Origin of the sequence: Stenotrophomonas forensis (genome assembly GCF_028752115.1) — a bacterium.
GTDB classification, from domain to species: domain Bacteria; phylum Pseudomonadota; class Gammaproteobacteria; order Xanthomonadales; family Xanthomonadaceae; genus Stenotrophomonas; species Stenotrophomonas forensis.
This window is the reverse complement of the sequence record NZ_CP082270.1, coordinates 3,971,188-4,028,858: the sequence shown is the minus strand read 5'-3', so window position 1 is coordinate 4,028,858 and position 57,671 is coordinate 3,971,188. Positions and strand designations below refer to the sequence as shown.

At 67.4% G+C, this 57,671-nt stretch carries 43 protein-coding genes and 1 riboswitch (2 of these 44 only partly in view); of the genes, 23 read left to right on the top strand and 20 right to left on the bottom strand.

The annotated features are described in order from the left end of the window. Positions 1 to 1,080, bottom strand: the beginning of a protein-coding gene (locus K5L94_RS18480) for a hybrid sensor histidine kinase/response regulator (protein ID WP_274511139.1). The gene continues 1,563 nt to the left of window position 1, outside the view; the window shows 1,080 of its 2,643 coding nt (coding positions 1–1,080); it begins with the start codon at positions 1,078 to 1,080; its stop codon lies beyond the left edge, outside the window. Positions 1,081 to 1,146: 66 nt separating this feature from the next. Next, the gene (locus tag K5L94_RS18475; protein WP_274511138.1) at positions 1,147 to 2,313 is read right to left on the bottom strand and encodes an OprO/OprP family phosphate-selective porin; all 1,167 of its coding nucleotides are present in this window, start codon (positions 2,311 to 2,313) and stop codon (positions 1,147 to 1,149) included. Between the two features lie 333 nt (positions 2,314 to 2,646). On the opposite strand from K5L94_RS18475, the gene K5L94_RS18470 reads away from it, so the two are divergent. After that, complete coding sequence (locus K5L94_RS18470) at positions 2,647 to 3,990, top strand: dicarboxylate/amino acid:cation symporter (protein ID WP_006468434.1); 1,344 nt, start codon at positions 2,647 to 2,649, stop codon at positions 3,988 to 3,990. 230 nt (positions 3,991 to 4,220) lie between these two features. Continuing rightward, entirely contained in the window at positions 4,221 to 6,512 is a 2,292-nt protein-coding gene (locus tag K5L94_RS18465; protein ID WP_053450747.1) for an NADP-dependent malic enzyme, read from the top strand. A gap of 359 nt (positions 6,513 to 6,871) precedes the next feature. Here the strand turns inward: K5L94_RS18465 and K5L94_RS18460 are convergent, their stop codons facing one another. Further along, complete coding sequence (locus tag K5L94_RS18460) at positions 6,872 to 10,216, bottom strand: GH92 family glycosyl hydrolase (RefSeq protein ID WP_274511137.1); 3,345 nt, start codon at positions 10,214 to 10,216, stop codon at positions 6,872 to 6,874. A 376-nt stretch (positions 10,217 to 10,592) separates the two neighbouring features. Between K5L94_RS18460 and K5L94_RS18455 the strand changes: the two genes are divergently transcribed. Genes K5L94_RS18455 through K5L94_RS18445 form a run of 3 tightly spaced genes read left to right on the top strand, consistent with a single transcriptional unit; the run spans position 10,593 to position 13,233 of the window. After that, entirely contained in the window at positions 10,593 to 10,790 is a 198-nt protein-coding gene (locus K5L94_RS18455; protein ID WP_005410967.1) for a zinc-finger domain-containing protein, read from the top strand. 15 nt (positions 10,791 to 10,805) lie between these two features. Next, the gene (locus K5L94_RS18450; RefSeq protein ID WP_180879081.1) at positions 10,806 to 11,921 is read left to right on the top strand and encodes a glycosyltransferase; all 1,116 of its coding nucleotides are present in this window, start codon (positions 10,806 to 10,808) and stop codon (positions 11,919 to 11,921) included. Next, positions 11,902 to 13,233: an O-antigen ligase family protein gene (locus K5L94_RS18445; protein WP_274512641.1), complete on the top strand. Its 1,332-nt coding sequence runs from the start codon at positions 11,902 to 11,904 to the stop codon at positions 13,231 to 13,233. Before K5L94_RS18450 ends, K5L94_RS18445 begins: the two co-directional genes overlap by 20 nt. A 138-nt stretch (positions 13,234 to 13,371) precedes the next feature. On the opposite strand, the gene K5L94_RS18440 is transcribed toward K5L94_RS18445, so the two are convergent. Next, positions 13,372 to 14,289: an LpxL/LpxP family Kdo(2)-lipid IV(A) lauroyl/palmitoleoyl acyltransferase gene (locus tag K5L94_RS18440; RefSeq protein WP_053450743.1), complete on the bottom strand. Its 918-nt coding sequence runs from the start codon at positions 14,287 to 14,289 to the stop codon at positions 13,372 to 13,374. Between the two features lie 60 nt (positions 14,290 to 14,349). Here K5L94_RS18440 and waaA point away from each other — a divergent pair, with 60 nt between their 5' ends. Then, complete coding sequence (waaA, locus tag K5L94_RS18435; protein WP_274511136.1) at positions 14,350 to 15,648, top strand: lipid IV(A) 3-deoxy-D-manno-octulosonic acid transferase; 1,299 nt, start codon at positions 14,350 to 14,352, stop codon at positions 15,646 to 15,648. Positions 15,649 to 15,872: 224 nt separating this feature from the next. Continuing rightward, on the top strand, positions 15,873 to 17,099 hold the full coding sequence (locus tag K5L94_RS18430) for an APC family permease (protein ID WP_274511135.1): 1,227 nt from the start codon (positions 15,873 to 15,875) through the stop codon (positions 17,097 to 17,099). Between the two features lie 101 nt (positions 17,100 to 17,200). On the opposite strand, the gene K5L94_RS18425 is transcribed toward K5L94_RS18430, so the two are convergent. The 3 genes from K5L94_RS18425 to K5L94_RS18415 all read right to left on the bottom strand — a co-directional run bounded on the left by K5L94_RS18425 (position 17,201) and on the right by K5L94_RS18415 (position 20,040). Continuing rightward, entirely contained in the window at positions 17,201 to 18,559 is a 1,359-nt protein-coding gene (locus K5L94_RS18425) for a TolC family outer membrane protein (RefSeq protein WP_053450740.1), read from the bottom strand. Between the two features lie 16 nt (positions 18,560 to 18,575). Continuing rightward, complete coding sequence (locus K5L94_RS18420) at positions 18,576 to 19,223, bottom strand: protein-L-isoaspartate O-methyltransferase family protein (RefSeq protein ID WP_006468193.1); 648 nt, start codon at positions 19,221 to 19,223, stop codon at positions 18,576 to 18,578. A gap of 136 nt (positions 19,224 to 19,359) precedes the next feature. Then, positions 19,360 to 20,040 carry a TetR/AcrR family transcriptional regulator gene (locus tag K5L94_RS18415; RefSeq protein ID WP_008264859.1) on the bottom strand — a complete coding sequence of 227 codons (681 nt, stop codon included), beginning with the start codon at positions 20,038 to 20,040 and terminating at the stop codon, positions 19,360 to 19,362. 117 nt (positions 20,041 to 20,157) lie between these two features. Between K5L94_RS18415 and K5L94_RS18410 the strand changes: the two genes are divergently transcribed. Together K5L94_RS18410 and K5L94_RS18405 are read left to right on the top strand one after the other, a co-directional pair. Then, positions 20,158 to 21,288 carry an efflux RND transporter periplasmic adaptor subunit gene (locus tag K5L94_RS18410; protein WP_274511134.1) on the top strand — a complete coding sequence of 377 codons (1,131 nt, stop codon included), beginning with the start codon at positions 20,158 to 20,160 and terminating at the stop codon, positions 21,286 to 21,288. Between the two features lie 4 nt (positions 21,289 to 21,292). Then, positions 21,293 to 24,454: an efflux RND transporter permease subunit gene (locus tag K5L94_RS18405; protein ID WP_164087838.1), complete on the top strand. Its 3,162-nt coding sequence runs from the start codon at positions 21,293 to 21,295 to the stop codon at positions 24,452 to 24,454. A 202-nt stretch (positions 24,455 to 24,656) separates the two neighbouring features. Here K5L94_RS18405 and K5L94_RS18400 read toward each other — a convergent pair whose 3' ends face one another. Continuing rightward, the gene (locus K5L94_RS18400) at positions 24,657 to 25,562 is read right to left on the bottom strand and encodes a LysR family transcriptional regulator (protein ID WP_274511133.1); all 906 of its coding nucleotides are present in this window, start codon (positions 25,560 to 25,562) and stop codon (positions 24,657 to 24,659) included. Positions 25,563 to 25,679: 117 nt separating this feature from the next. Between K5L94_RS18400 and K5L94_RS18395 the strand changes: the two genes are divergently transcribed. Further along, the gene (locus K5L94_RS18395; RefSeq protein ID WP_053450736.1) at positions 25,680 to 26,453 is read left to right on the top strand and encodes an SDR family oxidoreductase; all 774 of its coding nucleotides are present in this window, start codon (positions 25,680 to 25,682) and stop codon (positions 26,451 to 26,453) included. Between the two features lie 114 nt (positions 26,454 to 26,567). Further along, complete coding sequence (locus K5L94_RS18390; RefSeq protein WP_053450735.1) at positions 26,568 to 27,602, top strand: hypothetical protein; 1,035 nt, start codon at positions 26,568 to 26,570, stop codon at positions 27,600 to 27,602. A gap of 48 nt (positions 27,603 to 27,650) precedes the next feature. On the opposite strand, the gene leuB is transcribed toward K5L94_RS18390, so the two are convergent. From leuB to ilvC, 9 genes are all read right to left on the bottom strand, one after another. Continuing rightward, positions 27,651 to 28,712, bottom strand: a complete 1,062-nt coding sequence (gene leuB, locus K5L94_RS18385; RefSeq protein ID WP_274511132.1) for a 3-isopropylmalate dehydrogenase — start codon at positions 28,710 to 28,712, stop codon at positions 27,651 to 27,653. Then, positions 28,702 to 29,280 (bottom strand): 3-isopropylmalate dehydratase small subunit, encoded by a 579-nt coding sequence (leuD, locus tag K5L94_RS18380; RefSeq protein WP_274511131.1) that lies wholly within the window; start codon positions 29,278 to 29,280, stop codon positions 28,702 to 28,704. Before leuD ends, leuB begins: the two co-directional genes overlap by 11 nt. Further along, positions 29,280 to 30,698, bottom strand: a complete 1,419-nt coding sequence (gene leuC, locus K5L94_RS18375; protein ID WP_274511130.1) for a 3-isopropylmalate dehydratase large subunit — start codon at positions 30,696 to 30,698, stop codon at positions 29,280 to 29,282. Before leuC ends, leuD begins: the two co-directional genes overlap by 1 nt. Positions 30,699 to 30,758: 60 nt before the next feature. Next, a complete protein-coding gene (locus K5L94_RS18370; RefSeq protein ID WP_274511129.1) occupies positions 30,759 to 31,532 on the bottom strand; it encodes a class I SAM-dependent methyltransferase in 774 nt (257 codons plus the stop codon). 10 nt (positions 31,533 to 31,542) lie between these two features. Continuing rightward, entirely contained in the window at positions 31,543 to 33,129 is a 1,587-nt protein-coding gene (locus tag K5L94_RS18365; RefSeq protein WP_053450730.1) for a 2-isopropylmalate synthase, read from the bottom strand. Further along, a complete protein-coding gene (locus tag K5L94_RS18360) occupies positions 33,126 to 34,217 on the bottom strand; it encodes a threonine dehydratase (protein ID WP_053450729.1) in 1,092 nt (363 codons plus the stop codon). The genes K5L94_RS18365 and K5L94_RS18360 overlap by 4 nt, the downstream gene beginning before the upstream one ends. A 96-nt stretch (positions 34,218 to 34,313) precedes the next feature. Next, entirely contained in the window at positions 34,314 to 34,565 is a 252-nt protein-coding gene (locus K5L94_RS18355) for an ACT domain-containing protein (protein WP_005419108.1), read from the bottom strand. Further along, positions 34,549 to 36,285: an acetolactate synthase 2 catalytic subunit gene (gene ilvG / locus K5L94_RS18350; RefSeq protein WP_053512087.1), complete on the bottom strand. Its 1,737-nt coding sequence runs from the start codon at positions 36,283 to 36,285 to the stop codon at positions 34,549 to 34,551. Before ilvG ends, K5L94_RS18355 begins: the two co-directional genes overlap by 17 nt. A gap of 39 nt (positions 36,286 to 36,324) precedes the next feature. Next, positions 36,325 to 37,299, bottom strand: coding sequence for a ketol-acid reductoisomerase (gene ilvC, locus K5L94_RS18345; RefSeq protein ID WP_008265163.1), 975 nt, complete (start codon positions 37,297 to 37,299; stop codon positions 36,325 to 36,327). 688 nt (positions 37,300 to 37,987) lie between these two features. Between ilvC and ggt the strand changes: the two genes are divergently transcribed. Then, positions 37,988 to 39,706 carry a gamma-glutamyltransferase gene (gene ggt, locus K5L94_RS18340; RefSeq protein ID WP_271261983.1) on the top strand — a complete coding sequence of 573 codons (1,719 nt, stop codon included), beginning with the start codon at positions 37,988 to 37,990 and terminating at the stop codon, positions 39,704 to 39,706. Positions 39,707 to 40,328: 622 nt separating this feature from the next. Here the strand turns inward: ggt and K5L94_RS18335 are convergent. After that, entirely contained in the window at positions 40,329 to 41,906 is a 1,578-nt protein-coding gene (locus K5L94_RS18335) for a BCCT family transporter (RefSeq protein WP_274511128.1), read from the bottom strand. A gap of 246 nt (positions 41,907 to 42,152) precedes the next feature. Continuing rightward, a riboswitch (TPP riboswitch) is annotated at positions 42,153 to 42,254 on the top strand. Positions 42,255 to 42,336: 82 nt separating this feature from the next. Here K5L94_RS18335 and thiC point away from each other — a divergent pair. From thiC to K5L94_RS18305, 6 genes are all read left to right on the top strand, one after another. Further along, on the top strand, positions 42,337 to 44,181 hold the full coding sequence (gene thiC / locus K5L94_RS18330; RefSeq protein ID WP_164087630.1) for a phosphomethylpyrimidine synthase ThiC: 1,845 nt from the start codon (positions 42,337 to 42,339) through the stop codon (positions 44,179 to 44,181). Positions 44,182 to 44,274: 93 nt separating this feature from the next. Continuing rightward, on the top strand, positions 44,275 to 44,946 hold the full coding sequence (locus tag K5L94_RS18325) for an ion channel (RefSeq protein ID WP_050413344.1): 672 nt from the start codon (positions 44,275 to 44,277) through the stop codon (positions 44,944 to 44,946). Positions 44,947 to 45,205: 259 nt separating this feature from the next. Beyond that, on the top strand, positions 45,206 to 47,533 hold the full coding sequence (locus K5L94_RS18320) for a winged helix-turn-helix domain-containing protein (protein ID WP_274511127.1): 2,328 nt from the start codon (positions 45,206 to 45,208) through the stop codon (positions 47,531 to 47,533). Positions 47,534 to 47,648: 115 nt separating this feature from the next. Beyond that, entirely contained in the window at positions 47,649 to 48,548 is a 900-nt protein-coding gene (locus K5L94_RS18315) for a helix-turn-helix transcriptional regulator (RefSeq protein WP_180880961.1), read from the top strand. A 49-nt stretch (positions 48,549 to 48,597) separates the two neighbouring features. Continuing rightward, entirely contained in the window at positions 48,598 to 51,480 is a 2,883-nt protein-coding gene (locus K5L94_RS18310; protein ID WP_053450724.1) for a TonB-dependent receptor, read from the top strand. A 170-nt stretch (positions 51,481 to 51,650) separates the two neighbouring features. Continuing rightward, positions 51,651 to 51,860, top strand: coding sequence for a hypothetical protein (locus K5L94_RS18305; RefSeq protein WP_010483987.1), 210 nt, complete (start codon positions 51,651 to 51,653; stop codon positions 51,858 to 51,860). 61 nt (positions 51,861 to 51,921) lie between these two features. Here K5L94_RS18305 and K5L94_RS18300 read toward each other — a convergent pair whose 3' ends face one another. Continuing rightward, entirely contained in the window at positions 51,922 to 53,043 is a 1,122-nt protein-coding gene (locus K5L94_RS18300) for an HDOD domain-containing protein (protein WP_053511390.1), read from the bottom strand. 151 nt (positions 53,044 to 53,194) lie between these two features. Further along, positions 53,195 to 53,731: an inorganic diphosphatase gene (ppa, locus tag K5L94_RS18295; protein WP_005410935.1), complete on the bottom strand. Its 537-nt coding sequence runs from the start codon at positions 53,729 to 53,731 to the stop codon at positions 53,195 to 53,197. A gap of 185 nt (positions 53,732 to 53,916) precedes the next feature. Between ppa and K5L94_RS18290 the strand changes: the two genes are divergently transcribed. The 5 genes from K5L94_RS18290 to K5L94_RS18270 all read left to right on the top strand — a co-directional run. Beyond that, positions 53,917 to 54,408, top strand: coding sequence for a hypothetical protein (locus K5L94_RS18290; protein ID WP_053450722.1), 492 nt, complete (start codon positions 53,917 to 53,919; stop codon positions 54,406 to 54,408). After that, positions 54,408 to 54,884: a hypothetical protein gene (locus K5L94_RS18285; RefSeq protein ID WP_053450721.1), complete on the top strand. Its 477-nt coding sequence runs from the start codon at positions 54,408 to 54,410 to the stop codon at positions 54,882 to 54,884. The genes K5L94_RS18290 and K5L94_RS18285 overlap by 1 nt, the downstream gene beginning before the upstream one ends. 86 nt (positions 54,885 to 54,970) lie before the next feature. Beyond that, on the top strand, positions 54,971 to 55,471 hold the full coding sequence (locus K5L94_RS18280; protein WP_049456982.1) for an RNA polymerase sigma factor: 501 nt from the start codon (positions 54,971 to 54,973) through the stop codon (positions 55,469 to 55,471). A gap of 104 nt (positions 55,472 to 55,575) precedes the next feature. Continuing rightward, positions 55,576 to 56,508, top strand: coding sequence for a FecR family protein (locus tag K5L94_RS18275; protein WP_053450720.1), 933 nt, complete (start codon positions 55,576 to 55,578; stop codon positions 56,506 to 56,508). 178 nt (positions 56,509 to 56,686) lie between these two features. After that, positions 56,687 to 57,671 carry the 5' portion of a TonB-dependent receptor gene (locus K5L94_RS18270; protein ID WP_274511118.1) on the top strand. Its footprint extends 1,934 nt past the window's final position, so the window shows 985 of its 2,919 coding nt (coding positions 1–985); it begins with the start codon at positions 56,687 to 56,689; its stop codon lies off the right edge, out of view.

The following is a 57,671-nucleotide window of genomic DNA, read 5'->3' as shown; positions in this document are numbered from 1 at the left end:
GTCGGTGGCAGCCTGCAGCAGGCCATCCTGCGCGGTGCGCAGCTCCTGCGCGTGCTGCTTGAGCAGGGTTTCCAGTTCACGGCGGCTGCGCAGGCGGTGCTTCGCCAGGCGCCGGCGCTGCTGCACGAACAGCACCAGGAAGCCCAGTGCGAGCCACGCGGCACCACCAGTCAGCGCCGCCGCACGGCCGGCGGCGGTGGCAGCGCTGGCGTCGTGCAGCAGGTGCAGGTTCCAGCCTTCGGCGGGCAGTGCAAGGCTCTGCCACAGCATCGGTTGTACCAGCGCAGGGTCGAGCAGGCGCACCATGCGCCCACCGTCGGCCAGCACGTCCTCGGTGCGTGCGCGCAGCGGCTGCAGGGCACGGTCGGCGTACTGCCGGGCGTCGAGCATTTCGCGGCGTTCATCAGCGCCCAAGGGGCGCAGCAGGCGGTAGCGCCAGTTGTCCCGGTTGGCCAGGAACACCACGTCGTGGTCATCGCTGGCCAGCACCACGTCCGGGCTGCTCAGCCACTCCTGCTCCAGCGCCGACAGTTCGACCTTGATCACCACCACGCCCAGTCGCTTGCCGTCTTCCTCGATGGCCTGCGACAGGTAGTAGCCGGGTACGCCGGTGGTCATGCCGATGCCGTAGAAACGGCCGCGGCCCTGGGCCAGCGCCTGGCGGTAGTACGGGCGGTAACTGTAGTTCTCGCCGACGTTGGTGGTCGGCTGGTCCCAGTTGCTGGCGGCCACGGCCACGCCGTCATGGCCGACCAGGGTCAGGGTGGAGGCGCGGGTGACCTCGTTGGCACGCTGCAGCTTGAGGTTCAGTCGTTGCCGTTCGGCAGGCGAGGGCGGCACGCGCAGGGCGTGCAGCAGATCCGGATCAAGCGCCAGCACCTGCGGCAGCGTGCCGAAGCGGTCGATGCGCTGCTGCAGGCCCTGGCCATACAGCTGCAGCTGGCGTTGCACCTGGCTGCTTTCCTCGCCCAGTGCGCGGCGCCAGGCGTAGTGGCCGGCGGCGACCGCGCACAGCACGGTACCGCCGACCATCACCAGGATCGTCAGCAACAGCATCCGGTGGCGGCTGAGCCAGTACATGGCGGCAGTCTACGCAGGGCCGGCGGGCGTGGCGTGCACGCCTGCCGGGGTCTGACGTGGAAGGGGTCAGAAGTGCATCTGCGCGCGCAGCTCGAAGATTTCCGGCGTGCTGTGCACGCCACGACGGCTGGCGTCGACCTTCACGTAGTTGGCCTGGAACTTGAAGTGGCTGGTGAGGTACCAGTTCGCACCCAGGGTCAGGTCGTGCTGGCGGCCACCGAGGATGCTGCCGTCGTCGAGGTCCAGGCGGCTGTAGCGTGCCACCAGTTCAACCGCGCCGTAGTTGTGCGCGGGCTTGATGTTGGCCACGGCGCCGGCGTTGTACGGGCGCGATTCGCCGGTCAGCACCCAGCTGGCCATCGCGTACTGGCCACTGCCGGTGTAGTCGGGCAGGCCCTTGCGGGTGACGGTGGCATGCAGGGCTTCGGCCTGCAGCGAGAACGGGCCGCGGATCCAGATGCCTTCCAGGCCGGTGCGGCGGATCTGGTCGGCGGTGACCAGCGCGCCGGAGTCGACGTAACGGATGTCGGTCAGGCCGGCTTCCGGACGTGCGCGCAGGCGTGCGCTGGCTTCGTGGTGCACATCGCGGCCATCGCTGTAGCCGCGCGGATTCTCCTGCGAATAAGCCACGCCCAGGTGGATCACATCACCCGGCGCCTTCACCGGCGTCCACACGGCGCGCACCGCCTGGGTGGTGCCGGGGTTGTCACCCTGCAGGTCCTTGCCGCCATAGGCGCCGGCCTGCAGCAGGTACTGCGGGCGCTCCAGCACCCATTCCACGCCGGTACGGCGGCCGGCGTAGAACGCCTGCACCGGCAGCGCGGTTTCCAGGAAGCTGCCGGCACGCGAGGAGGTGTTCGCATCCAGGCCGACCGGGGTCTTCATGTAGCCGAAGCGGAAACGGCCGACGTCGCGGCCGAAGAACGCCTTGCTCTCGAAGCGCACGAACACGTCCAGCCAGGTGTCGGCCTGGAAGTCGTAGTAGACCATCGCGTCGTAGACGCCCTTCTTCTTCAACGTTGCGCCGAACTCCTTGCGGCGCACGGCATCATCGTCCTCAAGGCCGCTGGCCGAGGAGAAGTCGTTGTAGTCGTAGGCGATGTTGGCGGTGGCGGCCAGCTCGGTGCCATCGCCGAAGGTGTACTTGGTCGGCCAGTTGTCGAAATCCGCTGCCGAAGCGAAGGCGGGAAGGGCGGCCAGCGACAGGGCCAGCAAGGTGGGAATCGGGCGCATGTTGGGTGCGGCTCTCTCGGATTGCGTGTGGACAGGACATCAACGGCCGCAAGGGCCGGAACTTTCGCAAGGACGCGCCCGGCCGTTCAGCCTGGGCCACCGGCCTCCCCGGGATCGGGCGGTGCGGCGCCAGTGTAGGCACCGTGGCCGCCTGAACCGGGGGGCTAGTACCAATAGGTTATCTGCGCCGGCGTGCCTGGCGCGTACAAAGGCGTCCATTGGTCGCACCCCCCCGTGCATGCAGCACGGGGCCCGCGATCAGTTTCCACGGTAACGGTTCCCGTGCTGTCCCGGGGCCGTACGTGCCTGAAAACGCCCCTTCCGGAGTACGCCATGCACATCCCGACCGCAGCCCCGGCGCCTGCAAAGCCGTTGCCGATCTATCGCCAGCTGTACTTCCAGGTGATCGTGGCGATCGTCCTGGGCGCCATCCTCGGCCACTACGAACCGCTGATCGGCGAGAAGATGAAGCCGCTCGGCGACGCCTTCATCAACCTGGTGAAGATGATCATCGCGCCGGTGATCTTCCTGACCATCGTCACCGGCATCGCCAGCATGACCCACCTGCGCACCGTGGGCCGGGTGTTCGCCAAGGCGATGGCGTACTTCCTGTTCTTCTCCACGCTGGCGCTGATCGTCGGCATGATCGTGGCGCACGTGGTGCAGCCCGGCGCCGGCATGAACATCAACCCGGCCGAGCTGGACCAGACCGCGGTGCACAGCTACGTCGAGAAGTCGCATGACCTGACCCTGGTCGGCTTCCTGATGGACATCATCCCGAAGACGCTGCTCAGCGCCTTCGTCGACGGCAACATCCTGCAGGTGCTGTTCGTGGCCGTGCTGTTCGGCATCGCGCTGGCGATGGTGGGCGAGAAGGGCAAGCCGGTGCTGAACTTCCTGGAGGCGCTGGTCGCCCCGGTGTTCAAGCTGGTGCACATCCTGATGAAGGCCGCCCCGATCGGTGCCTTCGGTGCGATCGCCTTCACCATCGGCAAGTACGGCGTCGGTTCGCTGATCAACCTGGCCTGGCTGGTGGGCTCGTTCTACCTCACCGCGTTCCTGTTCGTGGCGGTCATCCTGGGCCTGGTCTGCCGCCTGTGCGGCTTCTCGGTGTTCAAGCTGGCGCGCTACCTGAAGGCCGAACTGCTGCTGGTGCTGGGCACCTCCTCGTCGGAGTCGGCGCTGCCGTCGCTGATGGAGAAGATGGAACGGGCCGGCTGCAGCAAGTCGGTGGTGGGCCTGGTGGTCCCGACCGGCTACTCGTTCAACCTGGACGGCACCAACATCTACATGACCCTGGCCGCGCTGTTCATTGCCCAGGCCACCAACACCGAACTGACCCTGGGCCACCAGATCGCCCTGCTGCTGGTCGCCATGCTCAGCTCCAAGGGCGCGGCCGGTGTCACCGGTGCCGGCTTCATCACCCTGGCCGCTACCCTGGCGGTGGTGCCGGAAGTGCCGGTGGCCGGCATGGCGCTGATCCTGGGCGTGGACCGCTTCATGAGCGAATGCCGCTCGCTGACCAACTTCATCGGCAATGCCGTGGCCACCGTGGTGGTCTCGCGCTGGGAAGGCGCACTGGACCGCAACCGCCTGCAGCTGGCGCTGGATGGCCGCGAAAGCGAGCTGCCGCCGCCGGTGGATGCGCTGCCCGAGGCGCTGCCGGCCAAGGGCTGACCCAGGTGTGTGGTACCGCGGGGCCGATCACGACAGTGGTACGGCCCCGCGGCGTTTCAAGGCGTCCCACGGCTGTCACGCGAGGCGCCGAAGCTGGTATCAAGGCTTGGTCGCATACGGCACGGAATTGTGCGGTCGCAGCATGCCTGCGACAGGATAGCGACAGGTCCAGACGCTCCAACGGGGGTATCATCCCCTGTCCCTTCTGCCCATTCATGTAACCCACATCGATGTCCAACGAAGATTTCAAACAGGCCGCCCTCGATTACCACCGGATGTCTCCGCCCGGCAAGATCAAGGTTTCCGCTACCAAGCCCATGCTGACCCAGCGCGACCTGTCGCTGGCGTATTCGCCGGGCGTGGCGTACGCCTGTGAAGCGATCAAGGCCGACCCGCAGCAGGCCAGCGAGCTGACCGCGCGCGGCAACCTGGTGGCGGTGATCTCCAACGGCACCGCGGTGCTGGGCCTGGGCAACATCGGCGCGCTGGCCGGCAAGCCGGTGATGGAAGGCAAGGGCGTGCTGTTCCAGAAGTTCGCCGGCATCGATGTGTTCGACATCGAAGTGGATGAAACCGACCCGGACAAGCTGGTCGACATCATCGCCTCGCTGGAGCCGACCTTCGGCGGCATCAACCTGGAAGACATCAAGGCGCCGGAATGCTTCGTGGTCGAGCGCAAGCTGCGCGAGCGCATGAAGATCCCGGTGTTCCATGACGACCAGCACGGCACGGCGATCATCGTCGGCGCGGCCGTGCTCAACGCGATGGCGATCACCGGCAAGAAGATCGAGGACGTGAAGCTGGCGACCACGGGCATGGGCGCGGCCGGCATTTCCTGCGTGAACATGCTGGTGCAGCTGGGCCTGAAGCCGGAGAACATCCTGGCCTTCGACCGCGAGGGTGTGATCCATACCGGCCGCACCGACCTGGACCCGGAAAAGCAGCGCTATGCGCGCGACACCGACAAGCGCACCCTGGCCGAGATCGTCGATGGCGCCGATATCTTCCTGGGCCTGTCCGCGCCGGGCATCCTGACCGCCGAGATGGTCAAGACCATGGCGCCGGACCCGGTGATCTTCGCGCTGGCCAACCCGACCCCGGAAATCATGCCGGAACTGGCGCGTGCCGCCCGTCCGGACGCGATCATCGGCACCGGCCGTTCGGACTACCCGAACCAGGTCAACAACGTGCTGTGCTTCCCGTACCTGTTCCGTGGTGCGCTGGACGTGGGCGCCACCGCGATCAACGAGGAAATGAAGATCGCCTGCGTGCGTGCCATCGCTGCACTGGCACGCCGCGCCGCCACCGACATGGGCTCGGCCTATGGCGGCGACACCCCGAGCTTCGGCCGTGAATACCTGATTCCGCGTCCGTTCGACCGCCGCCTGCTGGTGGAGCTGTCGGCTGCCGTGGCCCAGGCCGCGATGGACTCGGGCGTGGCCTCGCGCCCGATCGACGACATGGGCGCCTACCGCGACAAGCTGGCCCAGTTCGTCTACCGCACCAGCCTGATGATGAAGCCGGTCTACGACCGCGCGCGCAGCGACAAGCAGCGCGTGGTGTATGCCGAAGGCGAAGAGGAAGTGGTGCTGCAGGCGGTGCAGAACGTGGTCGATGACGGCCTGGCGCACCCGATCCTGATCGGCCGCCCGGAAGTGATCGAGTCGCGCATCGAGCGCCTCGGCCTGCGCCTGAAGATCGGTGAGAACGTTGAAGTCACCAACATCAACGACGACCCGCGCTTCAACGAGTACTGGCAGTACTACCACGGCCTGACCGGCCGTCGTGGCGTGACCGTGGCCGCGGCGAAGAACCTGATGCGTTCGCGCCCGACCCTGATCGCCGCGGTGATGGTGGCGCGTGGCGAAGCCGATGCGATGCTGACCGGCATCGTCGGCCGCTTCCACAAGAAGCTGGGTTACGTGCGCAGCGTGCTGCCGCTGGAGCCGAAGGTCACCTCGACCTCGGCGATGACCGGCGTGATCAACCAGCAGGGCGTGTTCTTCTTCGTCGATACCCACGTGCAGGAAGACCCGACCGCCGAGCAGCTGTGCGAAGCCACGCTGCAGGCGGCCTACCGCATGAAGCTGTTCGGCATCGAACCGAAGGTCGCGCTGCTGTCGCACTCCAACTTCGGCAGCCATGATTCGAAGGATGCCCTGAAGATGCGCCAGGTGCGCGAGCTGCTGCTCAAGCGCAACCCGCGCCTGAACGTGGACGGCGAGATGCAGGGCGACACCGCATGGGATGAAGCGCTGCGCCAGAAGCTGCTGCCGGGCTCGACCCTGCAGGGCCGCGCCAACCTGTTCGTGCTGCCGAACCTGGAAGCGGCCAACATCGCCTACAACCTGGTGCGTGTGTTCACCGATGGTGTGGCGATCGGCCCGATCCTGATGGGCGTGAACAAGCCGGTGCATATCCTGACCACCAGCGCGACCTCGCGCCGGATCCTGAACATGACCGCGATTGCTGCGGTGGATGCGCAGATCCGCAAGCAGCTGGAAGCGGAAAAGAAGGCATAAGCCTTCTTCCCGATTCCAGCTGCAGAAGCGCGCCCCACGGGGCGCGTTTCTGTTTCCGCAAGGCGGAAACGGCTCGTGCCGGCCGCTGGTCCGTGCCACACGCGCTTCGCAACCCGGTCATTTGCCTGCAACCCCGCTGGGGCCCAATACGCCCACGCGGCCCGGCCGTGGGAAGGGACCGGACCGGCCTTCCCACCCTGGGCCCGACCACCTCCCCATCGGCGAAAGTGTCATGCGCAATCGAGTGACCCGGCGGTACTTCCAGCAGTTGTTCGCGCTGTACGCAGGATTCGTGCGGTCGCGCTGAGGCCGCCAGCTGCCGCGGCGCGGCGGGCATCCGTGCCCACGGTGCATGCGGCTTACTGCGCCGCGCCGGGTGCCAGCAGTTCAATCTCCGCCAGCGGCATCCGGCTCGGTGCCACCAGGCGCAGGCGGTACTCGCTGTAGCGACCGGGCCTGGCGATGCGGAACGGCCGGGTCTGGCGAGCGGATTCGAAGTCTTCGCCGCTGCGCTGGTCCAGCAGCGTCCAGCTGCCGTCGCCGCTGCGGGCCTCCAGCGCCCATTCGCCACCGCGGATGCTGCCGTCGCCGCTGGTCAGCGTGTACATCGTCGGGGCGCCCTCGGCCAGCCCGGTCAGCGCGATGATCGCGCCACCGCCCAGGCCCACCGTGGTGCCGGCATCGTCATCCACCAGCGCCGGCAGGGCGCGGCCATCGGCCAGCGTCGCCTTCGCGGAGTGGCCGAGCAGGTCGTGCAGCAGCTGCGGACGCTGGCCACGCGCGGTCAGCGAGGGCGGCGCGTCGTCCACGCCACTGCCCCAGCGCGATGGCTGCGGCCCCATCACGAAGTCCAGCGTTGCGCCCTTGGCGATCAGTTCGTGCGGCACCCAGGTCTTGGTCCAGGGTTTGCCGTTGATCTTCAGCGACTGCACGTAGACGTTCTCGCGCGTGTTGTTGGCCGCGTTCACGGTCAGCACGGCGCCGCCCTGCAGTTCCACGCGTGCGTGCCGGAATGCCGGCGAACCGATCACGTACTCGGGGGCGCCCATGCGCAACGGGTACAGGCCCAGCGAGGCCAGCACGTACCACGCCGAGGTCTCGCCATTGTCCTCGTCCCCCGGATAGCCCTGGCCGATCTCGCTGCCGACGTACAGCCGCGACAGGATCTCGCGCACGTGCTGCTGGGTCTTCCACGGCTGCCCGGCATACAGGTACATCCACGGGATGTGGTGCGCCGGCTGGTTGCTGTGCGCGTACATGCCCATGCGCACATCGCGTGCTTCGGTCATTTCATGGATGGTGCCGCCGTAGGAGCCGGCCAGCGCCGGGTCTGCGGTCTCCGGGGTGGCGAAGAAGGTATCCAGCTTCGCCGCCAGCCTGTCGCGGCCACCGTACAGCGCGGCCAGGCCTTCGCCATCGTGGGCGGCGGTGAAGGCGAAGGTCCAGCCGTTGGACTCGGTGTAGTCGTGGCCCCACACGCGCGGGTCGTAGCGCTCGGAATCCACTCGCCAGCGGCCGTCGGCAGTGCGGCCCTGGAAGAAGCCGGCGGCCGGATCGAACATCGTTGCGTAGCTGGCCGCGCGGTAGCGGAAGTAGTCGGCCTCGGTGCTGTAGCGCTCGCGTGCGGCAGGCGTGGTTGCGCGCTTGGCCAGGGCATCGGCCATGTTGGCGACGCCGAAGTCATTGAGCGCGCCTTCCATCGTCCACGACATGCCCTCGTGCACGTCGGCACTGGCATAGCCGCGGAAGGTCGAACGGTCCATGCCCTTGCGGCCGACGTGACGGTCCGGCGGTACCACGGTCGCGTTCTTCAACGCGGCGGCATAGGCCTCGGCCGGATCGAAGCCGCCGATTCCCTTCAGCCACGCGTCGGCGAAGGCCACGTCGGAGCTGGTACCGACCATCAGGTCGGCATAGCCCGGCGACGACCAGCGTGCGATCCAGCCACCGGCGCGATACTGCTCGATGAAGCCCTGCACCAGCTGCCCGGCATCATCGGGCGTGAACAGCGCATAGGCTGGCCAGGTGGTGCGGAAGGTGTCCCAGAAACCGTTGTTGACGAACACCTTGCCATCGCGCACGGCGGCGAAGGTCCGGGTCGCGCTGCCGCCGGTGTTGTCCTCGCTGGCACTGGCCTGGTTGGCGTAGCGCCAGTCCGGTGCGGCCGCGCTGCCCACATTCTCGTGGCCGGAATTGGGATACAGGAAGAGCCGGTACAGGCTGGAATACAGCGTGGTCTTCTGGTCGTCGCTGGCATCGCCGATGTCGAAGCGGGCCAGGCGTGCATCCCAGGCATCCTGCGCGCGGCCGGCCACGATCTCCAGCGTATCGGCCGCAGCAATCTCCAGCGCCAGATTGTGCCGGGCCTGTTCCACCGAGATCAGCGAGGTGGCGATGCGCATGTTCACCCGCCGCTCGCTGCCGGCATCGAACTTGATGTAGCCGGTGGGGCGGCCGGTGTCGATGCGGCCGCTGCTGCGCCACGGCTTGTCGAAACGGGCCGCCACGTACATGCGGCTGGCGCCGTTGGACAGGCCGCTGCGCGTATCGGTGTAGCCGGTGAGGGTCTGCGTGGCGGCATCCAGGGTCAGCCCACCACGCGCATCAACGTTGTCGAACAGCAGGTTGGCGTCGCCGTCTTCGGGGAATTCGAAGCGGAACAGCGCTGCGTGGTCGGTCGGCGCGATCGACGCTGCGATGCCGTTGTCGAAGCGCACGTCGTAACGGTAGGGGCGCGCGCTCTCGTGGCTGCGCTCGAACGACAGCGCGCGCTTGCGGCGGTCGGCGGACGGCACGCCGCGGTTGGCCGAGGGCATCACCTGGAACGTCTGGCGGTCGCCCATCCACGGGCTGGGCTGGTGGCTCAGCGCAAGCGCCTGCAGCTGCGGACGGTTCTGCGCATCGTTCTGCTCGTTCCAGCGGTACAGCCAGTTCAGCGCACCGGCATCGGTCACCGGGGTCCAGAAGTTGAATCCGTGCGGCACCGCCGTGGCCGGGAAATTGTTGCCGCGCGAGAAGGTGCCGTTGGCCTGGGTGCCGCGGGTGGTCAGCACCCAATCGGAAGCCCGCTGTGGCTGGGGGCGTGGCTGCACGTCCAGGCGCACGTCGTCAATCCAGCCGGAGACCGGTGCACCCTCGGCACTGGCCACCTCCAGTTCGATCGCCACCACGCGACGCCCCTTCAGCGCGGGTACCTCGCCCAGGCGTATCGCCTTGCGCGCCCACTGCTGCGGATACAGCGTCTTCGACGCGCCTTGCGCGCGCGCGCCGATGGCCACGCCATGCTGGTCGCGTGCAGCGCTGGACGACACGCGGCTGCCATCGTCCAGCAGCAGGTCCAGCGAGACATAGGTCGAGGCCACGGTGTCCTTGCCGACGATTTCCGGCAGCACCAGCCATGACAGGGTGGTTTCGGCTTCGATGGGCAGATCGGTCCTGAACAGCTCGCGCCGCGCGCTGCCGCCGTTGCTGCTGTAGCGCAGTGCATGCAGGCCGCTGTAGCCGGCATTGCGCTTGGCGGCGTAGGGCGCGGCGGGACCGTCGCCGATCGACACCTGCAACCCACCCGCCGCCGGGGTCGGGGCCGGTTCACCCGGTTCGAACGAAGTCTGCAGCCCCTGTGCCAACACCGGCATCGCGGTAGTCGCACAGGCCAGGGCCAGGGCGAGCGGAAGCAGGGCGCGGCGTGGATCGGACAGGGTCATGCAGGGATCTCCCGGAAGGGCTGGCGGCGGGCAGAACCCGCATCGGCGGGCACCACGGACAGCATCGCTCCGCCCGCCGGGATGGCAGTGGGAGAGGCGATGCCGGTCCGGTGGGGGCGGGCCATGCGATCGGGTCGAAGAGGGCAGGTCGGGTCGAGACCTGGCCCGATCCTGCAACAGCCGCCGCGACCTGACAAGTGCCATTTAGTTCGATCCAAATGCGGGAAATAGTGCGGTCGGCAGGTTTCCGGCGCGAACCCGCCGGATCGATTGAAGAAATCGCCCTGCCGATCCGGCCTGCGCAGGGGCGGCACAATGTCGGGGCGGCCCGGATGCTAGAATCACAGCCCTCGCAACCCGTTCATCGACATCCGCCATGAGCCATACCGCCACCGCGCCCGCCAACGCCGAGAAGCGCTACACCGTGCACCGCAGCGATCTGCCGCTGAGCTGCCCGACCCCGGAAATGGCGCTGTGGAACTCGCATCCGCGCGTGTACCTGCCGATCGAAGACGAGCCCAACGGCGAAGCGCAGTGCCCGTACTGCGGTTCCGTGTTCGTGCTGGCCGACTAAGCGGCCGCCCCTTCGATGCGCCGATTGACCGTGGTGCAGTTGCTGCCGGCGCTGCACTCCGGCGGTGTCGAGCGCTCGACCCTGGAAATTGCTGCGGCCCTGGTCGCCGCCGGCCATCGCGCGCTGGTGGTTTCTGCTGGTGGCCGCCTGGTGCAGCCGCTGCTGGACAGCGGTGCCGAGCACCTCACCCTCGACATCGGCCGCAAGTCGCTGCTGACCCTGCGGCATCTGCCGACCCTGCGGCGCCTGTTTGCCGAGGTCGGCGCCGACATCGTGCATGCCCGTTCGCGGCTGCCGGCCTGGCTGGGCCTGTACGCGATCCGCGCCATGCCCGCCGCACAGCGCCCGCACTGGGTCACCACCGTGCACGGGCTGAACTCACCCAGTCGCTACAGCGCAGTGATGACCAGCGGCGAGCGCGTGATCTGCGTATCCAACAGCGTACGTGACTACGTGCGCCGGCATTACCCGACGGTCCCCGAAGCGACGCTGCAGGTGATCCCGCGCGGCGTCGACGTCGCCCAGTTCCCGCGCGTGGCGCGCGCCGACCGCCGGCCGCGCCTGGCGCTGGCGGCCGATCATCCGTGGCTGGCGCAGGTGGAAGGCCCGCTGCTGCTGCTGCCGGGGCGGGGCACCCGCCTGAAGGGCCACGCCCATGCGCTGCAGCTGCTGTCCGACGTGCGCGCCGCCGGTGTGCCGGCCCAGCTGTGGATGCTGGGCACCGATGAACCGGGCCGCGAAGCCTATGTGGCGGATCTGCGCCGGCAGGCGACGGCGCTGGGCGTGGCCGAGGCCGTGCAGATCAGCGCGCCCACCGCACGCATTGCCCAGGCCTATGCCGCCAGTGACCTGGTGCTGCAGCTGTCGGACAAACCGGAAGCCTTTGGCCGCACCGTGGTCGAGGCGCTGTCGGTCGGCCGCCCGGTGCTGGGCTGGGACCATGGCGGCGTGGGTGAACTGCTGCAGCAACTGCAACCCGCGGGCGCCGTACCGTTGGGTGATGCGCGGGCACTGGGTGAACGCGCGCTGGCCCTGCTGGCGCAGCCGCCGTCCCTGCCGGCGCGCATCCCGTTTACCCTGCAGGCCATGCAGCGTGACACCCTTCGCCTCTATGCCGACCTTGCCGGCTGACGCCACCGTTCCCCTGCGCGACGACCGCGCCGGGCGCTGGGCACCCTGGTGGGTGCTGGCGTACGTGGCGATGTGGCCGCTGCCGGGCATCGCCGAAACCGTGCTCGGACTGGGCGCGCTGTACGCCGCCGCGCGCATGGTCATGCGCCGCCTGCAGCGCCGTCCGCACCTGCTGAGCACGGCGGCCTGGGCGCTGACCTCGATCCTGTTCCTTGGCTACTGGCTGCCGCAGGCGTTCTCGGCCATCGATGCCATCGATCCTGCAGCGTCGTGGACCAAGGCGGCCGCCGGCCTGCGCTATCTTCCTTTCATGTGGCTGGTGGCAATCGCCGTATCCACGCCCGAACGGCGAAGGCTGACCTTCGGTGGCCTGGCACTGATCACGGGTGCATGGACGCTGGATGCACTGGTACAGGCCGTGGCCGGTACCAGCCCATGGTTCTGGTCGCTGGAACACCTGAAGCTGGCCGTAAGCGGCCACGCGTTGTGCCCGGCGGACGAAGCCGCCCTGGCTGACCGGCTCAGTGGGGCCCTGGGGCCCTGCAACCTCAAGTTCGGCCAGGTGCTGGCCAGCCTGTCACCGTTCCTGTTGTTGCCGATCGCGCGGCGCTTCGGCAATGCGGGCTGGTTGCTGGCGGCCGCCGCGCTTGGCGGCGTGCTGCTGCTGGCAGGGTCGCGTGCCTCGTGGATCACGTTCGCACTGGTGCTGGCCTACAGTGGCGTGCGCCAGTTCGGCTGGAAGCGGCTGGCGTTGCTGGCGCTGCTTGCGGTGCTGGCAGCCGGCGCGTTGACCGCCAGCGTGCCGCAACTGCGCGAACGCTTCGCGCGTACGGCGATGGCCTGGGAGGGCGGCGAACGCGGTGTCGACCAGGCGCTGTCCGGGCGTGCACGGATCTGGCAGGCCGCCGTGTGCATGATTGAAGAACATCCGATCAACGGTGTCGGCGCACGCGGCTTCCGCGATGCCTATCCGGCCTGCGTCGCCGATGAGGGGCCGGCGGTCTGGGGTAATGCGCCTGCGCTGCATGCCCATCAGATCGTGCTGGAAATCCTCGCTGAAACCGGCGTGCTCGGTCTGCTGCTGTGGTTGGCGGCGGTGGCCCAGGCCTGGCGCGCATGGCGCTATGCGCCGGCCAGCGCGCGTGAGCGCGCGCGCCCGGCGATGCTGGCGCTGGCGGTCACGGTGTTTCCGCTCAACACCCACCTGGCGTTCTATTCGGCGTTCTGGGGCGGCCTGACGGTGATGCTGGCAGCGCTGTTCGCCGGCAGCCTGCTGGCGCGCGAGGCAGAGGATTCGCCGCCGATACGGTAGTTGCCAACCTTGGTTGGCCATCCCCAGGTCGAGGGTCAGATCATCGGCGCCAACCAAGGTTGGCGACTACCTCGCGCATGCAGACGCCCAGCAGTCCGGTCGATGTCAGCCCTGGCTGGCACCGGCTGCCACATCCAGCTAATTGTAGAAATCGCTCCGCCCGCCCGGTTGGCGCTTGAAACGGCGATGGATCCACAGGTACTGGTCGGGGGCCTCGCGCACCATCGCTTCGATGGCCTGGTTGACCCGGGTGGTATCGGCTTCCACGTCTTCGCTGGGGAAGTTTTCCAGCGGTGCGCCGATCTTCAGGAAGTACTTCCCGCCTTCGCGGCGGTGGAAGTACGGGATCACCGCGCAGCCGGTCATCCGCGCCAGCTGGTGGGTGGCGGTGATGGTGGACGCGGTGTGGCCGAAGAACGGCACGAACACGGTGTCCTTGCCGCGCATGTCCTGGTCCGGCGCGTACCAGAGGAAGCCGCCCTTCTTCAGGTGCCGCACAGTGGCGCGGATGTCTTCGTTGGCATACATCGCCTTGGCGTAGCGCAGGCGGCCGAACTTCACCGCCCACTCGTACACCGGGTTCTTGTGCTTGCGGTACATGCCCGACAGGTCGACGTAGTCGCACAGCAGGCGGCCGCACATCTCCAGGGTCATGAAGTGGCCGGAGACCAGCAGCACGCCGCGGCCTTCGGCCTGCATCCGCTGCAGATGTTCCAGGCCCTCGATCTGCACCTGCGGGCGGATGCGGTCGATGCTGCCCCACCAGGCGCGGATGCATTCGAACACGCCCACGCCCAGTGCATCGAAGCTGTCGCGTACCAGGCGCTGGCGCCAGGCCTCGTCCTTTTCCGGGAAGCACAGCTGCAGGTTGACCTCGGCGGCGCGGCGGCGGCTGCCGAGCAGGCGCCAGCTGATCCAGCCGACGCCACGGCCCAGCGCGCGCTGCAGCATCCACGGCAGGCGGGCGATGGCGAAGGCGCCGAACATGACGGCGAACATCGGCCAGTTGCGGGGATCGCGCAGCGACGGGCGGATGGCAGTGGAGGCATCGGACATTGCTCCATTCTACCAACCCGGCCGCGTGTCTTTCCCGGGGGCCTCCCGTATCCTTGCCGCATGCGTAAAGACCCTGTCGAATGGATCCTGCGCGGCCTGTATTCGGCCGTGCTTTACCTGCTGCTGCCGATCACCGTGTACCACCTGGTCTGGCGCGGTTTCCGGGTCCGTGAATACTTCCGGCGCTGGGACGAGCGCTACGCCTCCTACCCACAGCCGACCGGCCAGCCGCGGGTCTGGCTGCATGCGGTGTCGGTGGGCGAGGTCAATGCCGCCGCCCCGCTGGTCAACGCCCTGCGCCAGCAACGTCCGGATATCCGCTGGGTCATCACCACCATCACCCCGACCGGGTCCGAACGCGTGCGCGCGCTGTGGGGCGACGCGCTCGACCATGTCTACCTGCCGTACGACGTGCCCGGCAGCGTCAACCGCTTCCTCGGCCACTTCCGGCCCAGCCTGGCGCTGATCCTGGAGACCGAGCTGTGGCCGAACATGCTGTTCGGTTGCCGCGATCGCCGCATTCCGGTCTACATCCTCAATGCCCGCCTGTCGGCCCGCTCGCTGCGTGGCTACCGGTTGCTGGCAGCGCTGATCCGTCGCGCCCTGCGCACGGTTACCTGCGTCGCCGCCCAGTCGCAGGATGATGCCGAGCGCTTCGTGCAGCTGGGCGCGGCCCCCGAGCAGGTGCAGGCGCTGGGCAACCTGAAGTTCGACATCGCCACGCCGGACGTTCAGGATTTCGTCGCGCAGTTCCATGCGCAGGTACCCGCTGGACGCCCGGTGTGGATCGCCGCCAGCACCCATGACGGTGAGGAGCAGGCGGTGATCGACCTGCACCGTCGCCTGCGCCAGCAGCATCCCGACCTGCTGCTGCTGTGGGCGCCGCGCCATCCCGAGCGCTTCCCGAAGGTGGAGGCCCTGGCGCGCGAGCAGGGCTGGAATGTGGCGACCCGGCGTGCGATGCAGTGGCCGGACGCCGGCACCGATGTGTTCGTCATCGACACCCTGGGTGAACTGATGCCGTTCTATGCCTGTGCGCAGGTGGCGTTCGTCGGCGGCAGCCTGCAATCGATCGGTGGCCACAACCTGCTGGAACCGGCGGCGATGGGCACCGCCGCGGTGACCGGCCCGCACCTGCACAACTTCTCCGAGATCTCACGACGCATGCGCGAGGCCGGTGCCCTGCTGATCGGCGAGGACGTGCCGGCGGTTGGCGATCTGCTGCAGCACCTGCTTGATGACGAACGTGCACGCGAGGACATGGCGCGCGCCGGCTGCACCCTGGTCAGCAACGGTCGCGGCGCGTTGCAGCGTACGCTGGCGCTGGTGGCCCCCCACCTGCCTCCTCCGCGCAGCTGAGGCCGCAGGGGATTCGATCCACGTACTGCGGATCGAATGACGTGATCGCCTGCATCAATTCTGCTTAACGGCGAGATTCCTGTCGTTGCAGGACCGTGGAACGGTGTGCCGACGTGCCTGCGATCACAATGCGGCGTGCACGCCACGGATTCTGATATCGCCCTTCGCCGCAGGCTGCCAGCCTGCTGTCGAACGTGCTTGGGCGGATATCAAGGAACCTTGCGATGGATAGCGACAGCGGCCCGGGCGACATGGGCGATGCAGGGCCGGGCAGGGACCACCTTGCAGGGGTGATCCTGACCCTGATGCTGGGTGGCAGCGTGATTGCGCTGGTGGGGCAGCACACCGCCGCACAGGCAGGCCCTGCGATCGTGTTGAGCCTGTTGCTGGCTGCGCTGGGCACCGCGCCGCTGCTGTATTGCCTGCACATCCTGGGCCGGCAGCTGCCGGTGGCCGAGGGCCTGCACGGCCTGCTGCGGGCGCGTTGGGGGAGGGTCCCGGCCGGCCTGCTCTGCGCCGCGCTGCTGGTGGAACTGATGGCGACCAGCGCCGGCGTGGCGCAGTCCATGGCCAGCCACGTGCATGCGCTGCTGGCCAGCTGTGGCATCGAGGCCGGTAACGCGATGCCGGTTGCGCTGATGGCCACCCTTGGCCTGCTTCTGCTTGGGCTGATCGGATTGCTGCCACCGAGGCGTGGGGCGCTGGTGGCCTGTGCGTTGCTGACGGTGAAGCTGGGCACCGGCCTGTTGCTGCTGGTGCTGGCGGCCCGCCATGTGCACTACGCGCTCTGGATACCGTGGCTGCCGGAGGCCACGGCGCCCTATCGCTTCGGGCCAGGAGGAGTGCTGGCAGCCAGCGTGCCGCTGCTCGGCATGTTTGCCTGTGCCGGCCTGGTGCTGGGATTTCCCGGCGTGTGTGGCCAGGTGCGGACGCGACAGGCAGCGTTGCTGGCGAGCACGCTGCTGCTGGCCATGCTGCTGCTGATCGTGCTGGCCGCGTTGCAGTCCGGCCTGGTCGAGTTTCCGGCCTTGGCCAGTACGCGGCCGTTGTCGGTGGCATTGCAGCAGCACCCGCAACTGCAGTGGATGATGCCGCTGCTGCCACTGGCGGGGGCGAGCGGGTTGGCGGCACTCCTGCTGGTGCTGCTGCGGGTGGCTGCGCGGTTGGCAACGCAGTTGTGGACGGCGGCCCGCGATGCATCGCATGGGCGTGTTGCGCCGCCGATGCCGGTCGCGGTGGTGCTGGCCGCGGCGCTGCTGGCGCTGGCGATGCCGATGGGCACATTGCCGGTGCTGCCTGGGCCGGCAACCCTGCTGGTGATGGCGGCGCTGTGCCTGGCTGCCCTGCGCGCGCAGGTTCCGCTACCACGCGCCCTGCCGGTGCTGGCCCCCCTGGCCGCCGCGCTGTGCCTGTTGGCCGCCGCGGAACGGATGCGTGCGTGGCCCGGCTGACGACCAGGCAAGCCTCCCATGCGTGGAGGCTTCGGCCTGCGTCGCGCATAAAAAAAAGCCACCCTCGCGGGTGGCTTCTTCGTTGCCGGCAGGGCGGCGACTCAGTGCGTGGTCGTTGCCGGGTTGCCTGCGTCCTGGGTCAGCAGGCGGTTGACGTCCTGCAGCTCGGCCACATCCAGTGCGCCCAGCGACTGGCTCAGCAGCAGGCGGTTCTGCAGGAAGGTGTAGCGGGCGTTGGCGTAATCCAGCTGCGCCGAGAACAGGATGCGCTGGTTCTGGATCACGTCCAGCACGGTACGGGTACCGACTTCCAGGCCAACCTGCGAGGCGTCGTACGCGCTCTGCGCCGAGACCACCGCCAGGCGGCGGGCTTCCACTTCGCTGATGCCCTGCACCAGGGTCTGGTAGGCGTTGCGGGTGTTGCGGTCCAGGGCACGCTTCTGCTGTTCGTAGCCGTCCTGGGCGATGTCACGCTGGGCCAGCGCCTGGCGCACGCCGGACTGGGTGGCACCGCCGGAGAAGATCGGCACGCTCAGGGTCAGGCCGATGCTGTTGGTGCGTGCGTCCGGCGACAGCGAGCCGGCACCGGTGCTGTCACCCCAGGTCGCGCTCTTGCCCCAGCTGCCGCCCAGCGACAGGGTCGGGTAATGGCCACCGCGGGCGGCCTGCACGCTGGCTTCGGCGGCACTGACCTTCAGTTCCTGCGCCTTCAGCGCCGGATTCTGGTTGGTCGCCTGGTGCACCAGTTCGTCGATGTTGCCGCGGTTGGCCGGCACTTCCGGGCGGAAGTCCGCCGGCAGGCCACGCAGGTTGACCACCGGCTGGCCGGTCAGTTCGGTCAGGGCCTGGTAGTTATCGGCCAGGGTGTTCTGCGCAACGATGGTGTTTGCGCGCGCCTGGTCGTACTGGGCGCGTGCTTCATGCACGTCGGTGATTGGCGCCAGGCCCACTTCCAGGCGCTTGTCGGCGAAGTCGAACTGCTTCTTCGCGGCCGCTTCATTGGTCTGTGCGGCGTTCAGCGATTCGATCGCCACCAGCACGTTGAAGTAGGCCGCCGAGGTGCGCACGATCAGGCTGTCGTTGGCCGAGTCGAGGGTGAAGTCCGCCGCCTTGCTCAGTTCGCGCTGCGAACGCAGGTTGTTGATCTGGGTCCAGTTGAACAGCGTCTGGCTGCCGTCGATCGTGTAGTTGCGGCGCTTGCTGGTGACCGTGCCGGAGTTGGCGTCATGGTCGGCTTCGCTGCGCGAGCGGTTCAGCGTGGCCTGGCCATTGATCTGCGGCAGCAGGGCGGCGCGCGCCTGCACGGCGCCTTCCTTGTCGACCAGCCGGGTCGATTCGGCGGCGGACAGCTGCGGATCGCCGTTGCGCGCCATCTCGTAGACCTGCAGCAGGTCGGCGGCATGGGCGGACAACGGCAGCAGGGCAGTGGCCAGCGCAACAGCGAGGGATCGGCGGATCATTGCGGCTTCCTTGGACTCAGAGGTGGAACTGGGGTGCCGGGGCGGCACCGCGCAGGTAATCGATATCGGTTTCGAACAGCGATTCGGTGCTGCCGTCGGCCTTGACCAGCAGGGCCTCCATCGCCGGCGAGCGGCCCTGGATCACGAACAGGCGGCCACCCGGACGCAGCCACGAGGCGAACTGTGACGGCACCACGTCGACCGCACCAGTGACACAGATCACGTCAAAACGGCGTTCGGTCTGCCAGGACAGGGCGTCGGCCACTTCCACACGGACATTGGTGCCCAGGCCGGAGGCGTCCAGACGGGCGCGTGCGGCGGCGGCCAGTTCCGGGTCGATCTCCAGGCTCAGCACGTCGCGCGCCAGCGCGCCGATGCAGGCAGCCAGGAAGCCGCTGCCGGTGCCGATCTCCAGCACTTCGTCACCCGGCTGCAGGTCCAGTGCCTGCAGGGTACGGCCCTCGATGACCGGCTTCATCATCTTCTGGCCATGGCCGATCGGCAGTTCGACGTCGGCGTAGGCCAGCGCCCGGTGCGCGTCGGCGACAAAGGCCTCGCGCGGCAGGCGGGCGAGGACGTCGAGCACCTTGATGTCCAGCACGTCCCAGGGACGGATCTGCTGTTCCACCATCAGTTCGCGGGCGTGGGCGTAATCAATCGTCATGAGGTTCAAATCCAGCGCAGTGGGCCGGCCATTTTACCGGTGCCGGAGGCCGGCGGCGCGCCCAGAGCATCAGCTGCCGGGTGGCCGGGGTCGCAGTGCCGGAAGTCATCGCGACCTCCGGTTCGTTCAGTTTTGGTTATCCGGCCGTCCCGGCCCCTCGCGGCGCATAGGCGCGCAGGAAGAAGTCGATGCTGGCGGTCACGTGGGTCAGAGGGTCGCACTCCACCGGTGACAGTGGCATGCCGCACATCATATGCATGTGCACTTCGCCCTTCACCAGGGTCAGGAACTGCTGGCCGGCGAGATAGTAATCGGCAATCTCCAGCTCGCCGCGTTCGCCGCGCGCGCGCAGGAAGTCGGCCAGGGCCGCGCAGGTACGTTCCGGGCCGGCCTGCCAGAACAGCTCGCGCAGGCGTTCATCGGTTTCCGGGGCCATCATCATGCGCTGGATCGAGATTGCCGCATCGGAGGTGATCAGCTCGAAGAAGGCCAGGCCGATGCCGATCAGCTGGTCGCGCAGCGGGCCGTCCGCGTCGGCCACGAACAGGGCGTCGGGCAGCATTTCAATGCATTTGGACTGCACGGCCTCGGAGAACAGGGTCTCCTTGTCGCCGAAATGGCTGTACACGGTCAGCTTCGAGACGCCGGCCTGAGCAGCGATGGCGTCCATGCTCACGCCGGTATAGCCCTGTTCGATGAACAGTGCCTTGGCTGCTTCAAGGATCGCCGCGCGCTTGCCGAGATCCTTGGGGCGCCCGGGTCCGGCGGCCTTGGCAGCAGGCTTGGCCGACGGCTTGCGGGAAGTAGGAGAACTCATCGCAACAATACTAGACCAAGCGGTTCGATATTTATACTATACCGACCGGTTTATTAAATTGGGCCGGCAGTCGCGGCTCCCCCCTTGTTGGACCCTGCGTTTTCAGGACGTTGACCGATGAAGATCGTGCGCTGGATGGGCGGTATGGTGTGGGTGGCTGCGCTGGCAGCCTGTTCGGGACAGGAACAGGCGCCGCAGGCGGCCGTGCCGGTGCTGGTGGTTCACCCTGGCGAGCAGGCCGGGCAGGCGCCTGCGGCGTTCCCGGGCACGGTGCGTGCACGCCAGGAAAGCCCGCTGTCGTTCCGCGTCGGCGGCAACCTGGTCAAGCGCCACGTCGATGCCGGCCAGCGGGTGAAGAAGGGCGACGTCCTGGCCGAGCTGGACGTGGCCGACTTCGCGCTGCAGGCCCGCGCTTCGCAGGCCCAGCTGGCCGCGGCCGAGGCCGACCTGGTGCGCGCCCGCGACGACCTCAAGCGCTATCAGGTGCTGGCCGACCAGCAGCTGGTCAGCCGCTCGCAGCTGGACCAGCAGTCTGCCGCGTTCAAGGCCGCGCAGGGCCAGGCCAATGCGGCGCGTGCCAACCTCGATGTGCTGCGCAACCAGGCCGATTACGCGCAGCTGCGTGCACCGGCCGACGGCGTGATCGCCAGCCGCGAGGCCGAAGCCGGGCAGGTGGTGTCCGCCGGCCAGACCATTTTCAACCTGGCCGCCGACGGTGGCCGCGAAGTGCTGATCGACCTGCCCGAAGCCACCATCCGCGATTACGCGGTCGGCCAGCCGGTCGAGGTGGAACTGTGGAACCGTCCGGGCCAGCGCCTGCCAGGCACGATCCGCGAGATTGCCGCCGCTGCCGATCCGCAGGCACGGACCTATGCGACCCGGGTCAGCCTGGCGGCCGATGCACTGGCTGATGTGGAGCTGGGCCAGAGCGCACGTGTCTACAGCAGCGCCGGCCGCCACGGCAGCCTGCAGCTGCCGCTGGGCGCGCTGCAGCGCGGTGCCAACGGTGCCGCCAGCGTGTGGGTGGTCGATCCGGCCAACAGCACGCTGAAGGCTGCGGCGGTCACCACCGGTGCCTACGGCAGCGAGACGGTGCCGGTGCTCACGGGCGTCGGCGCAGGCGACTGGGTGGTCGCCGCCGGTGGCCATCTGCTGCGTGCCGGCCAGCCGGTGATCGCCGTGGACCGGCAGAACCGCCCGGTGCTGAAGCCGGCCGCGCCGGCCGCCGCCGCCAAGGCCAAGGAGTAAGCCGGTGCGCCGCTTCAATCTTTCCGAGTGGGCGCTGGCCAACCGTCCACTGGTGCTGTTTGCGATGCTCGCCTTCGCGCTGATCGGCGCGTGGTCGTACAAGCACCTGGGCCAGTCCGAAGATCCACCGTTCACCTTCAAGGCGATGGTGGTGCGCACGCTATGGCCGGGCGCCACCGCCGAGCAGGTCTCGCGGCAGGTGACCGAGCCGATCGAGAAGGCGCTGATGAACACCGGCGAGTACGAGTTCATCCGCTCGTACTCGCGCCCGGGCGAATCGCAGGTGATCTTCATGGCCCGCGACAGCCTGCGTTCCAGGCAGATTCCGGACCTGTGGTACCAGGTGCGCAAGCGCGTGGGCGACATCCGGGCGACGCTGCCGCGCGAGATCGTCGGCCCGTTCTTCAACGATGAGTTCGGCGACACCTACGGCAACATCTACGCGCTGACCGGCAAGGGATTCGACTACGCGGTGATGCGTGACTACGCCGACCGCATCCAGCTGGAACTGCAGCGCGTGCCGGACGTCGGCAAGATCGACCTGGTCGGCCTGCAGGACGAGAAGGTGTGGATCGAGTTGTCCAACACCCGCCTGGCCACGCTGGGCGTGTCGATGCAGCAGGTGCAGCAGGCGCTGGCCGACCAGAACGCGGTCACCGGCACCAGCTTCTTCGAGACCGCCACCGACCGCGTGCAGCTGCGCGTGACCGGACAGTTCAACGATATCGAGGCGATCCGCCAGTTCCCGATCCGCGCCGGCGACCGCACCGTGCACCTGGGTGACATCGCCGAGGTGAAGCGCGGCTTCGCTGATCCGGCCTCGCCGAAGATGCGCTTCATGGGCGAAGAGGCGATCGGCCTGGCGGTGGCAATGAAGGACGGCGGTGACATCCTCAAGCTCGGTGCCAACCTCGATGCCGAGTTCGAGCGCCTGCAGAAAACCCTGCCGGCGGGCATGCAGCTGCGCAAGGTGTCCGACCAGCCGCAATCGGTGGAGGAGTCGGTCGGCGAGTTCGTGCAGGTGCTGACCGAGGCGGTGGTGATCGTGCTGCTGGTCAGCTTCTTCTCGCTGGGCCTGCGTACCGGCCTGGTGGTGGGCGTGACCATTCCGCTGGTGCTGGCGATGACCTTCTTCGTCATGCACTACTTCGACATCGGCCTGCACAAGATCTCGCTGGGCGCGCTGGTGCTGGCACTGGGCCTGCTGGTGGACGATGCGATCATCGCGGTGGAGATGATGGCCACCAAGATGGAACAGGGCTACGACCGCCTGCGCGCGGCCAGCTTCGCCTGGGAGTCAACCGCGTTCCCGATGCTGACCGGTACCCTGATCACCGCGGCCGGCTTCCTGCCGATCGCCACGGCGGCATCGAGCACCGGTGAGTACACCCGCTCGCTGTTCCAGGTGGTGACCATCGCGCTGGTGGTGTCGTGGATCGCAGCGGTGCTGTTCATCCCGTACCTGGGCGACAAGATGCTGCCGGACCTGTTCAATCCGCAGCCGCCCAAGCCGGGCAGCCTGTCCGCGCGCTGGCATGCCAGGCGCCAGCAGTGGGCCGACCGCTACCCGGCGCTGGCCAACCTGATCGCGCCACCGCAGCACGGGCACGACCATGACCCGTACCAGCGCCCGTTCTACCGCAGCTTCCGTCGCTTCCTCGACGCCTGCCTGCGTCGTCGCTGGTGGGTGATCGCCGCGACCATCGCCCTGTTCGTGTTCTCGCTGATGATGTTCCGCTTCGTGCCGCAGCAGTTCTTCCCGGATTCGACCCGGCCGGAGCTGATGGTGGACATCGAGCTGGCCGAGGGCGCGTCGCTGCGCTCGACCCAGGCCCAGGCCGAGAAGCTGGAAAAGCTGCTGTCCAGCCGCGACGGCATCGCCAACTACGTGTCCTATGTCGGCACCGGTTCGCCGCGCTTCTACCTGCCGCTGGACCAGCAGCTGCCGGCGACCAACTTCGCCCAGTTCGTGGTGCTGGCCAAGGACATCAAGTCGCGCGAAAGCACCCGCGACTGGCTGCTGCACGAGGTGATCCCGAAGTTCCCGGATGTGCAGATGCGCGTGACCCGCCTGGAGAACGGCCCGCCGGTCGGCTACCCGGTGCAGATGCGCATTTCCGGCGAGCACATCGAGAGGGTGCAGGCGATCGCGCGCCAGGTCGAGGCCAAGGTGCGTGAGAACCCGCATGTGATGAACGTCAACCTGGACTGGAGCGAGCCGAGCAAGGTGGTGCGGCTGGTGATCGACCAAGAGCGTGCCCGCGCGCTGGGCGTGAGCAGTGCCCAGGTCAGCCAGTTCCTGTCCAGTTCACTGGCCGGGCAATCGGTGAGCGTGTACCGCGAAGGCAACCGCCAGATCGAGATGCTGCTGCGTGGTCCGGCCGATGAGCGCAACCAGCTGGAACTGCTGTCGAGCCTGTCGATGCCCACCGCCAACGGCGGCAGCATCACGCTGTCGCAGGTGGCGACGATGGAGTACGGCTTCGAGGACGGCATCATCTGGCATCGCAACCGACTGCCGACGGTGACCGTGCGCGCCGACATCAGCGATGGCATGCAGCCGCTGGACGTGGTGCACCAGATCCTGCCGACGCTGGACGGCATCCGCGCCGAACTGCCCAGCGGCTACCTGCTGGAAACCGGCGGCACGGTCGAGGATTCGGCCCGCGGCCAGAACTCGATCAAGGCCGGCATGCCGCTGTTCCTGGTGGTGGTGGCGACGCTGCTGATGCTGCAGCTGCGCAGCTTCTCGCGCGCAGCGATGGTGCTGGTGACCGCGCCGCTGGGCATCATCGGTGCGACCCTGTTCCTGCTGCTGTTCCGCGCGCCGTTCGGCTTCGTGGCACTGCTGGGCACGATCGCACTGGCCGGCATGATCATGCGCAACTCGGTGATCCTGATCGACCAGATCCAGCAGGACATCGACGCCGGGCATGACCGCTGGCATTCGATCATCGATGCCACGGTGCGCCGCTTCCGCCCGATCGTGCTGACCGCGCTGGCTGCCGTGCTGGCGATGATTCCGCTGTCGCGCAGTGCGTTCTATGGCTCGATGGCGATCTCGATCATGGGCGGCCTGATCGTGGGAACGGTGCTGACCCTGGTGTTCCTGCCGGCGTTGTATGCGGCGTGGTTCCGGGTCAAGCCGGACGAATCCGGGGCATGATGCCCCGGGTTGCCCTGCCTCGGCCTCTGGCAGGTGCCAACCTTGGTTGGCACTGATGCATGCATCCACGCATGGCGTGGATGGATCTGCTCGCGGGATCTGCTTTCTGTAGAGCCGAGCCATGCTCGGCTGCTCTTCGCGCGATGATGGGATGAGTCGAGCATGGCTCGACTCTACAGAAGCATCCACGCATGGCGTGAATCTACTGCAGCTGCAGTCCGTTGCGCAGCAATGGCAACAACCACTCGATGAACACCTGCACGCGGTGTGCGCGATGCTGCCGATGTGGCTGCAGCAGAGTTACCGGCAGCGGCTGCGCGACGTGCTGCGGCAGCACTTCCACCAATGCGCCTGATTGCAGTTCGGCCTGCACGTCGTAGCGCGGAATCTGCAGCAGCCCGAGCCCAGCCACGCAGCAGGCAATCGACGCCTCGGCGCTGTTCACCCGTACCCAGCCTGGCATCGGTAGCGTGTGCAGCTGGCTGCCGTCCTGCCACTCCCACGCTTCCACCCGCGCCGTGGTCGGCGAAGCGTAGTTCACCGCGCGGTGCTGCTGCAGATCGGCAGGATGCTGCGGTACGCCGTGCTCGCGCAGATAGGCCGGTGCGGCAACGTTGACGAAATCGAGCTGGCCCAGGGTGCGGGCCACCAGGCTGGAGTCGCTCAGCTGGCCGACGCGCAGTACGGCATCGCAGCCATCTTCGATCAGGTTCACCGCACGGTCGGTCATGCCCAGGTCCAGCTCCACCTGCGGGTAGCGTGCGAAGAAGTCGGGCAGGGCCGGGGCAAGGATGCGGCGGCCGATGCGGCTGGGCACGTCGATCTTCAGCAGTCCCACCGGCTGTGCGTCGTCCTGGCGGAACAGTGACTCGGCGTCCTCGACCTCGGCGATCAGGCGCAGGCAACGGGCATGGAACACGTCGCCATCATGGGTGGTGGAGACCCTGCGGGTCGAACGCTGCAGCAGGCGGGTGCCGAGCCGCTGTTCAAGTTCCGCGATGGCCGCTGACACCGTCGAACGGGGCAGGCCGAGCTGGTCGGCGGCGCGGGTGAAGCTGGCGCACTCCACCACGCGGGTGAAGATGCGGAAGCGATCGATCCGATCCATTGTTCGCTGGCTCTGGAAAGTTAAGTCAATGTGGCGGGCTTTATCCGCGTTTTCTGCACGATATCGTCGTCAGGGCAGGGTTGCCACCCCGGGCAGCCCCCTCCCGAGACCAACGCCATGACCGACCATTCCCTCAAGGGCAAGACCGTGCTGATTGCCGGTGGTGCCAAGAACCTGGGTGGCCTGCTGGCCCGCGACTTTGCCGCGCAAGGGGCCAGGGCCATCGTCATCCATTACAACAGCGCCGCCACCCAGGCCGATGCCGAAGCCACCGTTGCCGCCGTGCAGGCCGCTGGCAGCACGGCCGTCGCCCTGCAGGGAGACCTGACCTCGGCCGCGGCGATGGAGCGCTTGTTCGCCGATGCGGTGGCTGCGGTGGGCCGTCCCGACATTGCGATCAACACGGTCGGCAAGGTGCTGAAAAAGCCGCTGCTGGAGATCAGCGAAGCGGAGTACGACGAGATGAGCGCGGTCAATGCCAAGGCCGCGTTCTTCTTCCTCAAGGAGGCCGGTCGCCACGTCAATGATGGTGGTCGCATCTGCACCCTGGTGACCTCGCTGCTGGGTGCGTTCACCCCGTTCTATTCCAGCTATGCCGGTACCAAGGCGCCGGTGGAACACTTCACCCGCGCAGCGTCGAAGGAATTCGGCGAGCGCGGCATCTCGGTGACGGCCATTGGCCCGGGTCCGATGGATACGCCGTTCTTCTATCCGGCCGAGAGTGCCGATGCGCAGGCGTACCACAAGACCGCGGCGGCGCTGTCGGCATTCACCCGTACCGGCCTGACCGACATCGCCGACATCGTGCCGTGGATCCGCTTCCTGGTCACCGATGGCTGGTGGATGACTGGCCAGACTATCCTGGTCAATGGCGGTTACACCACCAAGTAGAGGCGAATCACGCGCGATTGCGGCGGACCTGAAGCGTCGTGCCATGCTCGACGCTTCATCCTGCAGGCCGTCCACGGGCACAATAGCCGGCTGTCCTGGGCCCGGAGTGCCAGCATGTTCCCTCGCACGTTCCATGCTTTCACGTTGATGTTGATTGCCTCCAGCAGCGTTGCCGATGCAACGCCCGCAGGAACCGATGCCCAGCAGTTCCAGCAGAACCTGATCGCAGTGCTGGAATGCCGCGCGACACCTGCGGTGCGGCAGGCACTGGGCAGCCAGCTACGGGCCGTCCGCTATGGCTCTGCAACGGAACGGCCGGCACACCTGCGTGGCTGGCGCTTCATCGCAGCCGATCACCCCGGGATCGAGAGCGCGGCCACGCGCATCGAACTGCCTGCGCCCATCACCGCCAACGGCATCACCACCCGCGAGCTGCTGGCCGATGACCTCGGTTTGGGCATGTCCCTCGATGCGGTGCAGCGTGAGCGCATCGTGGCCGAGGACGGCATGCAGATGCGGATCAGCACGCTGCACGAGCCGTTCCGGGCCTGGTGGCGACCAGCGTCGGACGTTGCTGCGGCGGCACAGGCCTGGCGGGTGATACGAAGCGAGGGCGCAGGCAACCGCCTGTCGTGTGATTACCGGGAGCGATATCAGAAACTGGACGACCAGCAGGCGGCCGACCGCCTGCGCGAGGACCTGGTAGCGGTTCTGGAGTGCCGCGCGGACGTGGCGGCCTGGCAGCGCTTTGGCGAATTCTGGACGCGTGTCAGCGCGCACAGCCCGCTTGGGTGGCCGGCGCAGGTACGCGCGCTGGATGCACCTGCATGCATGGCCCGCGAAGGCGGCTCCCGTTGTGAGCGGATAACGCTCGATGCGCCGATCACCGTGCATGGCCTGGCCGTGTCGTCGGTGATGATCGAGCCCAGTTACGCGTCAGGCCATGTTGCAGCGGACCTGGGCGTGGTGCCCGTCGACGATGCACTTAAGGCTGCGATTCCAGGTGCTACGGCGGCCGGGGAAATCATCTGGACCTTGCCGGCAGCACCTCTGCAGGAACGGCCGCGCGAGCGCTTCGTGGTGCGCACCGACGATGGGCGCACCTTGATGGGGTGTGCGACGTCCAAGGCGATCCACAGCGGACGGTAGCCCGACGCGTGCGCGCCGGTGCCGGGCAGTGCCCGGCACCGTCATGCATCAGCCCAGCTTCGCCAGCACCGCATCCGTCGCGGCGGCGGTGCTCACCGCCTGGCCCTTGGCGGCCAGGTCGGCGGTGAACACGCCCTCGTCCAGCACGGCATGCACCGCGGCTTCCACCGCCGCGGCTTCGGCGTCCAGCCCCAGCGAATGGCGCAGCAGCATCGCTGCGCTGAAGATCGTCGCGTACGGGTTGGCGATGCCCTTGCCGGCGATGTCCGGGGCCGAGCCATGGATCGGCTCGTAGATGCCGACTGCGCCCGGTTCGCCCAGCGACGCCGACGGCAGCAGGCCCAGCGAGCCGGCCAGCATCGAGGCCTCATCGGTGAGGATGTCGCCGAACATGTTCTCGGTGACGATCACGTCGTACTCGCGCGGCTTGGCCAACAGGTGCATGGCCATCGAATCAACCAGCTGGTGTTCCAGTGCCACGTCCGGGAATTCCTCGCGGCCGATGCGTGCGGCCACGTCACGCCACAGGCGCGAGGTTTCCAGCACGTTGGCCTTGTCCACCGAGGTGACCTTGCCACGGCGCTGTTGCGCCAGGCGAAAGGCACTGCGCAGCACGCGCTCGATCTCGGCCACGGTGTAGCGGCACAGGTCGCTGGCGCTGTCGGCGTCGCGGGTCTTGTCGCCGAAGTAGATGCCGCCGGTCAGTTCGCGTACCACCACGAAGTCCACGCCCTGCAGCAGCTCGGCCTTGATCGGCGAGGCGTGCAGCGCCGCCTCGTGGGTGCGCACCGGGCGCAGGTTGGCATACAGGCCCAGCGCCTTGCGGATTGCCAGCAGGCCCTGTTCCGGGCGCACCTTGGCGTTCGGGTCGGACCACTTCGGGCCACCGACCGCACCCAGCAGCACCGCGTTGGCGGCCTGGCAGGCGGCCAGGGTGGCGGCCGGCAAGGGTTCGCCATGGCGATCGATGGCGATGCCACCGATGTCGTGTTCGCTGAAAGCAAAGGTGTGGTTGAAGCGTTCGGCGATGGCCTTCAGGACGGCAACTGCCGCGGCGGCCACTTCCGGGCCGATGCCATCACCGGGCAGGACAACAATTTCAGCGTGCATGCTCACTCTCGTAACGTTCGATTTCAGGGACACGGCCCAACAGATACCCCAACTGGTCGACACCTTCCAGCAGGCAGGTCTGCGAGAAGCCATCCAGCGGGAAGGAATAGACGCGGCCATCCAGGGTGCGCAGTTCGCGCGCGGCCACGTCGATGGTCAGTTCATCGTCCGGGCGCTGCATCAGCGCCTGCACGTCGGCCTCGTCCAGCACGATCGGCAGCAGGCCGTTCTTCAGCGAGTTGCCGCGGAAGATGTCGGCGATCTCGCTGCTGACGATGGCGCGCAGGCCGAGGTCGGTCAGCGCCCACGGTGCGTGCTCGCGCGAGGAACCGCAGCCGAAGTTGCGGCCCGCCAGCAGGATGCTGCGGCCGGCGTTGTGCGGCTGGTTGAACGCGAAGTCGGCCACCGGCGAACCATCGGCCTGCCAGCGCCAGTCATTGAACGCATTGCGGCCCAGGCCGGCACGTTCGGTGGTGGACAGGAACCGCGCCGGAATGATCTGGTCGGTGTCGATGTTGGTCTGGCGCAGCACCACGCTGGCCGAGCTCAGGGTACGGAAACCGGCCATCACGCCACCTCCTGTGCGAACAGTTCGCGGGTATCGGCCACCTGGCCCTTCACCGCCGCCCATGCCGCGCTCATCGGCGACGCCAGCAGAGTTCGTGAACCGGGGCCCTGGCGGCCCTCGAAGTTGCGGTTGCTGGTGCTCACCGCCAGCTGGCCCGGGGCGACCAGGTCACCGTTCATGGCGATGCACATCGAGCAGCCCGGCTCGCGCCATTCGGCACCGGCCGCGCGCACGATCTCATGGATGCCTTCGGCCTCGGCCTCGCGCTTGACGATCTCCGAGCCCGGCACCACCAGCATGCGCACGCCGTCGGCGACGCGGCGTCCGCGCAGCACCTGCGCCACTTCGCGCATGTCACTCAGGCGACCATTGGTGCACGAACCAACGAACACCACATCCACCGGCGTGCCGGCCAGCGCCTTGCCGGCCTGGAAGTGCATGTAGTCCAGGCCCTTCTGCGCGGCGGCATCGTTGGCGGCCGGAATCGGCGCATCCACCGCGATGGCAGTACCCGGATGGGTGCCCCAGGTCAGGGTCGGGCGGATATCGGCGGCGTCGATGTGCACTTCGCTGTCGAAGCGTGCGCCGTCATCGCTGCGCAGCTGCTGCCAGCGCGCCACGGCGGCGTCGAAGTCGGCGTCCTTGGGGCCGCGCGGGGTGTTGGCGACGAAGTCGAAGGTGACCTGGTCCGGGGCGACCATGCCGGCACGCGCGCCGGCCTCGATCGACATGTTGCACAGGGTCATGCGCTGTTCCATGTCCATCGCCGTGATGGTGCTGCCACGGAACTCGATCACGTGGCCGGTACCGCCGTTGACGCCGATCACGCCGATGATGTGCAGGACCACGTCCTTGGCGCCGACGCCGGGTGCCAGCGAGCCATCCACGGTGATCGCAAAGGTCTTGGCCTTGCGCTGCAGCAGGCATTGCGTGGCCAGCACGTGACCGACTTCGCTGGTGCCGATGCCGAACGCCAGCGAACCGAACGCACCATGGGTGGAGGTGTGGCTGTCACCGCAGACGATGGTCATGCCGGGCTGGGTGAAGCCCTGTTCCGGTGCGATCACGTGGACGATGCCGCGGTTGTCCGAGGCCATGTCGAACAGCTCGATGCCGTGCTCGGCGCAGTTGCGCGCCAGCGTGGCGACCTGCGCCTCGGAGGCGGCACTGGCGTAGGGCAGGGTGCCGTCGGCGGCGGCCGGCAGGGTCGGCGTGGAATGGTCCATCGTCGCCTTGGTGCGGTCCGGCCGGCGCGGCGACAGGCCGCGCTCGCGCAGCTCGGTGAACGCCTGCGGGGACGTGACCTCATGGATCAGGTGCAGGTCGATGTACAGCACGGCGGGCGCGCTGTCGGATTCGGGAACCACCACGTGGGCGTCCCACAGTTTGTCGTACAGGGTGCGGGGTGCGGAAGTCATGCGTGTGCCTGGCAGAAGTACGAAGTTGCGGACATCGGGAAAGATAACGAACGGATCATGTCAGCGGCGACGGGCGAGTACCCGCAGCCGCACGTAGTCGGCCAACGGCTGCCCGGCGACGTTGCGCGGCAGATCGGCCAGCAACGCGGTGGCGGCCTCGCGCACGGTGGCGCGGACCTCGGCGGGCAGATCGTCCAGCAACGGCGCAGCGAATACCCGCAGCCATCCGGCCACACCGGTCGGCAGCGGGGTTGGGCGCGGCGTGCACTCGATCAGCTGCACCTGGAAGCCATGCTGGCGCAGGCGGTCGGCGTAGGCGTCGGCACTGGGGAAATACCACTGGAAGGCGCTGGCACCGTGGCCATGCGCCACGCGCGCGGCCTGTACCGCGGCGATGATCGTGGCCACATTGCCATGGCCACCGAACTCGGCAACAAAGCGGCCCCCCGGGCGCAGGGCACGGTGCACGCCTTCCAGTACGCGGTCAGGCGTGCCCATCCAATGCAGGGCGGCATTGCTGAACACTGCATCGAACTCGCTGTCGAACGACAGCGCATGGCCGTCCATCACCTGCGCATCGACACCGCGCGCACGGGCCGCAATCACCAGTTCCGGCGACGCGTCCACGCCGTGGATGCGTGCGCCGCTGAGGGCCAGTTCGGTGCTGAGCACGCCATCGCCACAGCCCAGGTCGAGGATGCGTTCACCGGCGCGCGGGTCGAGCAGGCGCGCCACCGCGCCGCCGAGCAGCGGCACGAAGCCGGCGTCGATCGCATAGTCCTGGGCGTTCCAGTGCTGCCCTGCAGGCAGCGCAGTGGTGTCGAAGGCGCTCATGGCGGGTTCCTCAGGCGGTGGCGGGGGTGGGAATGTCGGTGCTGCTGTGGGCGGCGGCCTGGCGCTGGCGCAGCAGGCGGTTGGCAACATCCAGCCAGGCCAGCGCGGAGGCTTCGATGATGTCCTTGCTGGTGCCGGTGCCGTCGTACTCCACGCCCTCGTGGCGCACGCTCAGGTTGGCTTCGCCGCGCGCATCGGCGCCGATGCCGACGCTGTGCACGTGGTAGCTGTCCAGCATCAGCTGCACGCCGGTGGCCGCCGACAGCGCGCCGAACAGCGCATCGACCGGGCCGTCGCCCTGCGCGGTCTCGGCCACGCGGTTGCCGTCCGGGTCGGACAGTTCGACCAGCGCGTTGGCGCGGCTGCCGACGTCACTGATGGTCATCGACGCCAGGCGATAGCCCTGCGCGTTGGAGCCGCCCTGCATCAGCGTCTGCAGGTCGGCATCGGTGACCACGCGCTGCTGCTCGCACAGGCCCTTGAACTGCTCGAACACCAGCTTCAGTTCGTCTTCGTCCAGCCAGAAGCCCAGCGCACGCAGGCGCGCTTCGACGGCGGCGCGGCCACTGTGGCGGCCCAGCACCATCTGCGAGTCTTCCCAGCCCACATCTTCCGGGCGCATGATTTCGTAGGTGCCGCGATGGCGCAGCATGCCGTGCTGATGGATGCCCGATTCGTGGGCGAAGGCGTTGGCACCGACGATGGCCTTGTTGCGCTGCACCGGCATGCCGACCAGGCGCTGCAGCAGCTGAGAAGTGCCGACGATGCGCGGGGTGTTGATCGCGCTGTCCTGCTCGTAGAACGCCTGGCGCACCTTCAGCACCATCGCGATCTCTTCCAGCGAGCAGTTGCCGGCGCGCTCGCCGATGCCATTGACGGTGCATTCGACCTGGCGCGCACCGCCTTCGATGGCGGCCAGCGAGTTGGCAACGGCCAGGCCCAGGTCGTTGTGGCAATGCGCGCTGAAGATCACGTTGGCGGCATTGGGAACGTCGGCGACGCCGGCGATGACCTGCTGGAACATCGCGCGGATCTCTTCCGGCGTGGTGAAGCCGACGGTGTCGGGCAGGTTGATGGTGGTCGCGCCGGCAGCGATGGCCACGCGCGAAACTTCAATCAGGTAGTCCAGCTCGGTGCGGGTGGCATCCTCGGCCGAGAATTCGACATCGTCGATGTACGAGCGTGCCAGTGATACGTGCTTGCGTACCGACTCCAGTACCTGCTCGCGGGTCATCCGCAGCTTGTGCTCGCGGTGCAGCGGGCTGGTCGACAGGAACACGTGCAGGCGCGGGTTGGCAGCCGCTTCCAGTGCGCGTGCCGAGGTTTCGATGTCGGCCTGCAGGCAGCGCGACAGCACCGCCAGGCTCAGGCTCGGGCGGCGCAGTTCGCGGCCGATCAGGGCCATCGCCTCACGGTCGGACTGCGAGCTGGCCGGGAAGCCGGTCTCGATGATGTCCACGCCCAGTTCGTCCAGCGCACGCGCCATCACCAGCTTCTGCGGCGGGCTCATGCTGCAGCCGGGGGACTGCTCGCCGTCACGCAGGGTGGTGTCGAAGATGCGGATGCGCGGGGTGGTAATTCGTTCAATGGTGGTCACAGGGAAATCTCCTCGACAGCGGGTGCGACGGCTTGCAGGTGGGAAGGGGAAGAGGCAGGGGATGCGGGGGCGCTGGCCTTGCCGGGCGAGCGCGGCGTTTCGCTGCGCCGTCGCCGTGGCTTGCGCGGTGGGCGCGGACGGATGTCGGTGAGCAGGCCGGCCAGGACGCCGGCATCGATGTTGCCGCCGGAGACCACCGCGCACTTGCGACGGCCGGCGACGCGGCGGCCGGCGGCCAGCGCCAGCGCACCGGCGCCCTCGGCGATGATGTGTTCCTCCAGTGCCAGCCGGACCAGGGTTTCGCGCAGCTCGGCCTCGCGCACGATCACCACGTCGTCCAGCAGCGAGGTGCACAGCCGGCGGGTCAGGAAGCCGGGGACCTTCACCCGTACGCCATCGGCCAGCGAAGCGGCCGGGGCGATCTCGCGGACGTCGCCACGGATCGCGCGCGCCATCGAATCGACGCCTTCCACCTGCGCACCCACCACGCGAACGCCCTGCGATTTCAGTGCCAGCGCGACGCCGGAGGCCAGGCCGCCACCGCCGATCGGCACGATCACCACATCCGGTGCGTGTGCGGCCAGTTCGATGCCGACCGTGCCCTGGCCGGCGATCACGTCGGCATCGTCGAACGCGGACAGGAAGCGGTAGCCGTGGCGCTGCGCCAGTTCCACCGCGAAGGCATAGGCCTCGTCGTAGCTGTTGCCATGCTGGCGCACGGTGGCGCCCCAGTGGGCGACGCCGGCGATCTTGGTTGCCGGAGCGCCGTGCGGCATCACGGTGATGGCGGGCACGTCCAGGCGGTAGGCGGCCCACGCCACGCCCTGGGCGTGGTTGCCGGCCGAGGCGCAGATCACCGGCCGGGTGTCGCCGCGCTCGCGGCCGGCCAGCAGCGCGTTCAATGCGCCGCGTACCTTGTAGGAACCGGTGCGCTGCAGGTTTTCCAGCTTCAGCCAGGTACCGAAGCGCTCTGCGTGGTGCAGCGGCGTGGGTGGCAGGAAGCGGCGCAGGCGGGCCTGCGCGGCCAGTACGTCGGCGACGCTTACGTCGCCGACATCGCTTTCCTGGCTGGCATCAGCGGCCGGCATGGGCCACCAGCGGGGTGCGGGCGACCGCCGCATGCGGGCACGGGCGGCGAAGAAGACGCCTCCGTACCGGCACCGTGGTCGCTACGGTACGGGTATTCATACGGATGCTCCTTCCACGGCGGTGACCTGCACGGACACGCAGTCGTAGATCTTCTCGATCTGCCGGCACAGCGTTTCCGCCGGGCGCTGGCCATCCACCACCAGCTGCAGGTGCCAGCGGCCATCGTCGGCAGCTACCGGCGCGCCGCTGATCGCACGCGGCGCGAAGCCACGGCGTTCGGCCATGCCGATCACGCGCAGCAGCGCGCCTTCGGCCGGGTGCAGCACCAGGTCAAGCCGGTAGTGCATTGGGGGTCTCCTGGCGGGCGTGGGCGGGATTGCTTTCCAGCATCGTGCTGTTGGCGGTGTTGGGCGGCACCAGCGGCCACACGTTGGCGCGTGCATCGATGGCCACATGCAGCAGTGCCGGGCCCGGCTCGGCCAGCAAGGCAGCCAGGCCACCTTCCACGTCATCGCGTGCGTCGATGCGGGTCGCGGCGATGCCGAACACCTGCGCCAGCGCCACGAAGTCCGGGTTGTCGGACAGGTCGATCTCGCTGTAGCGCTCGGCGAAGAACAGCTCCTGCCACTGCCGCACCATGCCCAGCGAACTGTTGTCCAGCAGCACGATCTTCACCGGCAGCCGGCAACGCGCGATGGTGGCCAGCTCCTGCACGTTCATCATGAAGCTGCCGTCGCCGGACACCAGTACCACCGTGCGATCGGGGCAGGCGAACTGGGCGCCCATCGCCGCCGGCAGGCCGAAGCCCATGGTGCCCAGCGCGCCACTGGTCAGGTGGTTGCGCGGGTGGTTGAAGCGGCAGTGCTGCGCCACCCACATCTGGTGCTGGCCGACGTCGCAGGCGATCACCGCATCGGCCGGTGCCAGCTCGCTCAGGCGCTTCAGCAGGGCCGGGGCGTAGATGTGCTGGCCCGGTGCGTCGTAGCGCGCGGCGAATCGATCACGATGCTGCGCACAGCGCTTGCGCCATGCGTCCTGGTGGGCCTTGGGGGAGGGGAAGGCCGCACGCAGGGCGCGGATGGCATGGCCAACATTGCCGGGCACGGCGACGTCGGCACTGCGCAGCTTGGAGATCTCGTAGGCGTCGGCGTCGATGTGGACGACGCGGGCGAACGGCGCGAACTCGGCCAGCTTGCCGGTGGCGCGGTCGTCGAAACGCGCGCCCAGCACCAGCAGCAGGTCGCTTTCCTGCACCGCCATGTTGGCCGCGCGGGTGCCGTGCATGCCCAGCATGCCCAACGATTGCGGATGGCTGGCCGGCAGGGCGCCCAGCCCGCGCAGCGTCATCACGGTGGGGATGGCGCTCGCCTCGACGAAGTCACGCAGGTCCTGCACCGCATCGCCGAGCGCGATGCCGCCGCCGGCGTAGACCACCGGCTTCTCGGCCGCGGCCAGCGCGGCAATGGCTTCGGCGATGGCGACCTCGGCCGGGGCCGGCGGCGGCTCGACGCTGCTCGGCACGTGCGCCGGCAGATGGCTGGCATCGGCCAGCTGCACGTCCTTGGGCAGGTCGATCAGCACCGGGCCGGGCCGGCCCTCGCGGGCGATACGGAACGCATCGGCGACCACGCGCGGCAGGTCATCGACACTGCGCACCAGCCAGCTGTGCTTGACGATCGGCAGGGTCAGGCCGAACACATCCAGCTCCTGGAAGGCGTCGGTGCCCAGCAGCGGCGTGGCGACCTGGCCGGTGATGCAGACCATCGGCACCGAATCCAGCATCGCATCGGCGATGCCGGTGACCAGGTTCGAGGCGCCCGGGCCGGAGGTGGCCACGCAGACGCCGACCTGGCCGCTGGCGCGGGCGAAGCCGTTGGCGGCCAGTGCGGCGCCCTGCTCATGGCGCACCAGGATGTGCTTCAGCGACGAATCCACCAGCGCGTCGTAGAACGGCATGATGGTGCCGCCGGGATAGCCGAACAGCGTGCGGACGCCTTCGGCTTCCAGCGCCTGGGTCAGCCAGCGCGCGCCGTTGGGCGGCGCGCTGCGGTGTGTCGAAGAGTTCATGGGGGAACCTTGCAAAGCGGGTGGGGGAGGGCCGCGCGGTTACGCGGCCTGTCCTTGCAACCAGACCATCTTGGCGCGCAGTTCCTTGCCCACCTTTTCGATCGGGTGCTCCAGGTCGGCCTGCTTGAACTTGTTGTAGTTCGGCAGGCCCGCTTCGTACTCGGCCACCCAGTTCTTGGTGAAGGTGCCGTCCTGGATGTCCTTCAGCACTTCCTTCATGCGCGCCTTGGTGCCGGCGTCGATCACGCGCGGGCCGCTGACGTAGTCGCCGTACTGCGCGGTCTCGGAAATGAATTCCAGCATGCGCGAGATGCCGCCTTCGTAGAACAGGTCGACGATCAGCTTCAGTTCGTGCAGCACTTCGTAGTAGGCGATCTCCGGCTGGTAGCCGGCTTCGACCAGGGTCTCGAAACCGGCCTGCACCAGCGCCGAGGCGCCGCCGCACAGCACCGCCTGTTCGCCGAACAGATCGGTCTCGGTTTCTTCCTTGAAGGTGGTCTGGATCAGGTTGGCGCGGGCGCCGCCCAGGCCACCGGCATAGGCCAGGGCGTAGTCGGCGGCCTTGCCGCTCTTGTCCTGGTAGACCGCCCAGATGCACGGCACGCCGCGGCCGATTTCATACTCGCGGCGCACCAGCGCGCCTGGGCCCTTCGGCGCGACCAGCACCACGTCCAGGTCCTCGCGCGGCTTGATCATGTCGAAGTGCACGTTCAGGCCGTGCGCGAACAACAGCACCGCGCCCTGCTTCATGTTCGGCGCCAGCACGTCGTCGTAGAGCTTCTTCTGCACCATGTCCGGGGTCAGCACGGCGACCAGGTCGGCGTCCTTCACCGCTTCGGCCGGTGCTTTCACGGTGAAGCCGTCGGCCTGCGCCTTGACCTCGGTCGGGCCGCCCGGACGCAGGCCTACCACCACGTCGAAGCCGGATTCGCGCAGGTTCAGTGCGTGGGCGCGGCCCTGGCTGCCGTAGCCGATGACGGCGATCTTGGTCTGGGGCAGGTCGTTGGTGCTCATGGGGGAGGTTCCTTGCGGTGGGAAGAAAAAAGAACGGCCGGTCGTCGAGGTGACGTGCCGGCCGGTCAGGGGAAAGCGGTGGAGGAGGTGCCACGCATCGCACAGGCACAGCTACGACGAGGCGTCGTGGTGGTGTGGGTCCTGGTTTTGAAGGTGGCGTTGTTCATGGTGGTTGCGTCTGAAACCAGGTCCTGAAATGAAAAAACCCGCACCGGGGCGGGTGCGGGTTTTTGATGAGTTCCGGTGTGTTTGTTGCTTACACGCTGGCTCGTCCCGCACCTGTGGGTTGGGTAATAAGTACGAGCACAAGAATCGAACGCAGCGATGCGGCGCCGGTGTCGGCGGCTTCGATGTGGGTTCGCGGTGGCGTGTTGTGATGCAACATGTGATCGAGAGAAACACAGCCGTTTTGGCGATGTCAACCCTCGCGACAGAATTTTTTTCGGTTTCCGCTGCATCCAGCGCAATCGCTTGTGGCGCAAGGATGGTTGCCGCTGAAAGTGTTTCGGTGAACCCGAATTCACTCTTTTCAGGGCAGTTTTTGCGCGGATTCCGGCTTGTATTCGCCTTGGTGGGGGCGGACCAAGGTCCGCACCCAGCAAAGGCCTTCGCCCATGACCTCTGCCCGATACCGCGTGAAGGCCGCAGCGGCGAAGATCGGGGACCACCCTTCCATCGGAACCTGACCGTGTCCCGACGTCTTGCCCGTACCCTGCTGGCCGCCGCCGTGCTGGCCACCGTGCCCGCACTGTCTTACGCCGCCGACCGCATCACCGGCCACACCTTCGCCACCCGTTCGGAGGTGATCGCGCCCCACGCCATGGCGGCGACCTCGCAGCCGCTGGCCACCCAGATCGCGCTGGACGTGATGAAGAAGGGCGGTTCGGCGGTGGACGCGGCAATCGCCGCCAACGCTGCACTCGGCCTGATGGAGCCCACCGGCAACGGCATCGGCGGCGACCTGTTCGCCATCGTCTGGGACCCGAAGACGCAGAAGCTGTATGGCTACAACGGTTCGGGCCGCTCGCCGAAGTCGCTGACCCTGGCCGAGTTCCAGCGCCGTGGCCTGAAGGACATCCCGGCCACTGGCCCGCTGCCGGTGTCGGTACCGGGCGCGGTGGACGGCTGGTTCGCGCTGCACGAGCGCTTCGGCCGCACGCCGATGGCCGACAACCTGGCCCCGGCCATCCGCTACGCCCGCGAGGGCCATCCGGTGGCCGAAGTGATCGCCTACTACTGGGATCGCTCGGTGCCCAAGCTGTCGCAGTACCCGGGCTTCAAGGAGCAGTTCACGATCAACGGCCACGCCCCGCGCAAGGGCGAGATGTGGAAGAACCCGAACCTGGCCAGCACCCTGCAGAAGATCGCCGATGGCGGGCGCGACGCCTTCTACAAGGGTGATATCGCCCGCACCATCGGCGATTACTTCAAGGCCAATGGTGGTTACCTGAGCTACCAGGACATGGCCGACCACCACGGTGAGTGGGTCGAGCCGGTCAGCAGCAACTACCGCGGCTACGACGTGTGGGAACTGCCGCCGAACAGCCAGGGCATCGCCGCCCTGCAGATCCTCAACGTGCTGGAAGGCTACGATTTCTCGAAGATTCCGTTCGGCTCGCCGGAACACGTGCACCTGTTCGTGGAAGCGAAGAAGCTGGCCTTCGCCGACCGTGCGCGTTTCTACGCCGACATGGCGTTCCAGCCGGCGCCGGTGCAGAAGCTGATTTCCAAGGAGTACGCCGCGCAGCGCCGCGCGCTGATCTCGATGGACAAGGCGTTGAAGGAAGTGCAGCCGGGCACACCGAAACAGCTGGAAGAGGGCGACACCATCTACATGACCGTGGCCGACGCCGACGGCATGATGGTGTCGCTGATCCAGTCCAACTACCGCGGCATGGGCAGCGGCATGGCGCCGCCGGGGCTGGGCTTCATCCTGCAGGATCGCGGCGAGATGTTCGTGCTGCAGAAGAACCATCCCAACGGCTACGCGCCGGGCAAGCGGCCGTTCCAGACCATCATCCCGGCCTTCATCACCAAGGGCGGCAAGCCGTATGCCAGCTTCGGCGTCATGGGCGGCGCGATGCAGCCGCAGGGCCACGCGCAGATCGTGATGAACCTGGTGGACTTCGGCATGAACCTGCAGGAAGCCGGTGATGCGCCGCGCATCCAGCACGAGGGCTCGACCGAACCGACCGGGCAGGCCACGGCGATGACCGATGGCGGCGAAGTGAACCTGGAGACCGGATTCCCGTACGAGACGGTGCGTGCGCTGATGCGCAAGGGGCATCGCATCGTATTCGCCGACGGCCCGTATGGCGGGTACCAGGCGATCATGCGTGATCCGGACACCGGGGTTTACTACGGTGCGTCGGAGAGCCGCAAGGATGGGCAGGCGGCGGGGTACTGAGGTTTCCCGGCCAACGGGCGCAGCCCCCTCTGCGGTGATGGCAGTGATACGGGGCTTGGCCGGGCGGGTGGGCTGGTCGGGGGACGCCGTGAATCCGTCCCTGGAGGCTTGGCCGCGGCATCCATGCCGCGGACACCCCCGCCCAGCCCACCCGCCCGGCCCCTGACAGTTTCCGTGGCCATCACCGCAGGAAGAGAGAGAAGAAGAGCAAGAGCAAAGGCAACGGCGACAGCCGCGCGCTGTGAGTTGGGGTCGGATCCGTTTTCCACAGGAAAACGGATCCGACCCCTTCTTGTTTTCCGATACACCTCATCCACGCATGGCGTGGAAAACCCACCGTTACACGGAAACTGTCGGAGGTGGGGCGGTGTGGGCTGGCAGGACCGTTGGCGCCATGGATGGCGCCATCGAGCCCCCAGGGGTGAGGGCGCTTTGCTTGCGAAGCACTGCTTCGCAAGCGCCCGAACGCACAGCCGCCAGCGGCTGGGCCGGTCTGGGGGTTTACGGCGTGTCCTGCCAGCCCACACCGACCCGCCAAACCAGCAGCAATCCAGAGCCGCTGTTGAAGTTGCTGTTGCCGTTGCTTGAAAAAAGCGGTGCAGCCGCAGGCTGCAAAACACCCTCAATCCGAATCCTGCGCGCGTGCGGCCTCCGCCTGGGTCTCTTCCTGCGCTGCCATCTCGCGCGCTATCCACGCATCGATCATGTGCCGCTGGCGCTGTGCCTGCCGCCGCTCGCGCGTGTACTCCTGGTCCAGCACCCGGTACAGCGACACCATCACAAGCACCATCAGTAGCGCAAATGGCAATGCCGCGATCGTGATCATGCCCTGCAGCGCATCCAGGCCGCCCGCCAGCAGCAGTGCCGCTGCGATCAATGCCACCGCGATGCCCCAGGCCAGCTTGCGCTTCAACGGCGGATCGCCCGCTTCATCGGTGGACATGCTGGCCAGCACCAGCACCGCCGAATCGGCCGATGTCACGAAGAAGATCATCAGCAGCACCAGCGCGATGCAGGAAAGCAGCAAGGGCAGCGGCATGCTGTCAAACAGGGTGAACAGCACCGTTTCATAGCCGTTGCCCAGTGCCTGCACCAGATCGGCATGGCCGAAGATCTGCGCCCACAGCGCGGTGCCGCCAAACACCGCGAACCAGAAGAAGCCCAGCACGGTCGGTGCCAGAACCACGCCGATGACGAACTCGCGGACACTGCGTCCGCGCGAGATGCGCGCGATGAACGAGCCGACGAACGGAGCCCAGGAAATCCACCACGCCCAGTAGAAGATGGTCCAGTCCGCCACCCAGGTGCTGCCCGAGAACGGCGACATGCGCAGACTCATCGTCACCAGCTGGTTGAGGTACGAGCCCAGGGTGGTGGTGAACGTATCGAAGATGAATCCGGTCGGGCCCAGCACCAGTACGGTGGCGGCCAGCAGCGCGGCCAGCGCAAGGTTGAAGTTGGACAGCCACTTCACTCCGCGCTCCACGCCACTGGCGGTGGACGCCATGTACAGCACGAACGCGATGGCGATGATGGTCAGCTGCAGGGGCACGCCCGCGTGCAGGCCGAACACGCGCTCCATGCCGGCAGCGATCTGGATGGTGCCGAAGCCCAGCGTGGTGGCCACGCCAATCGCAGTGGCAACGACCGCTGCAATGTTGACTACGCGCCCGATCCAGCCGCGATGGTGGCGGCCGATGATCGGCTGCAGCATGTCGCTGACCAGGCCACGGCCGTTGCGGTTGAACTGGAACCAGGCCATCGCCAGGCCGATCAGCGAGTAAATTGCCCAGGGGTGCAGGCCCCAATGGAAGAACGCATAGCGCATCGAAGCCCGCGCCGCGTCCATGCTCTGCGGGGCCAGGCCTTCCGGTGGCTTGGTGAAGTGGGAAATCGGCTCGGCGGCGCCCCAGAACACCAGGCCGATGCCCATGCCTGCGGCGAACAGCATCGACATCCAGCTGGCGCGCGAGAACTCCGGTTCGGCATCTTCACCGCCGATGCGCAGGTTGCCGAAACGACCGAAGGCCAGGTACATCAGGAAGGTCAGCGCCAGGAACACGACCAGAAGATAGAGCCAACCGACACTGCGGATGACATCGGCGAGTACCGACTGGACGACGGTATTGAACGGGCCGGGCGCGAAGCCAGCCAGCAGCACCAGGACGAGCACCAGTGCGATGGAAATGCGAAACACCATGAAGGAGCTTCTCCGATCAAGGGATTGAGGGGAGCGAGCAGAGCTTGCAGCGAGGGGCCGGCGGCGTGCAGCGCGAGCCGGGCAGGGGCCGCGTCGGCGGCGAAGGAAGCATCGGTCGCTGGAATGCGACGGACGTGCACGTTACTGAACGCGATGTCACGGCTCTGTTAGTACAGAAACAACGAATCCACGCGATGCGCGGCTGCAACGGTCATGAGCTGCAGTGCTTTCTATGCTCTAATGCGCAGCAAGAAGCGGGGGTACCGCGGCCAAACGGCCACGGTTGAGACAGTCCCTTGGAACCTGATCCGGCTCATACCGGCGTAGGGAAGCTTTGCAATGTTGCCATGCCCGGACTCCGCCCAGGGACCGTCCGCGCGTGGCGGCAGTGCGCCGCCGCTTCGTCCCTGACCTTCCTGGACGATGCCCGATGAACGCACAGCTCTCTGCCCTGCAGCAACAGGCCCAGCAACTCTCCGAATCCGTGACCCGGCCCATTCCCGGCTCGCGCAAGATCCACGTGCCCGGCTCGCGCCCGGACCTGCAGGTGCCGATGCGCGAGATCGCGCTGACCCGCACGCCGACGCTGTTCGGTGGCGAAGAGAATGCACCGGTCACGGTCTACGACACGTCGGGCCCGTATACCGATCCGGAAGTGCGCATCGATCTGTCCGCTGGCTTGCCAGCGCTGCGTCGCGGCTGGGTGGAAGAGCGTGGCGACACCGAGCAGCTCGAAGGCCTGAGTTCTTCCTTCGGTCGCGATCGCGAGCATGACCCGAAGCTCGATGCGGTGCGCTTCCCCGCACGCACCCTGCCGCGCCGTGCACGTGCCGGCGCCAACGTCACCCAGATGCATTACGCACGCCGCGGCATCATCACGCCGGAAATGGAATTCGTCGCCATCCGCGAGAACCAGCGGCTGGATGCGATCCGCGATGCAGGCCTGCTGCAGCAACACCCCGGCGAGGCGTTCGGTGCGTCGATCCAGAAGATCATCACGCCGGAATTCGTGCGCGACGAGATCGCCCGCGGCCGTGCGGTGCTGCCCAACAACATCAACCATCCGGAAAGCGAGCCGATGATCATCGGCCGCAACTTCCTTACCAAGATCAATGCCAACATCGGCAACAGCGCGGTGTCCTCCGGCATCGCCGAGGAGGTGGAGAAGCTGGTGTGGGCGATCCGCTGGGGCGGCGACACGGTGATGGACCTGTCCACCGGCAAGCACATCCACGAAACCCGCGAATGGATCATCCGCAACTCGCCGGTGGCGATCGGTACCGTGCCGATCTACCAGGCGCTTGAAAAGGTCGACGGCCGCGCCGAGGCGCTGACCTGGGAGATCTTCCGCGACACGCTGATCGAGCAGGCCGAACAGGGCGTGGACTACTTCACCATCCATGCCGGCGTGCTGCTGCGCTATGTGCCGCTCACCGCCAAGCGGGTGACCGGCATCGTCAGCCGTGGCGGTTCGATCATGGCCAAGTGGTGCCTGGCACATCACAGGGAGAACTTCCTCTACACGCATTTCGAAGAAATCTGCGAGATCATGAAGGCCTACGACGTGACCTTCTCGCTGGGCGACGGCCTGCGCCCGGGCTGCATCGCCGATGCCAACGACGCGGCGCAGTTCGGCGAACTGGAAACGCTGGGCGAGCTGACGAAGATTGCCTGGAAGCACGACGTGCAGACCATGATCGAAGGCCCCGGCCACGTGCCGATGCAGCTGATCAAGGAGAACATGGACAAGCAGCTGCGCGAGTGCGGCGAAGCGCCGTTCTACACGCTGGGCCCGCTGACCACCGACATCGCACCCGGCTACGACCACATCACCAGTGCGATCGGCGCGGCGATGATCGGCTGGTTCGGTACCGCCATGCTCTGCTACGTGACGCCGAAGGAGCACCTGGGCCTGCCCAACCGCCAGGACGTGCGCGACGGCATCATGGCCTACCGCATCGCCGCGCATGCGGCCGACCTCGCCAAGGGCCACCCGGGTGCGCAGGTGCGCGACAACGCGCTGAGCAAGGCGCGCTTCGAATTCCGCTGGGAGGACCAGTTCCACCTTGGCCTGGATCCGGAGAAGGCCAAGGAGTTCCATGATGAGACCCTGCCGAAGGACGCGCACAAGCTGGCCCACTTCTGTTCGATGTGCGGTCCGCACTTCTGCTCGATGAAGATCACCCAGGACGTGCGCGACTACGCCGAGGCCGGCATGAAGGAGAAGTCGGAGCAATTCCGCGCCGCCGGTGCCGAGGTGTACCACCAGGGGTGATGCGCGAAGGGGCGTGCCGGCCAGCAGCCGGCACGACCGCTCATCACGCCGCGTCCGGCTATCCTCCGCCCATCGCCCCGGGGAAAGGACGCCATGCCTGTTGCCATGACCACCCGCTGGCTGGCCATTGCCCGCCGCCATCCCTCGGCCTGGCTGCTGGGTGCACAACTGCTGGCGGTGCTGCTGTATCCCGCGCTGGATGACACCGCCGCCGGCCGCGCGGCGCTGGGCATGTTCGGGATGGCGGTGCTTGGCCTTGCCCTGTGGGTGGTGCAGCGCAGTCCGCTGGGCACCTGGCTGGCGCTGCTGCTGGCGATCCCCTCGGTGGTGTTCTCGCTGGCCGGCGCCCTGCTGGACCGCAGCGCGCTGCTGACCACGGCGCAGCTGCTGGAGAGCCTGCTGTACTTCTACACGGCCGGTGCGCTGATCGCCTACATGCTGCAGGACCATAAAGTCACCCGTGATGAGCTGTTTGCGGCCGGCGCGACTTTCACGCTGCTGGCCTGGGCGTTCGCGTTTGCGTTCGCGGTCTGCCAGCAGTGGTACCCGGGCAGTTTCCAGGGCACGGGCGGGGGGCCGCAGCGCAGCTGGATGGAATTGCTTTATCTGAGCTTCAGCTTGTTGTCCGGGGTCGGATTGAGCGATGTGGTGCCGCTGCATCCGCAGGCGCGGGCACTGGTCATGCTCGAACAGTTCGCGGGCGTCATGTATGTCGCGCTGGTGGTTTCACGACTGGTCGGACTGACGATGCTCCGGCGCATGTGAAAATGAACGCCAGATAAAAATTTCGCGCCCACAGGGGCGCGAATGGTGATGCAGATTATGTGAATGCGTCGGCGAGAGAGAGCCTGAGTGTCGACCCCGTCATAGGCGGGGTAACCGGCTTAGGCTAATATCGGTACGCGTAATTGTTTTTGCGGTATGCGCCGATGCTTTGTGCGGAATCTGGCTTTTTGTTGTCCCTGCATGGGGACGGTATCGCTGGTGAAACCTGCCCAGGCCCGTCCCTACTGTATATCGGAAAATGAACAGCAGCGAAACACAGCCGCCCGAGGCCGACCGCATCCAGGTTGGCGAATGCGTCGTCACTTTGTCCTCGCGAGAGGTCGAAGTTGCGGGTGCGCGTCGTCCACGCCGGCTGACACCGAAGGCGCTGGGTGTGCTGCGCGTGCTGCTGCGCCAGCCCGGCCGGGTGGTCACCCGCGAGGAGCTGTTTGCCGAAGTGTGGCCTGACACGCTGCCGACCAACGACGTGTTGACCCAGGCGGTCACGCAGCTGCGCAAGGCATTTGCCAACGACGACGACAACGGCCAGGCCTATATCGAGACCATCGCCAAGAGCGGCTACCGGCTGCTGGTTCCGGTCCAGGTGCTGGAAGCGCCCGAGCCTGCGATGGAGATCGGTGAGATCGCCGATCCGCCGCTGGCGCTGGCAGGCGCCGCAGGCGTGGTTCCCGTCGGCATCGCGGTGCCGGCACCGGGCCTGCGCCGGACCTGGCGCCAGGTCCGGCGCAAGGTGCTGCTGGTGGCAGGCCTGTTGATGCTGGCGGCGGTGATCGTGCTGACGATGCTGCTGCTGCGCCGGGCCCCGGTGGCGAGTTCGCCGGTGGATGCGGCTGTCGAGAACGGTGTCCGCGTGATCGGCAGCCCGCAGCGGCCCTACCGGCTGATTACCGCCACCAGTGGCTTCGAGACCTATCCAACACTCTCCCCCGATGGTTCCCAGGTTGCCTATGAAGGCGCCAACGAGGATGGCAGGGGCGGCGGAGCGATCAAGGTGCAGACCTCGGGCAATGCGCCCGCGCGCCAGTTGCTCGCTCCCCCGGTGGGCGCCAGCGATCGTTTTCCCAGCTGGTCGCCGGATGGCCGCGAGATCGCCTTTGCACGGTTCAGCGCCGAAGGCGGCTGCCAGGTGCTGATTGCCAGCGCTACGGGCGGCGCGCTGCGCCAGGCAACGCGCTGTGACGGCACCGAACTGCTCAGCTTCGACTGGACCCCTGACGGCCGTGGGCTGGTGTTCGGCAGCATGGTCGGGCGGTATGCGCATCGCGGCATCCGGGTGCTGGACCTGGCCAGTGGTCAGTGGAATGCCCTGGACTACAGCGTCGATGCGGACGACTTCGACTATGCGCCGCGCTACTCGCCGGACGGCAAGTGGCTGGTGTTCGTGCGCAATCCGCAGATGGGCGACCTGTGGCGGATGCCGGCCAGTGGCGGCGTCCCGGAGCAGCTGACCAATGAAGCGGCCGAGCAGCGGGGCTGGGCGTGGGTCGATGATGGCCGCACCATCGTGTTCGGGCGGCGTGTCGACAGCGAAGTGCGCCTGTACTACCTCGACGTTGAACGCCGCACGCTGCGTGATGCCGGCCTGGACGATGCGCAGTGGCCCGCGGTGTCGCGGCATGGCGGGGTGCTGGCGTTCGTTCACCGGCGTGCGCAGTTCGGTGTGTTCAAGGTGCCGACCGATGGAGGCAGCGCGCAGCGCCTGTTCGCTTCCAGTGGCCGCGATGGCCAGCCGATGGCGGCGCCTGACGGCCGGCAGCTGGTCTTCACCTCTGATCGTTCGGGCAGTTTCGCCCTGTGGTGGGCCGACATGCAGCGGCCGGACTCGTTGCGGCCGATCGAGGGCCTGCGGCCAGAGGGGCGGCAGGCGCCGGACTGGGCCGCCGACAGCCGCCACCTGCTGGTGGTGGGGCGCGATGAACACGGGCGCACGGTGATCTACGAGATCTCACCGCGTGATGAGCGCCTGCAGGCGCTGCCGGTGCCGGCGGAACAGCCGCTGCAGGCCCTGTACGGTGCAACCGAGGACCAGCTGCTGGTGGTTGAACGCGATGCGGACCAGCGCACCCGGTTGAGCCTGTTCGATCGCAGTACCCAGCCCTGGCGCCGGCTGGCCAGCATCGAGGGGGTATCGCAGGCCCGTTTCGATCGTGGCAGCGGGCGGGTGCTGTTCACGCGCCTGGCGGCTGGCGGGCTGTGGTCGGTCGATCCGGCGCTGTCGTCGGCCAGCGTGCGCCAGATCAGCGAGGACCGGCCGAGCCGCTGGCGCTATCGCACCTGGACGGTCGCCGGCAGTGGCGCTGTCGGCTACCTGGGAACCTCTACCCGGTGTGGCACGACCCTGGTCCGCATCGAGGCCGGTGTCGAGGCCCCGGAGCGTTGCCTGGATGCACAACGGCTCAGCGCGGGCAACGGGATCAGTGCCAGCGCCGATGGTCGTGATCTGTACGTGGCCCTGGCCGTGAGCGATGGTGCCGACATCGGCGTCATGCAGCTGCCTCCGCCGGCGCCGACGCTGTTTCCAGCGTTCTCCAGGCTTTTGATTTTCAAGAAGAATTTTTCTTCGTAATTTTTTCGTGCCGTTCTCGCCGCGAATTCGTGGCGATCTCGGCAGACTTTCCTGACGCGCTGCCGCCCGATTGGGCAAAACGGAGGCCTGTACTAGGCAAATCCGTGGTGCCCCCATGCGTCAACTCTCGCTGGCCGATCGCGGCCAAACCGTCTCTCTCGACAAGTCCCTCGATGAAGGTACGCCGACCTGCCTGGGCGTCGCCCGGCTGGGCAGCCTGCAGACGGCGGGAAGCAGCTTCACGGTGTGGATGCAGGTGCGCGGCAGTTCCTGGGTCGAAGCCAAGGAAGGTCGCTTCCGGCTGCGCCAGGGCGAGTGGATCGCATTCGAGAAGGAGTCCCGGCCGCTGGTGCAGGCGGGCCGCAACGGGTTGTGCGTGGGCCTGAACCTGAACATCGAAGCGCTGCGGGTGCTGACCGAGATGGCCGACTGTGGCCTGTATGCCGGTCGTGGCCGCCTGAACCGCAGCGACGCCCGGGTGGGCCTGCGGCTGTGGCGCGATGCGCTGGCCAGTGGCCAGCCGGCCCATGCACTGAGGCCGCTGCTGCTGCATCTGGCAAGCCTGCAGCGGGGCCTGGCCGAGAACGTGCAGCGCTGCCCGGGGCGCTCGCGCAGCCGCAAGCGGCAGGTGTTCGGGCGCATGCAGCGCGCAAGGCTGTACCTGGAGGGCAACAGCCATCGCGTGGTGCGGATCGGTGAGTTGGCCGAGCTGACCAACTTCTCCAGCTGGTATCTCTCCAAGACCTTCCAGAGCCTCTACGAAGAGAGTCCTCAGTCGCTTTCGGCACGGTTGCGCCTGGAACGGGCCGCCGATCTGCTGCGTGACACCGACATGATGGTGGGTGAGGTTGCCGCAGCCAGCGGATTCGACAACTGCTGCAGCTTCGCCCGCGCCTTCCGCGCCCGCTATGGCCAATCCGCTTCGCGCTTCCGCGAGAACGGCGGGGTTCTGCCGCCACATTCTGCAAAGTCTCTGGTTGGGTCGCGCAAATACAGCGTCGCAACGCAATCGTAACGTGCTGGGGTGTTTTAACACGCTGCTAACACGTACCTTGGAGAGATAGATGAACGTTTGTAATCCCGCAGTGCGGCTCGGCCTGCTGCCCGCCGGCATCGCGCTGGCGCTGGCGCCGGCCTTTGCTTCCGCCCAGGAAGCGAAGGCCACGACCGACCTGGACCGCATTTCGGTCACCGGCTCGCGCATCCGCCAGGCGAGCATGGAAACCGCGCAGCCCGTGATCGCGCTGCAGCGCGCCGACATCGAGAAGCAGGGCTTCACCAGCGTCGGCGATATCGTGCAGAACCTGTCGGCGACCGGTTCGCCGGCCATCAGCCGTGCCGACGCCCTGACCTCGGGCGAAGAAGTGGGCGGCCAGTACGTCGACCTGCGCGGCCTGGGCCCGGAGCGCACCCTGGTGCTGCTGGACGGCAAGCGCATGGGCGTCAGCACCGGCGGCTACACCGACCTGGCTGCCATCCCGACCTCGGTGGTCGAGCGCATTGAAGTGCTGACCGACGGCGCCTCGGCGATCTACGGCTCCGACGCCATCGCCGGCGTGATCAACATCATCACCCGCAAGAACTTCGACGGCCTGGAAGCCAGCGTCTACGGCGGCCAGTACGGCCAGGGCGACGGCGAGAAGCAGGTCTACAACTTCGTCTACGGCCAGACCGGTGAGCGCGGCTCGATCACCTTCGGTGCCGAGTACAGCAAGGAAGATCCGGTCTGGGCGAAGGATCGTTCCTTCAGCCGCTACCCGAACGGTCGCTTCCACCCGAACCCGACCGATTCGGATGCCAACGGCTGGTCGCCGGCGTCCAACCACGGCGTGCTGATTGATGACATGGGCACCCCGAAGGACGCGAACGACGACGTCTGGTACACCCGTGGCAACAACGGCTCGGGCAACACCATGGCCGATTTCCGCGAGTTCGGCACGGCTGACTACACCAATGCCAGCCAGGAAATGTGGCTGCAGAACAAGCTGACCCGTCGTTCGGTGTTCGCCAATGGCAACTACGACCTGACCGACAACATCCGCGCCACCGCGAACGTGCTGTACACCAAGCGTACGGCCACCCAGCAGATCGCCGGCTACCCGTACCAGTCCGAGGTCTACGGCACCCCGCTGTCGGCCGACAGCATCTACAACCCGCTGGGCAAGGACGCGGAATTCATCCGTCGTACCTCCGAAGTGCCGCGTCAGACCGAATCCGAGCAGGAGACCTTCCGCTTCTCGGCCGGCCTGGAAGGTTCGTTCGAGTTCGGCGACAAGTTCTGGGACTGGGACGTGGGTTACGTCTACAACCAGAACAAGGGCGTGAAGACCGGCACCGGCAACCTGTTCATCCCGAACGTGCAGAATGCGGTCGGCCCGTCCTTCATGGACGGCGACGTTGCCCGTTGCGGCACCCCGGGCCACGTCATCGCGGGCTGCACCCCGTGGAACCCGCTGGCACCGTACGGCTCGACCGGCAACGGCTCGCTGGCCGATCCGGCCCTGCAGGCCTACCTGTACCTGCCGAGCCACGATACCTACACCAACACCACCAAGGCCTACAGCGCCAACATCGGTGGCTCGCTGTTCTCGCTGCCGGCCGGTGAGCTGGCCATCGCGGCCGGTTACGAGCACCGCGAAGAAAGCGGCGAGTACAACCCGGATGCGCTGCTGCAGTCGGGCCTGAGCACCGACCTGGCCGGCAAGCCGACCAAGGGCAGCTACAAGCTCGACGAGTTCTACGTCGAACTGAACGTGCCGGTGCTGGCCGACATGCCGTTCGCCAAGGAGCTGTCGCTCGACATGGCCGGCCGCTACTCGGACTACAACACCTTCGGTGACACCATCAACAGCAAGTTCGGCCTGAAGTGGAAGCCGATCGACGACCTGCTGGTGCGTGCGACCTACTCGACCGGCTTCCGCGCCCCGAGCATCTCCAACATGTACGGTGGCACGTCGCAGACCTTCGACGCCTACACCGATCCGTGCGACAGCAGCTTCGGCTCGGCCGCGCGCAACCCGTCGGTTGCCGCAGCCTGCCAGGCGGGCGGCGTTCCGGCCAACTTCCGCCAGATCACCTCCGGCGGTGCGCAGTCGACCGGCCCGGGCACCCAGTCCTACAGCGCCTTCGAGTCGGGCTCCAACCCGGAACTGAAGCCGGAAACCTCCAAGACCTGGACCGCAGGCCTGGTGTACAGCCCGAACTTCGTGCAGGGCCTGGACGTCAGCCTGGACTGGTGGAAGATCCGCATCAACAACGTGATCGCCGCCGAGTCGGTGACCTCGATCCTCAACCAGTGCTACGTGCTGGGCGTGGCGTCGGCGTGTGAGCGTTTCGAACGCGGCACCGACGGCCGCACCGTCAACCAGGTGGTCGACGTCACCCGTACCCTGATCAACGGTGGTTACCAGGAAACCGCAGGTTACGACCTGGGCGTCAAGTACCGCCTGCCGGAGTTCTCCTTCGGCAAGTTCGTCATCGACTGGAAGACCACCTACGTCGATTACCTCGAGTACAAGCGTGACAACGAGGCCGAAACCCCGGTCGAGCAGCACACCAGCTGGGCGACCGGCGATTGGGGTGCCAACTTCCGCGTCCGTTCGAACCTCAATGTCGACTGGACCCTGGGCAACCTGGGCGTGAACTGGGGCGTGCGTTACTACTCGGGCATGAAGGAGCCGTGCTCCTACGATACCGAGTGCAACCTGCCTGACTTCACCTCGGCCTATACCCTGGGCCAGCCGAGCCGAAAGGTCGGTTCGAACACCTTCCACGACGTGCAGGTGCGTTACAACCTGCCGTGGCAGGCCACTGTCTCGCTCGGTGCCAACAACGTGTTCAACCACGAAGGCCCGGTCATGTACAGCCAGCCGAACTCGAGCTTCTCCTACTACGGTGGCTTCGATATCGGTCGCTTCTACTACATGAAGTACACCCAGCGCTTCTGATCGATCGAAGTGCGACAGCAGTAATGGGAGAGCGGGCCGCAAGGCCCGCCCTCTTTATTTGTAGGGGAATTCCGAAACATGTTGGAAGGTGAGCGAAATCACGTTCCTGCCGTGTCGTAATCAACACAGTTGACGGGTCCACTTGCGGACACTTGCACATGGAGAGAGCGATGAAGAGCACGCTGTTGCACAAACTGTCTGCTGCTGCACTGATCTATGCAACATTGGTGGGTGCGGTGTTCGCCCAGACCGGTGGCGTCTGTGGGGGCGGGCTGTACTGCGAGGAGCTTCGCCAGGAATGCCTGGCTGCGGGCAAGTCGAAGGTGCTGTGCGATCTGCAGTATCGTCACTGCGTGCAGGATGCCTGCGGCGCGCGCTGATGCAGGAAAGGGCGCGCCGTCAGGCGCGCCCCTTGAGTTCCACTGGGGTGCAGTGGCGGGTTCAGGCGTCGCTGGGTACCAGCCCCATCAACGCATTGGCATGCTCGCGCCATTGCGGCAGCTTGTTGAGCACGCCCGCGCGCTGCAGGTAGTCCTCGTCCACCGGATCGCCGTTGACCAGTGCCAATGCCACGTGCACCGCACCGGTCACCCAGAAGCTGCGTGTATTGGCGCGCTGCGGCTGCAGGTGGAAGGCCACTGCTTCGATGATCGGCATCGGCAGGCCCCACAGGCCCAGCAGATAGGCGCCCGCCTCGGCGTGGCCGGGGCGCGTGTCTCCCGCCAGCGACGGTTCGGAACGTTCGTTGCGCACACCGGGCAGCAGCAGGCCGATGTCGGCCAGCAGCGCGGCGGTCGCGCCCAGTTCGGCGCTGGATTCGGGCAGCAGGCGTGCGGCCAGCCGCGAGGCAAGCAGGGCGCGCTGCTGCAGCGAATTGCGTTCGGCGGTCGACAGCGTCGGTGCCGAAAACACTTCGCTGGCCAGCACCAGGTCGCGCAGCGTGGCCAGGCCCAGCCGGGTCACCGCGGTGCGCAGGTCGGAGATGGTGCGGCCCTGGCTGAAGAACGCCGAGTTCGACAACTGCAGCACCTTGGCGGCGATGGCCGGATCGGCGGCGACCAGCTTGGCGACGTCAGCGCTGTCGGCATCGTCGTCGTGCTCCAGCGCCTGGGTCAGGCTCAGGTACAGGTGCGGCGGCGATGGCAGCTTCTCGATGCGGCCGATGGCATCGCGCAGGCGTGGGCTGTCCAGCACCTCGCGCAGCTCTTCCAGGCTGGTCAGCGCTTCCAGCAGCACTTCCGGCGCCAACGGCAACGGCAGGAAGCGATGGGCGACACCGATCAGGCGTGCCGGCGGCGGACGGTTGCCATGCAGGGCATCCACCAGCGCGATGCGGATGGTTTCCGGGCGCAGGGTCCGGATCTGGCCCAGCAGCGTGGTGGCATTGAGGTCCGGCAGCTGCGGGCAGACGATCACCGCGTCCACGCCCTGCGTGGCGACCGCGGTCATCGCAGCCTGGCCATCGGAGGCGGTCAATGGTTGCCAGTCTTCCCCAAGATCGGCAATGAATTCGGTCAGCTCGGCCGGCAGGCTGGCTGCATCCCCAACAAGCAGAATACGCACGACACATTCCCCTGGCTGTCTCGACGATGGATGTCGACGACGTGTGAAGTGACGCAATTTACCTAATACGGCAGCAAGAGTGATGTGCCGTCGTCGTGAAACGTGACCCGCATCGCTCCGGCAGGGCATGCCGGAGCGATCCGGTTCAGGCTCAGGCCTTGCTGTCGAGGTGGCGCTGGTGCGCCTCGATCAGGATCTGCTTGGCCTCGGCGGCGCCGCCCCAGCCGTCGAGCTTGACCCACTTGCCCTTTTCCAGGTCCTTGTAGTGCTCGAAGAAGTGGCCGATGCGCTCCAGCCAGTGGCTGGACACCTGGGCGATGTCTTCAACGTGGGCGTAGCCGCTGAAGATCTTCGAGACCGGCACGGCCAGGATCTTCTCGTCGCTGCCTGCCTCGTCGCTCATCTTCAGCACGCCGACCGGACGGCAGCGCACCACCGAGCCCGGCACCAGCGGCAGCGGCAGCACCACCAGCACGTCGGCCGGGTCGCCATCGCCACACAGGGTGCTCGGCACGTAGCCGTAGTTGCACGGGTAGCGCATCGGGGTGGACAGGATGCGGTCGACGAAGATCGCGCCGGTTTCCTTGTCCACTTCGTACTTCACCGGCTCCGAGTCCTTCGGGATCTCGATGATGACGTTGATTTCTTCCGGCGGGTTCTTGCCGGGCGAGACGAGTTCCAGACCCATGGTGTGCTCCAGGTGGGGGGTGTAGACGGATAGCTGACCATTTTATGCCTTTGCCGGGCGCTGTGCAGGGGAGGGCAGCCCACGGCACCGCGCGGGGCGTCCCTACGGACCGCCCGGGGTTTGGCTGATGGGGAACCCGGCGCGGGCGGCGCAGGCTGGACCCCCATCTCCGAGGAGTGCTGCCCATGTCCTGGCATGCCCGATTCACCGCCGTCGTGCTGCTGCTGATGTCCCTGCCGGCGCCTGCCCGAGGCCTGCACGTCGATCTGATCGACTATCCGCGACCGGAGGCCAACTGGGAGCGCGCCTATGGCCTGGAGGCGGCGCTGACGAGGGAGTTCGACGCGCGCTGCGCCGATACCTGGTGTGAAGGGCAGTACAGCAATTACCAGGTACTGGAGTTTCGTTGTGCCGTACTGGCCCATCGCGGCACCGTGCAGCGATGTGCCTGGGTCATTGCCGCCAGTGAGCTGGCGGTACAGGCCGACAGTGGCGAGATTCGCGTCGACAATGGCCGCTGGGTCTGTCCGGTGGAGTTGCATCCGGGGGTGCCGGTTGAGGCTTTCCATGCCGCGCTGGACGCACCGGGTGGCCTGGCGGCCTCCCTGCCAGGGCTCGATCACGGCCTGTTCGACGAGCTTCCCCACTGCATACGGAATGCGCGGAGGGACGGCTGATGGGCGGGTTCAAGGCACGTTGGCTGGCCTGCGCGCTGTTGATGGCGGGGGCCGTGCAGGCAGGTCCGCTCTACGTGGATGCCCGTGACTACCCCGCACCGGGCGCCGGCCACGCGCGTTTCCTCGCAGCCGAGCGTCAGCTGGTGCGCGGCTTTGACGACGTCTGTGGCGATACCTTCTGCGAGGGGGAGTACTACAACCTCAGGGCGATGCGCCTGCGCTGCTCGGTACAACAATCCACCGGCGTGGTTGCCGGTTGCGTCTGGACCTTTTCGGGAAGCTCGACCTGGGTCCGGCAGACCGGGCAGATCGATGCCGATGTCGGCCGCTATGCCTGCGCGGTGCCTCTGGCTGCAGGAACCCGGCTGGACGAACTGTTGGAGGTATGGGGCGTCGGATCCGGACATGACGCGCTGCATGCCTTGCTGCCTGGAACCCGTACGAGCGTCTACGACGGGCTGACCGACTGCCTGTGAGAGTCGCCAGGAATGCAAACGTGACTGATTCGCATTAACGGAGTAGCATGCGCGACGCCTTCTTGTCCGTGGTACCGGCTCCGCGCATGTCCTCCAATGCCGCCACCCTCACCGAACTGCTGATCCGCGAGCGGTCAGCGCTGCTGCGCCGCGTCCAACGCATCCTGGGGAGCGACGGCGGCGCCGAGGACGTGATCCAGGCGGTGTGGTTCAAGGCGCGTGGGGTCGACGACAGCCAGGCCATCGACAACCCGCGCGCCTACCTGTACCGGCTGGCCGCCAACCTGGCCACCGACCACGGTCGTGAATCGACCCGCCGCAACCGCCTGCTGGCGGACCACTATCTGTGGGGGCCGGACGAGGTGATCTCGACCGAGGAGCAGGCCATGGCGCAGGACGAACTGCAGCGCGTGCTGGATGCGGCAGGCCACCTGCCGGAACCGACGCGCAGCATCTTCCGGCTCAACCGCCTGCAGGGCCTGACCCAGGCCGAGATCGCGCGCCGCCTCGGCGTGTCGGTCACCACCGTCGAGAACCATGTGCGCACTGCGCTGCAACGCCTGGCCTGGGCGCGCAGCGGTCGATGACCGTCCGATCTTGGGGTTGCCCTTCGCTGGAACGTCTTGATCACTGGACCGTGGATGCGGTCTAGTTCCCCTGCCCGCGCTTGAATGCGCCTGTCCGCCAGCCGATGAGCCCGCCGAACATGCTGCCCGCCGCCAATGACGATGCCCTGGCCGAACAGGCCCGGGGCTGGATCGCGTGGCTGGCGTCGGGCGACGTCGGCGAGGCGCGGATGCACGAGTTCGAACGCTGGCTGGCCCAGCCGGAGCACCGCCGGGCCTTCGAACACGAGCGCGCGCTGTGGCGCAGCATCGGGCCGCGTCCGCAGGCCAGGCCGGTGCAGCGGCCGCGGTCGCGGCGACTGCGCTGGGCGATGGCTGCCGCGGCCGCACTGGCGATGCTGGTGGCCTGGCCGGAAGCCTGGCTGCGCCTGCAGGCCGATCATCGCAGCACGCACGTGGTGCAGGACGTGCAACTGCCCGACGGCAGCCGTGCAGTGCTGGATGCGGACAGCGCGATCGCCGTGCACTTCGACGCGCATGCACGCCAGGTCGAACTGCTGCGCGGACGCGCCTGGTTCGACGTCACGCCTGATGCAGAGCGGCGTTTCAGTGTGCGTGCGGGCAATGGTGTGGTCGAGGACATCTCGACCGCGTTCACCGTCGCGCGCGGCGATGGCCAGGTGGAAACCCAGGTCGGGCAGGGCAGGGTGCGGGTGGCCAGCCCGGCCGACGGTGGCTGGACCTACCTGCAGGTGGGCCAGCGCGCAGTCTATGGCGAGCACAGTGGCGTGGCCCGCTTGGAAGACGTGGCGGCGGACAGCGTAGGCGCGTGGCGCCAGGGCGAACTGCTGCTGGAGCAGGCCAGCGTCGCCGATGCCGTGCATTGGGTGGGACGTTATCGTGCCGGGCCGACCTTCGTGCGCGGTGACCTTTCGCGGCTGCCGGCGGTGAGTGCAGCGCTGCGCATCGATCGCCCGGAACAGGCACTGGATGCGCTGGCTGCAACGGCCGGCCTGCAGGTGACCCGTCTTCCCTTCGGTGTTGCCATCGTCCAGTAGATCCACGCCATGCGTGGATGCCTTCACCCGTCATCTTCCGCAAATCTCCCTTGGGGTCGTCGCGCTTCCATCCGTCTTACTCGGCGAACGTACCCGCCGCCGCCACGTACGTCGCCGTGTCCGCCTGTGTTGCGGATGACGCCGCGCCCGCGGCACTGATTACCTGACAGGTTCCCCCATGTTCGACTCCCATCGTCCGGGCCGCGTGCTGCGCCCGTCCCGCCTGTGCATCGCATTGCTGGCCGCAGGCCTGGCCAGCGTCGCGCCGTCCGTGCTGGCGCAGAGCGCCCGCGGCGATCATGCCGCCGTGCAGCGCTTCGACATTCCGGCGCTGCCGCTGGACGAAGCGCTGCGCAGCTACATGCGCCAGTCCGGCATCCAGGTTGTCTATCCGGCGACGCTGGCCCAGGGCGTGACCTCGCGTGCGGTCAACGGCAGCCTGTCGGCCAACGACGCGCTGCAGCGGCTGTTGCAGGGCAGTGGCCTGGCGGTACGCCGGGTCAGCGCCGATGCAGTCACGCTGGAAGCAGCGACGCCGGCGCAGGCCGGCGATGGCGTGATCGTCACCGACACGCTGAGCGTGGCCGGCGACCGTGTCGATGCCGGCGCGACCAGCGACGAAGCCCGCCTGCTCGACAGCTACCGCAGCGTCGGCTCCACCACCACGCTCAACCGCACGCACCTGGAGCGCTTCCGCGGCACATCCAACGGCGACATCGTCAAGGGCGTGGCCGGTGTCACCGCCGGCGATCCGCGCGTCGGCAACGGCTTCGACGTCAACATCCGCGGCATCCAGGGCCAGGGCCGCGTGCCGGTGATCATCGACGGCGGCCAGTCCAGCATCGACACCTACCGTGGCTATGCAGGCCAGTCGCAGCGCACCTACCTGGACCCGGACCTGATCTCCAGCCTGACCATCACCAAGGGCCCCAGCCTGCAGGCCAACGCCTCTGGCGGCATCGGCGGCGTGGTCGAGATGGAGACGCTGAAGATCGGTGACGTGTTGCGCGAAGGCCGCGATTTCGGCGTGCGCGTGCGTGGTGGCCTGGCCAATGCCAGCGCCAACAACCTGCCGGCGTACAGTGCTGCGCCGCGCACCGACCGCAGCGCTACCGGCAACCAGTTCTTCAACGTCGCCGCCGCCGGCCATTGGGATCGCTTCG

Excerpts from the sequence above, each read along its gene's own strand:
- K5L94_RS18355 (WP_005419108.1), bottom strand. The coding sequence starts at position 34,565 with ATGCACTACCGGCTTGACCTGGTGCTGCACCCGGCCGAAGGCGCGCTG.
- leuC (WP_274511130.1), bottom strand. The coding sequence starts at position 30,698 with ATGACTTCCGCACCCCGCACCCTGTACGACAAACTGTGGGACGCCCAC.
- leuB (WP_274511132.1), bottom strand. The coding sequence starts at position 28,712 with ATGCACGCTGAAATTGTTGTCCTGCCCGGTGATGGCATCGGCCCGGAA.
- K5L94_RS18305 (WP_010483987.1), top strand. The coding sequence starts at position 51,651 with ATGAAGAGCACGCTGTTGCACAAACTGTCTGCTGCTGCACTGATCTAT.
- K5L94_RS18370 (WP_274511129.1), bottom strand. The coding sequence starts at position 31,532 with ATGAGCGCCTTCGACACCACTGCGCTGCCTGCAGGGCAGCACTGGAAC.
- K5L94_RS18310 (WP_053450724.1), top strand. The coding sequence starts at position 48,598 with ATGAACGTTTGTAATCCCGCAGTGCGGCTCGGCCTGCTGCCCGCCGGC.
- K5L94_RS18315 (WP_180880961.1), top strand. The coding sequence starts at position 47,649 with ATGCGTCAACTCTCGCTGGCCGATCGCGGCCAAACCGTCTCTCTCGAC.
- K5L94_RS18450 (WP_180879081.1), top strand. The coding sequence starts at position 10,806 with ATGCGCCGATTGACCGTGGTGCAGTTGCTGCCGGCGCTGCACTCCGGC.
- K5L94_RS18455 (WP_005410967.1), top strand. The coding sequence starts at position 10,593 with ATGAGCCATACCGCCACCGCGCCCGCCAACGCCGAGAAGCGCTACACC.
- K5L94_RS18325 (WP_050413344.1), top strand. The coding sequence starts at position 44,275 with ATGCCTGTTGCCATGACCACCCGCTGGCTGGCCATTGCCCGCCGCCAT.
- thiC (WP_164087630.1), top strand. The coding sequence starts at position 42,337 with ATGAACGCACAGCTCTCTGCCCTGCAGCAACAGGCCCAGCAACTCTCC.
- K5L94_RS18400 (WP_274511133.1), bottom strand. The coding sequence starts at position 25,562 with ATGGATCGGATCGATCGCTTCCGCATCTTCACCCGCGTGGTGGAGTGC.
- K5L94_RS18320 (WP_274511127.1), top strand. The coding sequence starts at position 45,206 with ATGAACAGCAGCGAAACACAGCCGCCCGAGGCCGACCGCATCCAGGTT.
- K5L94_RS18475 (WP_274511138.1), bottom strand. The coding sequence starts at position 2,313 with ATGCGCCCGATTCCCACCTTGCTGGCCCTGTCGCTGGCCGCCCTTCCC.
- leuD (WP_274511131.1), bottom strand. The coding sequence starts at position 29,280 with ATGGCCGGTTTCCGTACCCTGAGCTCGGCCAGCGTGGTGCTGCGCCAG.
- K5L94_RS18390 (WP_053450735.1), top strand. The coding sequence starts at position 26,568 with ATGTTCCCTCGCACGTTCCATGCTTTCACGTTGATGTTGATTGCCTCC.
- K5L94_RS18430 (WP_274511135.1), top strand. The coding sequence starts at position 15,873 with ATGGATAGCGACAGCGGCCCGGGCGACATGGGCGATGCAGGGCCGGGC.
- K5L94_RS18335 (WP_274511128.1), bottom strand. The coding sequence starts at position 41,906 with ATGGTGTTTCGCATTTCCATCGCACTGGTGCTCGTCCTGGTGCTGCTG.
- K5L94_RS18285 (WP_053450721.1), top strand. The coding sequence starts at position 54,408 with ATGGGCGGGTTCAAGGCACGTTGGCTGGCCTGCGCGCTGTTGATGGCG.
- K5L94_RS18290 (WP_053450722.1), top strand. The coding sequence starts at position 53,917 with ATGTCCTGGCATGCCCGATTCACCGCCGTCGTGCTGCTGCTGATGTCC.
- ilvG (WP_053512087.1), bottom strand. The coding sequence starts at position 36,285 with ATGAACTCTTCGACACACCGCAGCGCGCCGCCCAACGGCGCGCGCTGG.
- K5L94_RS18280 (WP_049456982.1), top strand. The coding sequence starts at position 54,971 with ATGTCCTCCAATGCCGCCACCCTCACCGAACTGCTGATCCGCGAGCGG.
- K5L94_RS18440 (WP_053450743.1), bottom strand. The coding sequence starts at position 14,289 with ATGTCCGATGCCTCCACTGCCATCCGCCCGTCGCTGCGCGATCCCCGC.
- waaA (WP_274511136.1), top strand. The coding sequence starts at position 14,350 with ATGCGTAAAGACCCTGTCGAATGGATCCTGCGCGGCCTGTATTCGGCC.
- K5L94_RS18470 (WP_006468434.1), top strand. The coding sequence starts at position 2,647 with ATGCACATCCCGACCGCAGCCCCGGCGCCTGCAAAGCCGTTGCCGATC.
- ilvC (WP_008265163.1), bottom strand. The coding sequence starts at position 37,299 with ATGAGCACCAACGACCTGCCCCAGACCAAGATCGCCGTCATCGGCTAC.
- K5L94_RS18275 (WP_053450720.1), top strand. The coding sequence starts at position 55,576 with ATGAGCCCGCCGAACATGCTGCCCGCCGCCAATGACGATGCCCTGGCC.
- K5L94_RS18465 (WP_053450747.1), top strand. The coding sequence starts at position 4,221 with ATGTCCAACGAAGATTTCAAACAGGCCGCCCTCGATTACCACCGGATG.
- ppa (WP_005410935.1), bottom strand. The coding sequence starts at position 53,731 with ATGGGTCTGGAACTCGTCTCGCCCGGCAAGAACCCGCCGGAAGAAATC.
- K5L94_RS18425 (WP_053450740.1), bottom strand. The coding sequence starts at position 18,559 with ATGATCCGCCGATCCCTCGCTGTTGCGCTGGCCACTGCCCTGCTGCCG.
- K5L94_RS18360 (WP_053450729.1), bottom strand. The coding sequence starts at position 34,217 with ATGCCGGCCGCTGATGCCAGCCAGGAAAGCGATGTCGGCGACGTAAGC.
- K5L94_RS18445 (WP_274512641.1), top strand. The coding sequence starts at position 11,902 with ATGCCGACCTTGCCGGCTGACGCCACCGTTCCCCTGCGCGACGACCGC.
- K5L94_RS18420 (WP_006468193.1), bottom strand. The coding sequence starts at position 19,223 with ATGACGATTGATTACGCCCACGCCCGCGAACTGATGGTGGAACAGCAG.
- K5L94_RS18410 (WP_274511134.1), top strand. The coding sequence starts at position 20,158 with ATGAAGATCGTGCGCTGGATGGGCGGTATGGTGTGGGTGGCTGCGCTG.
- K5L94_RS18460 (WP_274511137.1), bottom strand. The coding sequence starts at position 10,216 with ATGACCCTGTCCGATCCACGCCGCGCCCTGCTTCCGCTCGCCCTGGCC.
- K5L94_RS18395 (WP_053450736.1), top strand. The coding sequence starts at position 25,680 with ATGACCGACCATTCCCTCAAGGGCAAGACCGTGCTGATTGCCGGTGGT.
- K5L94_RS18415 (WP_008264859.1), bottom strand. The coding sequence starts at position 20,040 with ATGAGTTCTCCTACTTCCCGCAAGCCGTCGGCCAAGCCTGCTGCCAAG.